Source organism: Synechococcus sp. BA-124 BA4 (genome assembly GCF_034931165.1).
On record NZ_JAYGIA010000066.1, the window covers coordinates 1 to 55,725 of the forward strand.

57 protein-coding genes (1 of these 57 only partly in view) are annotated in these 55,725 nt (G+C 67.7%); 21 read left to right on the top strand and 36 right to left on the bottom strand.

What is annotated here, in order from left to right; genetic code table 11:
- Positions 1-201, top strand: a 201-nt coding sequence (locus VB734_RS07500; RefSeq protein ID WP_323243231.1) for a hypothetical protein, incomplete at its 5' end; no start/stop codon positions are given.
- Between the two features lie 50 nt (positions 202-251).
- Positions 252-1,922 (top strand): dihydroxy-acid dehydratase, encoded by a 1,671-nt coding sequence (gene ilvD / locus VB734_RS07505; RefSeq protein ID WP_322781738.1) that lies wholly within the window; start codon positions 252-254, stop codon positions 1,920-1,922.
- Here ilvD and VB734_RS07510 read toward each other — a convergent pair.
- From VB734_RS07510 to glpX, 7 genes are all read right to left on the bottom strand, one after another.
- Positions 1,906-2,343 (bottom strand): hypothetical protein, encoded by a 438-nt coding sequence (locus VB734_RS07510; RefSeq protein WP_322781737.1) that lies wholly within the window; start codon positions 2,341-2,343, stop codon positions 1,906-1,908. The two genes, ilvD and VB734_RS07510, sit on opposite strands and share 17 nt — an antisense overlap.
- Before the next feature lies 1 nt (position 2,344).
- Positions 2,345-2,899 (bottom strand): CIA30 family protein, encoded by a 555-nt coding sequence (locus VB734_RS07515; protein WP_197162989.1) that lies wholly within the window; start codon positions 2,897-2,899, stop codon positions 2,345-2,347.
- A gap of 14 nt (positions 2,900-2,913) precedes the next feature.
- Positions 2,914-3,645, bottom strand: coding sequence for a 6-phosphogluconolactonase (gene pgl / locus VB734_RS07520; protein ID WP_322781736.1), 732 nt, complete (start codon positions 3,643-3,645; stop codon positions 2,914-2,916).
- On the bottom strand, positions 3,645-5,060 hold the full coding sequence (gene gndA, locus VB734_RS07525) for an NADP-dependent phosphogluconate dehydrogenase (RefSeq protein WP_322781735.1): 1,416 nt from the start codon (positions 5,058-5,060) through the stop codon (positions 3,645-3,647). The genes pgl and gndA overlap by 1 nt, the downstream gene beginning before the upstream one ends.
- Before the next feature lie 113 nt (positions 5,061-5,173).
- Positions 5,174-6,469, bottom strand: a complete 1,296-nt coding sequence (locus VB734_RS07530; protein WP_322781734.1) for a glucose-1-phosphate adenylyltransferase — start codon at positions 6,467-6,469, stop codon at positions 5,174-5,176.
- Positions 6,470-6,590: 121 nt separating this feature from the next.
- Positions 6,591-7,901, bottom strand: a complete 1,311-nt coding sequence (locus tag VB734_RS07535) for a glutamyl-tRNA reductase (RefSeq protein ID WP_197162996.1) — start codon at positions 7,899-7,901, stop codon at positions 6,591-6,593.
- A 10-nt stretch (positions 7,902-7,911) separates the two neighbouring features.
- Positions 7,912-8,916, bottom strand: coding sequence for a class II fructose-bisphosphatase (gene glpX, locus VB734_RS07540; RefSeq protein ID WP_197162998.1), 1,005 nt, complete (start codon positions 8,914-8,916; stop codon positions 7,912-7,914).
- A 166-nt stretch (positions 8,917-9,082) separates the two neighbouring features.
- Between glpX and rpe the strand changes: the two genes are divergently transcribed.
- Positions 9,083-9,766, top strand: coding sequence for a ribulose-phosphate 3-epimerase (gene rpe / locus VB734_RS07545; protein WP_197162999.1), 684 nt, complete (start codon positions 9,083-9,085; stop codon positions 9,764-9,766).
- A 51-nt stretch (positions 9,767-9,817) separates the two neighbouring features.
- On the opposite strand, the gene ccsB is transcribed toward rpe, so the two are convergent.
- From ccsB to VB734_RS07580, 7 genes are all read right to left on the bottom strand, one after another.
- Positions 9,818-10,726 carry a c-type cytochrome biogenesis protein CcsB gene (ccsB, locus tag VB734_RS07550; protein ID WP_322781733.1) on the bottom strand — a complete coding sequence of 303 codons (909 nt, stop codon included), beginning with the start codon at positions 10,724-10,726 and terminating at the stop codon, positions 9,818-9,820.
- A 55-nt stretch (positions 10,727-10,781) separates the two neighbouring features.
- Positions 10,782-11,987 (bottom strand): LptF/LptG family permease, encoded by a 1,206-nt coding sequence (locus tag VB734_RS07555; protein WP_416223674.1) that lies wholly within the window; start codon positions 11,985-11,987, stop codon positions 10,782-10,784.
- Positions 11,984-12,712 carry an LPS export ABC transporter ATP-binding protein gene (gene lptB, locus VB734_RS07560; protein WP_197163003.1) on the bottom strand — a complete coding sequence of 243 codons (729 nt, stop codon included), beginning with the start codon at positions 12,710-12,712 and terminating at the stop codon, positions 11,984-11,986. Before lptB ends, VB734_RS07555 begins: the two co-directional genes overlap by 4 nt.
- Complete coding sequence (locus tag VB734_RS07565; protein WP_322781732.1) at positions 12,709-13,236, bottom strand: LPS-assembly protein LptD; 528 nt, start codon at positions 13,234-13,236, stop codon at positions 12,709-12,711. The genes lptB and VB734_RS07565 overlap by 4 nt, the downstream gene beginning before the upstream one ends.
- A 116-nt stretch (positions 13,237-13,352) precedes the next feature.
- Positions 13,353-13,718, bottom strand: a complete 366-nt coding sequence (locus tag VB734_RS07570) for a DUF309 domain-containing protein (RefSeq protein ID WP_197163005.1) — start codon at positions 13,716-13,718, stop codon at positions 13,353-13,355.
- Entirely contained in the window at positions 13,715-15,520 is a 1,806-nt protein-coding gene (gene typA, locus VB734_RS07575) for a translational GTPase TypA (protein WP_322781731.1), read from the bottom strand. The genes VB734_RS07570 and typA overlap by 4 nt, the downstream gene beginning before the upstream one ends.
- Positions 15,521-15,682: 162 nt before the next feature.
- Positions 15,683-16,429: a M15 family metallopeptidase gene (locus VB734_RS07580; protein WP_322781730.1), complete on the bottom strand. Its 747-nt coding sequence runs from the start codon at positions 16,427-16,429 to the stop codon at positions 15,683-15,685.
- Between the two features lie 119 nt (positions 16,430-16,548).
- Here VB734_RS07580 and chlP point away from each other — a divergent pair, with 119 nt between their 5' ends.
- Complete coding sequence (chlP, locus tag VB734_RS07585) at positions 16,549-17,955, top strand: geranylgeranyl reductase (protein WP_322781729.1); 1,407 nt, start codon at positions 16,549-16,551, stop codon at positions 17,953-17,955.
- A 27-nt stretch (positions 17,956-17,982) separates the two neighbouring features.
- Here the strand turns inward: chlP and glyS are convergent, their stop codons facing one another.
- Entirely contained in the window at positions 17,983-20,151 is a 2,169-nt protein-coding gene (gene glyS / locus VB734_RS07590; protein ID WP_322781728.1) for a glycine--tRNA ligase subunit beta, read from the bottom strand.
- A gap of 199 nt (positions 20,152-20,350) precedes the next feature.
- On the opposite strand from glyS, the gene sir reads away from it, so the two are divergent.
- Complete coding sequence (gene sir, locus VB734_RS07595; protein WP_322781727.1) at positions 20,351-22,093, top strand: sulfite reductase, ferredoxin dependent; 1,743 nt, start codon at positions 20,351-20,353, stop codon at positions 22,091-22,093.
- Positions 22,093-22,470, top strand: coding sequence for a hypothetical protein (locus tag VB734_RS07600; RefSeq protein WP_197163016.1), 378 nt, complete (start codon positions 22,093-22,095; stop codon positions 22,468-22,470). The genes sir and VB734_RS07600 overlap by 1 nt, the downstream gene beginning before the upstream one ends.
- Here the strand turns inward: VB734_RS07600 and VB734_RS07605 are convergent.
- The 11 genes from VB734_RS07605 to VB734_RS07655 form a co-directional block, all read right to left on the bottom strand.
- A complete protein-coding gene (locus tag VB734_RS07605; protein WP_322781726.1) occupies positions 22,440-23,186 on the bottom strand; it encodes a M15 family metallopeptidase in 747 nt (248 codons plus the stop codon). The two genes, VB734_RS07600 and VB734_RS07605, sit on opposite strands and share 31 nt — an antisense overlap.
- Positions 23,187-23,208: 22 nt before the next feature.
- Entirely contained in the window at positions 23,209-25,782 is a 2,574-nt protein-coding gene (gene recG / locus VB734_RS07610) for an ATP-dependent DNA helicase RecG (protein ID WP_416223673.1), read from the bottom strand.
- Positions 25,740-27,008: a hypothetical protein gene (locus VB734_RS07615; RefSeq protein WP_322781725.1), complete on the bottom strand. Its 1,269-nt coding sequence runs from the start codon at positions 27,006-27,008 to the stop codon at positions 25,740-25,742. The genes recG and VB734_RS07615 overlap by 43 nt, the downstream gene beginning before the upstream one ends.
- Positions 27,009-27,070: 62 nt before the next feature.
- Positions 27,071-27,733 (bottom strand): translation elongation factor Ts, encoded by a 663-nt coding sequence (tsf, locus tag VB734_RS07620; protein ID WP_197163022.1) that lies wholly within the window; start codon positions 27,731-27,733, stop codon positions 27,071-27,073.
- 110 nt (positions 27,734-27,843) lie between these two features.
- The gene (gene rpsB / locus VB734_RS07625; RefSeq protein WP_322781724.1) at positions 27,844-28,560 is read right to left on the bottom strand and encodes a 30S ribosomal protein S2; all 717 of its coding nucleotides are present in this window, start codon (positions 28,558-28,560) and stop codon (positions 27,844-27,846) included.
- A 139-nt stretch (positions 28,561-28,699) separates the two neighbouring features.
- Positions 28,700-29,632, bottom strand: coding sequence for a glycosyltransferase family 2 protein (locus tag VB734_RS07630; protein WP_197163025.1), 933 nt, complete (start codon positions 29,630-29,632; stop codon positions 28,700-28,702).
- A 107-nt stretch (positions 29,633-29,739) separates the two neighbouring features.
- On the bottom strand, positions 29,740-29,895 hold the full coding sequence (locus VB734_RS07635; RefSeq protein ID WP_006171625.1) for a hypothetical protein: 156 nt from the start codon (positions 29,893-29,895) through the stop codon (positions 29,740-29,742).
- A gap of 59 nt (positions 29,896-29,954) precedes the next feature.
- Positions 29,955-30,650, bottom strand: coding sequence for a DevA family ABC transporter ATP-binding protein (locus VB734_RS07640; RefSeq protein ID WP_197167525.1), 696 nt, complete (start codon positions 30,648-30,650; stop codon positions 29,955-29,957).
- 85 nt (positions 30,651-30,735) lie between these two features.
- Positions 30,736-31,923, bottom strand: coding sequence for an ABC transporter permease DevC (gene devC / locus VB734_RS07645; protein WP_197163027.1), 1,188 nt, complete (start codon positions 31,921-31,923; stop codon positions 30,736-30,738).
- On the bottom strand, positions 31,920-32,834 hold the full coding sequence (locus VB734_RS07650) for an HlyD family efflux transporter periplasmic adaptor subunit (protein ID WP_197163029.1): 915 nt from the start codon (positions 32,832-32,834) through the stop codon (positions 31,920-31,922). Before VB734_RS07650 ends, devC begins: the two co-directional genes overlap by 4 nt.
- Positions 32,831-33,595 (bottom strand): phycocyanobilin:ferredoxin oxidoreductase, encoded by a 765-nt coding sequence (locus tag VB734_RS07655; protein ID WP_197163031.1) that lies wholly within the window; start codon positions 33,593-33,595, stop codon positions 32,831-32,833. The genes VB734_RS07650 and VB734_RS07655 overlap by 4 nt, the downstream gene beginning before the upstream one ends.
- Before the next feature lie 55 nt (positions 33,596-33,650).
- On the opposite strand from VB734_RS07655, the gene VB734_RS07660 reads away from it, so the two are divergent.
- Complete coding sequence (locus VB734_RS07660) at positions 33,651-34,928, top strand: pitrilysin family protein (RefSeq protein WP_322781723.1); 1,278 nt, start codon at positions 33,651-33,653, stop codon at positions 34,926-34,928.
- Positions 34,925-36,247: a pitrilysin family protein gene (locus tag VB734_RS07665; RefSeq protein ID WP_322781722.1), complete on the top strand. Its 1,323-nt coding sequence runs from the start codon at positions 34,925-34,927 to the stop codon at positions 36,245-36,247. Before VB734_RS07660 ends, VB734_RS07665 begins: the two co-directional genes overlap by 4 nt.
- Here VB734_RS07665 and VB734_RS07670 read toward each other — a convergent pair.
- Positions 36,205-36,546, bottom strand: a complete 342-nt coding sequence (locus VB734_RS07670) for an NAD(P)H dehydrogenase assembly family protein (protein WP_322781721.1) — start codon at positions 36,544-36,546, stop codon at positions 36,205-36,207. The two genes, VB734_RS07665 and VB734_RS07670, sit on opposite strands and share 43 nt — an antisense overlap.
- A gap of 61 nt (positions 36,547-36,607) precedes the next feature.
- On the opposite strand from VB734_RS07670, the gene VB734_RS07675 reads away from it, so the two are divergent.
- The 4 genes from VB734_RS07675 to VB734_RS07690 are packed head-to-tail and all read left to right on the top strand — an operon-like array spanning position 36,608 to position 41,436.
- Complete coding sequence (locus VB734_RS07675; RefSeq protein ID WP_197163037.1) at positions 36,608-37,183, top strand: biotin transporter BioY; 576 nt, start codon at positions 36,608-36,610, stop codon at positions 37,181-37,183.
- Entirely contained in the window at positions 37,180-37,659 is a 480-nt protein-coding gene (gene lspA / locus VB734_RS07680; RefSeq protein ID WP_197163039.1) for a signal peptidase II, read from the top strand. Before VB734_RS07675 ends, lspA begins: the two co-directional genes overlap by 4 nt.
- A complete protein-coding gene (locus VB734_RS07685) occupies positions 37,646-39,844 on the top strand; it encodes a transglycosylase domain-containing protein (RefSeq protein WP_197163049.1) in 2,199 nt (732 codons plus the stop codon). The genes lspA and VB734_RS07685 overlap by 14 nt, the downstream gene beginning before the upstream one ends.
- Complete coding sequence (locus VB734_RS07690; protein WP_197163051.1) at positions 39,844-41,436, top strand: DUF697 domain-containing protein; 1,593 nt, start codon at positions 39,844-39,846, stop codon at positions 41,434-41,436. The genes VB734_RS07685 and VB734_RS07690 overlap by 1 nt, the downstream gene beginning before the upstream one ends.
- A 184-nt stretch (positions 41,437-41,620) precedes the next feature.
- Here the strand turns inward: VB734_RS07690 and VB734_RS07695 are convergent, their stop codons facing one another.
- The gene (locus tag VB734_RS07695) at positions 41,621-43,075 is read right to left on the bottom strand and encodes a pyridoxal phosphate-dependent decarboxylase family protein (RefSeq protein WP_197163053.1); all 1,455 of its coding nucleotides are present in this window, start codon (positions 43,073-43,075) and stop codon (positions 41,621-41,623) included.
- An 80-nt stretch (positions 43,076-43,155) separates the two neighbouring features.
- On the opposite strand from VB734_RS07695, the gene VB734_RS07700 reads away from it, so the two are divergent.
- Positions 43,156-43,665: a nucleoside deaminase gene (locus tag VB734_RS07700; protein WP_197163055.1), complete on the top strand. Its 510-nt coding sequence runs from the start codon at positions 43,156-43,158 to the stop codon at positions 43,663-43,665.
- On the opposite strand, the gene VB734_RS07705 is transcribed toward VB734_RS07700, so the two are convergent.
- Together VB734_RS07705 and VB734_RS07710 are read right to left on the bottom strand one after the other, a co-directional pair.
- Positions 43,635-44,843, bottom strand: coding sequence for an alanine--glyoxylate aminotransferase family protein (locus VB734_RS07705; protein ID WP_322781720.1), 1,209 nt, complete (start codon positions 44,841-44,843; stop codon positions 43,635-43,637). The genes VB734_RS07700 and VB734_RS07705 overlap by 31 nt on opposite strands.
- Positions 44,844-44,901: 58 nt before the next feature.
- A complete protein-coding gene (locus VB734_RS07710; protein WP_197163057.1) occupies positions 44,902-45,420 on the bottom strand; it encodes an allophycocyanin subunit beta in 519 nt (172 codons plus the stop codon).
- Between the two features lie 222 nt (positions 45,421-45,642).
- On the opposite strand from VB734_RS07710, the gene glnA reads away from it, so the two are divergent.
- The 3 genes from glnA (at position 45,643) to VB734_RS07725 (ending at position 48,625) form a co-directional block, all read left to right on the top strand.
- Positions 45,643-47,064: a type I glutamate--ammonia ligase gene (gene glnA, locus VB734_RS07715; protein WP_322781719.1), complete on the top strand. Its 1,422-nt coding sequence runs from the start codon at positions 45,643-45,645 to the stop codon at positions 47,062-47,064.
- A gap of 68 nt (positions 47,065-47,132) precedes the next feature.
- Entirely contained in the window at positions 47,133-48,194 is a 1,062-nt protein-coding gene (locus VB734_RS07720; protein ID WP_197163061.1) for a class I SAM-dependent methyltransferase, read from the top strand.
- Positions 48,195-48,286: 92 nt separating this feature from the next.
- Entirely contained in the window at positions 48,287-48,625 is a 339-nt protein-coding gene (locus tag VB734_RS07725; RefSeq protein ID WP_197163063.1) for a copper-binding protein, read from the top strand.
- On the opposite strand, the gene VB734_RS07730 is transcribed toward VB734_RS07725, so the two are convergent.
- Positions 48,622-48,939 (bottom strand): hypothetical protein, encoded by a 318-nt coding sequence (locus VB734_RS07730; RefSeq protein WP_231594643.1) that lies wholly within the window; start codon positions 48,937-48,939, stop codon positions 48,622-48,624. The two genes, VB734_RS07725 and VB734_RS07730, sit on opposite strands and share 4 nt — an antisense overlap.
- A 9-nt stretch (positions 48,940-48,948) precedes the next feature.
- Between VB734_RS07730 and VB734_RS07735 the strand changes: the two genes are divergently transcribed.
- Positions 48,949-49,296 carry a DUF6439 family protein gene (locus tag VB734_RS07735; protein ID WP_197163064.1) on the top strand — a complete coding sequence of 116 codons (348 nt, stop codon included), beginning with the start codon at positions 48,949-48,951 and terminating at the stop codon, positions 49,294-49,296.
- Positions 49,297-49,329: 33 nt separating this feature from the next.
- Here the strand turns inward: VB734_RS07735 and VB734_RS07740 are convergent, their stop codons facing one another.
- Together VB734_RS07740 and VB734_RS07745 are read right to left on the bottom strand one after the other, a co-directional pair.
- Positions 49,330-49,749: an ATP-binding protein gene (locus VB734_RS07740; protein WP_197163066.1), complete on the bottom strand. Its 420-nt coding sequence runs from the start codon at positions 49,747-49,749 to the stop codon at positions 49,330-49,332.
- A 51-nt stretch (positions 49,750-49,800) separates the two neighbouring features.
- Positions 49,801-50,526 carry a GUN4 domain-containing protein gene (locus tag VB734_RS07745; RefSeq protein ID WP_197163068.1) on the bottom strand — a complete coding sequence of 242 codons (726 nt, stop codon included), beginning with the start codon at positions 50,524-50,526 and terminating at the stop codon, positions 49,801-49,803.
- A 72-nt stretch (positions 50,527-50,598) separates the two neighbouring features.
- Between VB734_RS07745 and mnmH the strand changes: the two genes are divergently transcribed.
- The 4 genes from mnmH to VB734_RS07765 are packed head-to-tail and all read left to right on the top strand — an operon-like array spanning position 50,599 to position 54,171.
- Positions 50,599-51,654: a tRNA 2-selenouridine(34) synthase MnmH gene (gene mnmH, locus VB734_RS07750; RefSeq protein ID WP_322781718.1), complete on the top strand. Its 1,056-nt coding sequence runs from the start codon at positions 50,599-50,601 to the stop codon at positions 51,652-51,654.
- A gap of 47 nt (positions 51,655-51,701) precedes the next feature.
- Positions 51,702-52,103: a photosystem II reaction center protein Psb28 gene (psb28, locus tag VB734_RS07755; RefSeq protein WP_197163072.1), complete on the top strand. Its 402-nt coding sequence runs from the start codon at positions 51,702-51,704 to the stop codon at positions 52,101-52,103.
- Positions 52,100-53,173 (top strand): AI-2E family transporter, encoded by a 1,074-nt coding sequence (locus tag VB734_RS07760; RefSeq protein WP_197163074.1) that lies wholly within the window; start codon positions 52,100-52,102, stop codon positions 53,171-53,173. Before psb28 ends, VB734_RS07760 begins: the two co-directional genes overlap by 4 nt.
- The gene (locus tag VB734_RS07765) at positions 53,170-54,171 is read left to right on the top strand and encodes an AI-2E family transporter (RefSeq protein ID WP_322781717.1); all 1,002 of its coding nucleotides are present in this window, start codon (positions 53,170-53,172) and stop codon (positions 54,169-54,171) included. The genes VB734_RS07760 and VB734_RS07765 overlap by 4 nt, the downstream gene beginning before the upstream one ends.
- On the opposite strand, the gene VB734_RS07770 is transcribed toward VB734_RS07765, so the two are convergent.
- The 3 genes in view from VB734_RS07770 to secD are tightly spaced (at most 7 nt apart) and all read right to left on the bottom strand, a layout consistent with a single transcriptional unit that may run on beyond the window.
- Positions 54,172-54,357, bottom strand: coding sequence for a hypothetical protein (locus tag VB734_RS07770; RefSeq protein ID WP_197163078.1), 186 nt, complete (start codon positions 54,355-54,357; stop codon positions 54,172-54,174).
- A complete protein-coding gene (secF, locus tag VB734_RS07775) occupies positions 54,357-55,388 on the bottom strand; it encodes a protein translocase subunit SecF (RefSeq protein ID WP_197163080.1) in 1,032 nt (343 codons plus the stop codon). Before secF ends, VB734_RS07770 begins: the two co-directional genes overlap by 1 nt.
- 7 nt (positions 55,389-55,395) lie before the next feature.
- Positions 55,396-55,725, bottom strand: the end of a protein-coding gene (secD, locus tag VB734_RS07780; protein WP_197163082.1) for a protein translocase subunit SecD. Its footprint extends 1,185 nt past the window's final position; the window shows 330 of its 1,515 coding nt (coding positions 1,186-1,515); its start codon lies off the right edge, out of view; the stop codon is at positions 55,396-55,398.

Sequence of the window (55,725 nt, forward strand, 5' to 3'; positions counted from 1 at the left end):
GCTGAAGCCGAGCGCCGCCGCCTGGCCCAGCGCCAGCGGCGCAGCCTCACCCTCTCGCGCCTGCAGGGGGGCTCCCGCGACGTCGGCGACGGCGAACGCAGGCCCCTGCTGGAACGTGAACTGCAGCACAAGGTCAATGAGCTGAACCGGGCCATCGAAGACGTGCGTCGGCAGCTGGAGACCCTCAGCCCTGAATCCTGAGCCGCGGCAGCTCGCCTCGGTAGGTTGCTGGCGGTGCCACTGAAGGGTTCATGCTCCGTTCCGCCGCCATCACCGCAGGCGTTCAGCGTTCTCCCAACCGGGCCATGTTGCGGGCCGTGGGCTTCGGCGATGGTGATTTCAACAAGCCGATCATCGGCATCGCCAACGGCTACAGCACGATCACGCCCTGCAACATCGGCCTGAACGATCTGGCCCGTTGCGCCGAGGAGTCCGCCCGTCTGGCGGGGGCCATGCCTCAGATGTTCGGAACCATCACCGTCAGCGACGGCATCTCGATGGGCACCGAAGGGATGAAGTATTCCCTGGTGTCACGGGAGGTGATCGCCGACTCGATCGAAACCGCCTGCAACGCCCAGAGCATGGACGGCCTGCTGGCGATCGGCGGCTGTGACAAGAACATGCCCGGGGCGATGCTCGCCATGGCGCGCATGAACATCCCGGCGATCTTCGTGTACGGCGGCACGATCAAACCCGGCCGACTCGGCCCCTGCGACCTCACCGTGGTGAGTGCCTTCGAGGCGGTGGGTCAGTTCTCGGGCGGCCGCATCGATGAGGCGGAGCTGCTGGCGATCGAGAAGAACGCCTGCCCCGGCGCCGGCAGCTGCGGTGGCATGTTCACCGCCAACACGATGAGCTCGGCCTTCGAAGCCATGGGCCTGAGCCTGCCCGGCAGCTCCACCATGGCGGCCGAGGATCCGGAGAAGGCCGAAAGTGCTGCCCGCTCCGCCGAGGTGCTGGTGCGGGCCATCGAGGCGAACATCCGCCCCCGTGATCTGATCACCCGCGAGGCGATCGAGAATGCCATCAGCGTGATCATGGCGGTGGGAGGCTCCACCAACTCGGTGCTGCACCTGCTGGCGATCGCCCGCACTGCCGAGGTGCCGCTCACGATCGATGATTTCGAAACCATCCGGCAGCGGGTGCCGGTGATCTGCGATCTCAAGCCCAGCGGTCGCTACGTGACGGTGGATCTGCACCGGGCCGGAGGGATCCCCCAGGTGATGAAACTGCTGCTCGACGCCGGCCTGCTCCACGGTGACTGCCGCACCATCGAGGGCCTCACGCTCAAGGAGGTGCTCGCCGAGGTGCCCAGCGAGCCTCCTGCCGATCAGGAGGTGATCCGGCCCCTCTCCAATCCGCTCTATGCCAAGGGACACCTGGCGATCCTCAAGGGCAACCTGGCCGAGGAAGGGGCCGTCGCCAAGATCAGTGGCGTCAAGACCCCGGTGATCACCGGCCCGGCCAGGGTGTTCGAGAGCGAGGAGAGCGCCCTGGAGGCCATCCTCGCGGGTGGGGTTCGTGCCGGCGATGTTGTGGTGGTCCGCTATGAGGGCCCCGTGGGCGGACCCGGGATGCGCGAGATGCTCTCGCCTACCGCGGCGATCGTGGGGCAGGGCCTGGGAGAGTCGGTGGCGCTGATCACCGACGGCCGCTTCAGCGGGGGCTCCTACGGCCTGGTGGTGGGCCACGTGGCCCCCGAAGCCGCCGTGGGCGGCACCATTGCCCTGGTGCAGGAGGGGGACAGCATCACCGTCGACGCACACCAGCTGCTGATTCAGCTGAACGTGGAGCCGGCCGAGCTGGAACGGCGCCGCGCCGCCTGGGTGAAACCCGAGCCCCGCTACCGCACGGGTGTGCTGGGCAAGTACGCCCGTCTCGTGAGCAGCAGCAGCCTTGGGGCGGTCACCGATCAGGGCTGAGCAGGGCCCGCAGCCGCCGGGCCAGGGCCTCCAGCGCCGCACCGTCGGCAGGCCGCTCGCAGCGCTGGCCACTGTCACCATCCATCCAGACCGGGTGATGGCCTTGCCAGAGCATCGGTTGATCCGTTTGCTCAGGCCAGCTCAGCATCAGGTGGAGATCCCTTCCGCTGCGGTAGATCTCCAGCTCGATGTCGTTGCGCTCCGCCCGCTCACCATCCGCGCGGCGGCAGAGCAGCCGCAGGGTGCACTCCTCCTCCTCGCCCGACTCGGCTTCAGGGCCCGGCGAGATCAGCTCAGGTGCTCCGGAGCTGATCACCACCGCGTGGCGGTGGGGTTTCAAGCAGAGATCAGCTGCAGCCGCCACCCGCCTGAGCAGATCGTTGGGGCCGGGCCCATCAACGGCTTCGCTCAGGCTCTCCACCTCAGGGAACGGCCCGGATCGCCTCCACGCCCAGGCGCAGGGCACCGGCGCGGAAGCCGGGGTTGGGCCGGCCATCGTCGCCGAATTTCGAGTGCAGGATCTGCAGCCGGGTGATCCGGCTGGGATCGAAGCGCAGCAGCGGCAGGGTCATCGGCTGGGCCCGCACCGAGGCTTTCAGTTGCTCGAAGGGGATCTCCACCGTGGTGAGGCCCTCGGGGTTGGTGGCGAACTCGCTGACCCAGCGCAGCCCCCCCGGGATCAGCTCGGTGAGGCCGGCCACCCCATCGGCGCAGGCCACCGCCAGCTTGTAGCGCCGCCCGTCGCCGCGCAGATCGAGCTGGAGCGCCCGGTAGCCGCTCAGATCCAGGGGCGGTGAGAACAGCGGGGAGCGGCAGCTCACGAAGCCGCCCCCGGTTTCGATCACCTCCGCCTCCAGCACCAGCCCCGATGGCCCGCTGCGGCAGACGCCGCTGCTGCGTCCGCCCATGATGGTGTCGTTGAGCGCCAGCCAGCCGCTGAAGCCATCACCGCTCACCACCAGTAGGGGTGCCACCATCAGGGCCAGCTCGATCACTCCTCCAAGCCTGCCGCAGCGGCGGCATCGGCGAGGATCAACACAGGCTGGCGTGGACTCACCAGGCGGGCCGGCGTGCGCTCGGGTGATTCCTCGGGATCGAGCAGACGCCGCAGCGCCTGCTGTTTGCCTGCCCCACTCACCAGGAAGAGCACCTGGCGCGCGGCGCTCAGCACCGGTGCGGTGAGGGTGACCCGGGGAAGCCCTTTCCCTTCGCTCACCGTGGCCTCCCGGTCGATCACCGTGGTGGCTGGGGTGCCGGGAAACAGGGAGGCCGTGTGGCCGTCGTCCCCCAGACCCAGCAGCACCAGATCGAAGATCGGTGGGTCGCCCGGGCAGAGCCTGGCCACCGTGGCGGCGTAGGCCTCGGCGCTGGCTTCCGGGGTCTCCAGATCGGTGGGCACCGGCTGGAAGCGCGCCTCGGAGCCCGGGGCTTCCGCCAGCAGGGTCTGATGCAGCATCAGGGCGTTGCTGGAGGGGTCGTCGGCCGCCACCCAGCGTTCATCCCCAAGCAGCACATCCACCCGCTGCCAGGGCAGCCGCTCCCGTCCCAGCAGCCGGTAGGCGGCGGCGGGGGTGCCGCCACCCGCCAGGGCGATCTGGGCCCGGTCCCGCTGGGCCAGGGCCAGATCGATGCAGGCGGCGATGGTCTCGGCGGTGCGCCGGGCCAGCTCCTCAGCATCGGCGGCCACTTCGATCCGGTATCTGGCCGGTGGTTGGCTGCGCATCAGAGCCACTCGGTGTGGAAGCTGCCTTCGCGGTCCACCCTTTGGTAGGTGTGGGCGCCGAAGCAGTCGCGCATGGCCTGGAGCAGGTTCTGGGGCAGCCGCGCCGTGCGGTAGCTGTCGATGTAATCGAGGGTGCTGCTCAGGCAGGGCACGGGAATGCCCGCCAGGGCCGCACCCGCCACCACCTGTCGCAGGCCCGGCAGCCGTGCGTTCACCTGGTCGGCGAACCAGGGATCCATCATCAGATTGGCCAGATCCGGGTTGGCGTCGTAGGCGTTCTGGATCCGCTGCAGCAGCCTGGCACGAATGATGCAGCCCCCCTTCCAGATCTGGGCGATCGCCGAGAGGTTGAGGTTGTAGTCGTGCAGGCCGGAGGCCTCCACCATCAGGGCCATGCCCTGGGCGTAGCTGGCGATGCAGGCCAGCGTGATGGCATCGCGCAGGGCCGGCATGCCCTCGGCCGGATCGCCCAGCGCCACGGCCACCGCCTCCGGGCCGGGAATCACAGCGGCGGCCGCCTGGCGCTCCGCATGCAGGGAGCTCATCACCCGGCCGTTGAGGGCCGCGTAGATGGTGGGCACAGGCACCCCCATCTCCAGGGCGCTCACCACCGTCCACAGGCCGGTTCCCTTCTGGCCGGCCACATCGAGGATCTTCTCCACCAGATCCCCGCCATCCTCGGGATCGCGGGTGCGCAGGCAGACCTCGGTGATCTCCACCAGGTAGGAGGAGAGCTCCTCCAGCTGGTTCCAGCCGTCGAACACGTCGGCCATCGCCAGGCCATCCATGCCGGCGCTGCGCTTCATCAGGTCGTAGGCCTCCACCAGGATCTGCTCGATCCCGTACTCGATCCCGTTGTGGACGGTCTTGACGAAATGGCCGGCCCCGCCGGGGCCGATATAGGTGACGCAGGGCCCGTCCTCGACCTGGGCGGCCATCTTGCGCACCAGCCCCTCGATCGCGTCGTAGGCGGCCTTGGTGCCGCCGGGCATCATGCTCGGCCCCTCCAGGGCCCCCTTGGCGCCGCCGGAGACCCCCATGCCGATGTAGCCGAAGCTCTTGCTCTCCAGCTCCTTCACACGCCGCTCGGTATCGGTGTAGAGGGAATTGCCGCCGTCGATCAGCAGATCGCCGTCCTCCAGGAGAGGGGAGATCTGGGAGATCATGGCGTCGATCGGTTCGCCCGCCTTGATCATCATCAGGATGCGGCGGGGGCGTTCCAGAGCCCCGACGAACTCCTCGAGGGTGTGGGCCCCGATGATGTTCAGTCCGGCGGCCCGGCCATTCAGAAAGTCTTCGGTCTTGGCGTAGGTGCGGTTGAAGACGACGCTGGAGTACCCGTTGCGTTCAGCGTTGAGGACCAGGTTCTCGCCCATCACTCCGAGGCCGATCAGGCCGAAGTGTGCTTTGCTCATGAGAAGTTGGCGTGCAGGCCGTTCGGCCTTAGTGTGGCCTTGAGCCTGCCGGAACGCCGTTGACCCGGGCTCTGTGTCAGCAAGCGCTCAGATCGGCGGGGTGAGCCGTCGCTTCAGATCACGGTGCCGTCGGCGATGGTGGCGTTCTTCTCCACCACCACGATGCCGTTGCGGATGTAGAAGCCCAGCTCGGGGCGGTCGGCCTCCTCGATCCCGTCCTTGTTGACGATCGTGACGTTGCGCCCGATGCGGACATTCTTGTCGAGGATTGCCCGGCGCACGGTGGTGCCGCGGCCCACGCCAACAGGGATGCCGCCCCGTTCGCGCAGCACGGCCCGCTCCTCACTGGATTCGAAGAAGTCGGCCCCCATCACCAGGGTGTCCTGCAGGACGACCTCCCCTTCGATGCGGGAGCGCACTCCGAGCACGCAATGGTGAATGCTGCAGTTCTGGAGAAGTGATCCCTCACCGATGATCGACTGGGTGACCTGGGCATCCAGTAGTTTGCTGGGCGGCAGGTAGCGAGGCCTGGTGTAGATCGGGAACTTCTCGTCGTAGAAGGAGAAGGCCGGTTTCGGTTGGTCGGTCAGGGCCAGGTTGGCCTCATAGAAGGCCCCGATCGTGCCGATGTCCTCCCAGTAATCGTCGAAGAGGTAGGCCCTGAGATTGTCACCCTGGCCCAGGGCGGTGGGAATGATCTCCTTGCCGAAATCGGTGGAGCCGGGATTCTGCGCCAGCAGATCGAAGAGCGTGTCGCGGCTGAAGACGTAAATGCCCATCGAGGCCAGGTAGGGCCGGCGGGCGGCCTCGGCATCCGCCAGTCCCAGACGGGCGGTGTCCACTTTCATCGCCTCAAGGGCTGCACCCTTGGGTTTCTCGGAGAATTCACGGATGCGCCCGTCGACGTCGGTGCGCATCAGCCCGAACCCTTCGGCCTGCGCGGCATCCACCGGCAGGGCTCCCACCGTGAGGTCGGCGCCTGACTGGATGTGGTGATCCACGAAACGGCTGTAATCCATCCGGTACAGCTGATCGCCGGAGAGGATCAGGTATTGATCCACGTCCCATTCCTGAAACAGCCACTGGTATTTGCGCACGGCATCGGCGGTGCCTTCGAACCAGGTGGGGCTGTCGGGGGTCTGCTGGGCGGCCAGCACTTCGACGAACCCTTGCCCGAAGCCGGCGGAGAGGTTGTAGCTCTGCGTGAGGTGCCGGTTCAGGGAGGCACTGTTGAACTGCGTGAGCACGTAGATCTTGTTGATCCCCGAGTTGATGCAGTTGCTGATGGGGATATCGATCAGGCGATACTTGCCGGCCAGCGGTACAGCCGGCTTGGCCCGCATCTTGGTGAGGGGGTAGAGCCGGGTGCCGGCGCCTCCGCCGAGAATGATCGCCAGAACCCGCTTCATCACTGCCCTCCGAGACTGCTGCCGTCAGCGTGGGTGCACCGTACCGGATCGGGTGCCTCCAGAAGCCCGTACGCCAGGGCTGAACACAAAAACGTGGCGAGCCGCTGTAGCTCCGGCGACATCAGCTGTCCTCGTCCTCTCCGTCGAGGGCAAAGAGCTGATGCAGCACCTGCATCGCCTGGTGGCGCTGCTGGCGGGGCTGGGGTGCCCGAAGGTTGGTGACCGGGCTGTGCAGGATCTTGTTGATGATGCCCTTGCTCAGGGCCTCCACCACCTTGCGCTCCCGCACCGAGAGATCGGGACCCATCCGGCTGAGGGCCTTCTGCAGTTCCTGCTCGCGGATCTGTTCCAGCTGCTGGCGCAGGCGGTTGAGGGTGGGCACCGCCTCCAGTCCGTCCCACCATTCCAGGAACTGACGGGCCTCCTCCTGCAGCAGCCCTTCGGCCTCCACGGCGATGTCCCGGCGGGCCTCCTGGTTGCGGGTCACCACCTCCTGGAGATCGTCGACGTCGAAGGCGTCAACACCGACGAGCTGCTCCACGTCGGCGCTGATGTTGCGCGGCACACCGATGTCGATGAGCATCAGCGAGGAGCGACGGTTGAGGCCGCTGAGCCTGGCGGCGTCGATGATCGGCTCGTCCGCCGCGGTGCTGGTGAAGACCAGGGAACAGGTGCTCAGGCAGTGATCGAGGTCGCTCAGCGGGCGGCACTGGACGGGGAAATCAGGGAAATCGGCAGCCAGGGCCTCGGCACGTTCCGGCGTGCGATTGAGCAGCACCAGGCCGCGGCAGCCCTTGGCCTGAAGGTGCTGCAGCAGCAGACGGGCCATGCGCCCGGCCCCCACCACCGCCACCTGTTCCTGATCCAGTGGCACGAGCTCATCGAGGCCCCTGGCCTGGCCCACCTTGAGCTGGGCCAGCTCCACGGCGGCGGAGCTGATCGAGACAGCACCGGTGCCGAGGTTGGTTTCGCTGCGCACCCGTTTGCCGGTGCTCACCGCCTGGTTGAGCAGGCGGTTGAGAATCGGTCCGATCGAGCCGTGTTCCTGGCCCAGGCGCACCATCTTCTTCACCTGGGAGAGGATCTGACCCTCACCCAGCACGAGGCTGTCGAGGCCGGCGGCCACCCGCAACAGGTGCGCCACCGCCTCCTCGTGGTGGTAGGTGAACAGGTGGGGCGTGAGCTCCCCGAAGTCGAGCCCGGAGTGCTGGCTCAGGAAGGCACCCACGGCATGGATCCCCTGTTCGGGGCTGCGCAGCAGGGTGTAGATCTCGAGCCGGTTGCAGGTGCTGAGGATGGAAGCCTCGAGCACCTGGGAGTCCCCGCGCAGATTCTGGAGGGATTCCTCCATGGTCTGCTCGGGGATGCTCAGTCGCTCCCGGATCTCGACCGGAGCCGTGCGGTGGCTGAGGCCGACGACGGCGATGTGCATGGGAGGGTGCTCAGCGCAGGGCGACGCTCTTGGCGCCGGGCTTGATGTGGATCGTGTCGGTGAAGCGGGCCGTGGTGTCGAGGGAGCTGATGATCAGGCTGCTGGTGCGGGTGCAGTCTCGCTCGAACACCACACCCTTGAACAGCAGGCCCGGGGTGATCCCGCTGCCGGCGAAGACAACGTTCTCACCGGAAGCGAGCTCCTCGGCTTCATAGACCTTGTCGATGTCGGTGATGCCCATCGAGTTCAGCCGCTCGATGTTGCCTTCCTTGGTGTAGTCGGCCCACTCGCTGGTCTGGGCGATGGCGGGGTCATACACCAGCTGTCCCTGGAAGTGGCCGCCGAGGCAGCGCAGCGCCGCCGCGGAGATCACCCCCTCGGGGGCGGCGCCGATGCCCATCAGGCAGTGGGTGCCGGTGCCGGCGAAACCGCAGGCGATCGCTGCCTGCACGTCCCCGTCACTGATCGGCTTCACCCGGGCGCCGGTGGCCCGGATCTCGGCGATCAGATCCTTGTGGCGGGCGCGGTCCATCACAACGATCACCAGGTCGCTGGCGGGCATGCCCAGGCACTCGCTCAGGATGGCGATGTTCTCGGTGGCGCTCTTGCGGATGTCCACCTTGCCCTTGGCGGCCGGGGGCGCGGCCAGCTTCTTCATGTAGAAGTCGGGGGCGTTGAAGAGTCCGCCGCGGTCCGAGGCGGCGAGCACCGCCATCGAGCCGTCCTGGGCGTTGGCGCAGAGATTGGTGCCTTCGCAGGGATCCACGGCGAAATCGACACCGGGGCCTGTGCCGCTGCCCACTTCCTCGCCGATGTAGAGCATCGGGGCCTCATCCCGCTCACCCTCGCCGATCACGATCCGGCCCTGCATGGCGATGGAGCCCATGCGGGTGCGCATCGCCTCGACGGCGGCGGCATCGGCCTCATCTTTCTTCCCGAGTCCGGTGAGGTGGGCGGAGGCGATGGCGGCCTGCTCAACGACTTCGAGCAGTTCCTGAATGAGGGTGCGATCCACGACGGTCCGGCAGGGGGGAGAGAAGGCGTCAGCAGAAAGACAGGCAGACCAGCTGCGGCAAGGTCTTTCCGACAAGAAGCGGGCGTCACTGTATCAGCGCCTCGCGAGACCCCTCTCCACGCGTTCCTACAATCCATGGGCTCCCTCGCCCCCGGTGGCCCCAACCATGAGCACGAAGCCTCTGGTGATCGCCCCGTCGATCCTTTCCGCTGATTTTGCCCGCCTCGGTGACGAGGTGAGGGCCGTAGACGAGGCTGGAGCCGACTGGATCCATGTCGACGTCATGGATGGCCGATTCGTTCCCAACATCACCATCGGCCCGCTGATCGTCGAGGCCCTCCGCCCCGTCACCAGCAAGCCCCTCGATGTCCACCTCATGATCGTGGAGCCCGAGCGCTATGTGGGGGATTTCGCCAAGGCCGGCGCCGATCACATCTATGTGCAGGTGGAAGCCTGCCCGCACCTCCACCGCAACCTGGGTCAGATCAGGGACCTCGGCAAGAAGGCCGGAGCGGTGCTCAACCCCGGCACTCCGCTGGAAACCCTCGAATACTGCCTCGAGCTCTGTGATCTGGTGCTGATCATGAGCGTCAACCCCGGCTTCGGCGGCCAGAGCTTCATCCCCTCGGCGGTGGAGAAGGTGCGCCGCCTGCGCCGGATGTGCGACGAGCGCGGACTCGATCCCTGGATCGAGGTGGACGGGGGCCTCAAGGCCAACAACACCTGGCAGGTGGTGGAAGCCGGCGCCAACGCGATCGTGGCTGGTTCGGCCGTGTTCAATGCTCCCGACTACCGAGCGGCGATCGAGGGCATCCGCCACAGCCGCCGTCCTGAGGCCGTGCTGGTCTGAGCAGGGGTTCGGCACTCCGGAACGGGGACCGGGCTTCGGCCCGGCTTCCCGTCAGGCGCCCAGGAACCAGCCGTAGCTGTGCAGGCCGATGCCCAGAAGGTTGACGCCGATGTAGCAGACGACGATCACCACCAGGCCGGCGGCCGCCACCATGGCTGGTCGGCGTCCCTGCCAGCCCCGGCTCAGCCGGCTGTGCAGATAGGCGGCGTAGACCAGCCAGCAGATCAGGGCCCAGGTTTCCTTGGGATCCCAGCTCCACCAGCTGCCCCAGGCTTCATTCGCCCAGACGGCTCCGCTGACCAGGCCCACTGAGAGCAGCAGGAAGCCCACGGTGATCGTGCGGTAGCTGAGGCTGTCGAGTTGCTCGCTCACCCCGATCGAGATGCTGCTCAGGCGCAGCTCGCCCGCATCAACGGCGAGCTTGGCCTGGCGATAGCCTCCGCTGCCGATGGAGCTGCTGCGCAGTTGCAGGTCCTGGCCGCGATCGGTGACGAGCACCGCCACTGAGAGCAGCGATCCCACCAGGAGAGCGGCATAGCTCACCATGATCACGCTCACGTGCATCACCAGCCAGCTGGAGCGCAGAGCCGGCACCAGGGGGGAGGCCTCCTGCAGCCGGTCGGGCAGGGCGAAGCTGGCGAAGGCGAGGCAGCCCAGGCCCATGGGGGTGGCCGCAGCCGGCACCAGCGGACTGGCCCAGGATCGCTCCACCAGCAGCTGGGTGAGGGTGCAGGCCCAGGCCAGGAAGCAAAGGGATTCGTAGAGATTGCTGATCGGGAAGTGACCGGAGTCCCACCAGCGCAGGGTGAGCTGGGCCGTGAGGCTCAGATTGGCGGCCGCCACCAACAGACGGACCGGACTGCTGGAGCGGCCGCCGCTGAGGCTCCAGAAGGCCAGGGGCAGCGCCACCAGCAGCAGCGCGAAGGCCAGCAGGCCGAGGGAGAGAACCGGATCGTTCACAGAAGCTCGCTCGGGGCGGGGCGGATCTGCCGACCAGTCTGCCTGCAGGCCCGGCTCAGCGGCTGGCCTGGCGTAACAGGAGCAGCCCGAGCATCAAGCCGATCAGCACCGGAGACCAGGCCGCCAGCAGTGGGCCGAGCGTGCCTTTCACCCCCAGCGAGCTGAAGATGAAGGACATCAGGTAATAGGAGAAGATCAGCAGCACGCTGATGCCGAACCCCTGGCTGCGGCTCGTGCGGGCATCGGGCCTGACCCCGAGGCTGCTGCCGATCAGGCCGAACACCAGGCAGATGGCCGGGAAGGCGAACTTCTCCTGGATGCGCACCCGCAACCGCCGTGCCTCCTTCTGATCCCCTGCTTCCCGCAGCAGAATCTCAGCACGCAGAGCCTCCGACACCGACATGCTGGCCGCATCCTTGGGCAGGGCCGCCAGCTTGAGGGGCCCCTGGTCGAGGGGGTAGAGATAACGATCGAACTTGGCTGAGGTGGTGGTTTCGCTGTCGCCCACCAGCACGATCTGTCCGTCGCGGAATTCCCACATTCCCGCCTCATCGTTCCAGGTGCCCTTTTTGGCCTTGAGAATCTGAGTTCCGCTGGGACGGCTGAAATCGAGGACCGTGACTTCCTCCATCTCTCCATCCTTGAATTGCCGTGAGTAAAACAGCTGGGAGAGGTAGCGTTCGCTGCCGGTCTCATCCAGCTTGCTGGGGCGACGGCTGAAGCGGGAATAGATGATGTTGCTGCCCTTCTCCGCCGCGATCGCTTTGCCCAGGGCCTGATTCAACGTGTTGGTCGCCTCAAGGTTGGCGCTGGGAACGATCAGGTCGTTGAACACGAAGGTGAGCAGGCTCATCAGCACCGCCACGACCAGGGCCGGCAGCACCATGCGCCAGGTGCTCACCCCCACGCTGCGCAGGGCGATCAGTTCGCTGTTGCTCGAGAGCGTGCTGTAGGCCAGCAGGGTGGCCATCAAGGTGGCCATCGGGAAGGACAGCACCAGGAAACCGGGCATCCGCAGGCCGAGCACCTGCAGGGCCGTGAGCAGCGGCAGACCTGATTCGGCCACTCGACGCACCAGCTCGAAGACCACTCCCACCGAAAGCGAGACCGCCGTGAAGGCAGCGATACCGAACAGAAGCGGACCCATCAGCTCGTTGGTGAGCCAGCGATCCATCAGGGGCAGCCGCTGCCAGGAGACCATGAACGGCCTGAGCACCCGTTGAACCGCCGGCTTGGTCTGTGTCTTGGTGGACGCGCTCACAACTGAAATCCCTCGCCCAGATAGTGACGTCTCACCAGGGGGTCGCCGGCCACCTCCGAGGAGGGGCCCGAGGCGAGAATGCTTCCCTCGGTGAGGATGTAGGCGCGATCGGTGATGGCCAGCGTCTCGCGAACGTTGTGGTCGGTGATCAGCAGGCCCATGCCCCGCTGGCGCAGGCTGCCGATCAGAGCCTGCAGATCGGCCACCGCCAGGGGATCGACACCCGCGAAGGGTTCATCCAGCAGAAGATAACGAGGCCCGTTGCTGCCCACGGCCAGGGCCCGAGCCACTTCACAGCGTCGGCGCTCTCCACCTGAGAGCTGGAAGCCCCGGCGGTGCTGGAACCGGCTGAGATGAAACTCCTCGATCAGCTCCTCCAACCGCTGGCGTCGCATCCGCAGCGGAGTCCCGCTCTGCTGCAGGGCCAGCTGCAGGTTCTCGCGGGCCGTGAGCTGGCGGAACACACTGGCCTCCTGAGGCAGGTAGCCGATGCCCAGCCGTGCTCGTTTGGGCATCGGCAGGCCCTCGACCCGGTGGCCGTCCAGAAGCACCTGACCCCTGTCGGGCCTGAGCAGACCCGTCACCAGGTTGAAGGTGGTGGTCTTGCCTGCACCGTTGGGTCCCAGCAGACCCACCACTTCTCCGGGTTCCAGCGCCAGGCTCACCTCCTTCACCAGGGGACGGCCGCCCAGGCTCAGAGTCACGCTCTCCAGGGAGAGACTCATCGAAGCGGCGGCGTGATGGGCTGGGGTTGGGCTCCCGGCGGCTGAACCTGGGGTGCGGTCTGGATCAAAAGTTTGCTGAACACCTGCTGCCCTTCCAGGGGCTGGGCCAGGGCCCGCTCCTGCTCCACCATGTAGGTGACCCGGTCGGCCCTCAACAGGTTGCCATCGTCCTGGATCACATCCACATCCCCGCTGAGAATGATCATCCCCTCCCGGGTGAAGTACTGAGCCTGGCGGGAGGTGGCCACCACCCGGCGGTCGGGATAAACGATCCGGACGTTGCCCGTGGCGGTGATGATGCCGGTGACGTTATCGGCCTGCTGGCGGTCGGATTCGATCGTGACCTGGCCGGTGGCGGGAGGGGTTGCCGGAGCTGCCGGCGCCTGATCCGCAGCCGGACCCACCTGATCACCGGGCTGGATCGTCTGGGCGTGGCCGTTGGCCGTTGCAGCCAGCATCAGGAGCATGGCTGCCAGGGCCGGCAGCACCGGATTTCGCCTAGGCCACAGGGGTGGTTCGGACATCTCGACGGGGCTCACCTGGACAGTGCTCACATCTCGGAGGCAGTGATGGGTCTTGAACCCGGTCTGGTCAGGCAATCTACGGGCCGATGCAGGAAGCCCAGCGCCCGGGCGGACGCTCAGGCCTGCGGCCGCAGGCCGGGAAGGGGCAGTCCTGATGGATCATCGCCTGCCTGCAGGCAGCGCAGGCGGGCGGAGCTGGTCTGGCGCAGGTGGTCGAGGTCGAGGCCGAGGGCCTCTGGACCGCAGCGGGCCAGACGGCCTACCCCTTCCCCCAGCAGGACAGTGGCGCCCCGCTGGTTGCCCCGCTCCAGATGGAGGTGGGCCACGGCGATCTGCAGCACCCCCTGGAGCACGGTCCGATCCGGACCCAGGGTTTCATGCCACAGCTCCTCGAGCCCGTCGTGGCAGGCGTACCACTGACCGGCGTTGAAGAGATCGACCGCCTGCCGGAAGCGGGGATCGTCCTCGAGAGCCTCGCTCAACGCTTGGCGGGCTTCTTCGCCGGCAGCTTGCGCAGCCGGATCGATTCCGGCGTCACCTCCAGCATCTCGTCGGGGCCGATGTATTCCAGTGCCCTCTCCAGGGTCATCTGGATCGGTGACTGAAGGGTGTCGAGCACCTCGGCACCGGCGGAGCGGATGTTGGTGACCTGCTTGGCCTTGCAGACGTTGAGTTCAAGGTCGGGCGGACGGTTGTGCTCGCCGACGATCATGCCCTTGTACACCTTGGTGCCAGGGGTGATGAAGAACTGGCCCCGGTCTTCGGCCCCCTTCAGGGCATAGAAGGTGGCAGTGCCTTCCTCGTAGGCGATCAGCACGCCATTGCGGCGCGCATCGAAATCGCCCTGCATCGGCCGGTACTCGAAGAAGGAATGGCTCATGATCCCCTCGCCCCGGGTGGCCCGCACGAACTCGCCGCGGAAGCCGATCAGGCCCCGAGCCGGAACGACGAACTCCAGCTGGGTTCGGCCATCACTGCCGGTCTCCATGTTCTGCATCTCACCCTTGCGCATGCCCAGCTTCTCGATGCAGCTGCCGACGGCGTCCTCGGGGACATCCATCACCAGGGTCTCCACCGGCTCGCAGGGGGTGCCATCGATGGTGCGGAAAATCACCTGGGGCTGCGACACCTGGAATTCGAAGCCTTCCCGTCGCATCGTCTCGATCAGAATGCCGAGGTGGAGTTCACCACGCCCACTCACGGCGAAGCGATCCGGGGAATCGGTGTCCTCGACCCGCAGGGCCACGTTGGTGAGCAGCTCCTTCTGCAGGCGGTCACGTAGCTGGCGGCTGGTGACGAACTTTCCTTCCTTGCCAGCGAAGGGGGAATCGTTGACCACGAAGGTCATCTGCAGGGTGGGTTCATCCACCCGGATCAGCGGCAGGGCTTCGGGGTGATCAGGGCAGGCGATGGTCTCACCGATGTTCACCTCATCGAAACCGGCCACGGCCACCAGATCACCGGCGCGGGCCTCGGCGATCTCCACCCGGGCGAGGCCTTCGAAGCCCAGCAGCTTGCTGATGCGGCCGCGCTTGATGCTGCCGTCGTCGCGGATGAGGGCGGCCGGCTGCCCAGCCTTGATCGTTCCGTTGTGGACCCGCCCGATCATGATCCGCCCGAGAAAATCGGAGTAGTCGAGCGTGGTGACCTGCAGCTGCAGCGGCTTGGCGGGATCTCCCACCGGCGGTGGCACGTGGCGCAGGATGGCGTCGAAGAGCGGCTTCATGGTGTCGCTCTCGGTGGCCATGTCGGGCTTGGCGTAACCCCCCATGCCGCTGCCGAAGAGATAGGGGAAGTCGCACTGGTCGTCGTCGGCGCCCAGCTCGAGGAACAGGTCGAGCACCTTGTCGACGGCCTGCTCAGGGTCCACCCGGGCCCGGTCGATCTTGTTGACGAACACGATCGGCCGCAGTCCCTGCTCGAGGGCCTTCTTGAGCACGAAGCGGGTCTGGGGCATCGGCCCCTCGTTGGCGTCGACGATCAGCAGCGCCCCGTCCACCATGCCGAGCACCCGCTCCACTTCACCGCCGAAATCGGCGTGGCCAGGGGTGTCGACGATGTTGATGCGGGTGCCGGCGTAGGTGACCGCCGTGTTCTTGGAGAGAATCGTGATGCCGCGCTCGCGCTCCAGGTCGTTGGAGTCCATGACGCAGGTGGGCACGGCCTCCCCTTCGCGGAAAATGCCCGATTGCTGAAGCAGGGCATCCACCAGAGTGGTCTTGCCGTGGTCCACGTGGGCAATGATCGCGATGTTGCGGATCGATGCGCTCTGATTGGCGCTCATACGGGATCTCTCGCTTAATCTTGTCGGCAGCAACCGAGACGGTTGCAACAATCCATCACCTTATCCCAGCACCACCTGGAAGGCTCGGGCTGAATCGGTTAAGGGACGTCCAGACCCCGGATCCCGACCAGTCAGCGTCATGATTCAGGCCAACGGGCCTGATCAACGCCCCAGTTGCCGGGCTGGTTCGAACAGGCGCAGGGCTTCCAGGGATCCCTCGTAGCGCCAGTGCCAGGGCTCGTAGCTCACCCCCTGGCTGTTGCCCCTTGGAAAGGACAGCTGGAAGTGGAAGCGGTTGGCATTGGCCTCGAGCCAGCGGAAGGCGGCGGTGCGGTCGAACCCCTCACTCAGATTGCTCTGGGGGCTGGCACCATCGCCCAGATCGACCGCATAGCCGGTGCTGTGCTCTGAAAAGCCGGGTGGAGCGCTCACCTGGGCCCGCTCCTGGGCGCTCTGGTTCCGCTCGGCTTTGACATCGAAGAAGAGCCCCTTCTGCAGCTCGATCGAGCGAAAGGCGCTCAGCAGACGCAGGTCGACGCCATCGGCGCTGGCGGAGCGCTGCATGGCCAGCAGGGCATCGGCGGCCTCAGGCCGAAGTTTCAGGCCGGGGGCCACCGCCTTCAGGTTGCCAGCGGCCGCTTCGGGGTAGGGGAAGTGACCCAGCAGGCGACCGTCGAGGGTCTGGCGCGCCTCAAGACCAGGTACCGGTGGGGGAGCCAGCCAGCGTCTCAGGGGCTGAAGGAACAGCAGCACCCCGCCGGCCGCCAGCACCAGCAGGACCGCGGTCGTGGTGGCCACCGGCTTGAGCAGGCCCCTGCGGCCACGGCCCTCGGGCAGGGAGCGGCGTGCCACCGGCAGGTCCTCGCGCTGTTCGCCGCGCTTCAGGCGCGGCGGCCTTCGCGGTGGCACGCAACCTCGTAACAAACTTCGTCACAATCGTAGATGTCAGCCCTGGCCTGATCAACATCGAGCTGGGCGTGGGTGTTAGCTTCGCGCCCAAGGATCATTCCAGCGGAGCAGGTTTCAAGATGTTGCGAGTCGCAGTGGTGGGTGGCGGCCCGAGCGGTTCCTGCGCAGCCGAAGTGCTAGCGAAAGCAGGAATAGAAACCTGGCTCTTCGAGCGAAAGCTTGACAATGCCAAGCCTTGTGGTGGTGCCATTCCACTCTGCATGGTCGAAGAATTCGATCTGCCCGAGTCGATCATCGACCGCAAGGTTCGCAACATGCGCATGATCTCCCCCTCCAATCGTGAGGTGGATATCCATCTTGAAAACGAAAATGAATACATCGGCATGTGCCGCCGGGAGATTCTTGATGGATTCCTGCGCAATCGCGCCGCTGAGCACGGGGCCCATCTGATCAATGGACTGGTTCAGTCGATCGACACCGGTTCGGCCCGCCAGGGTCCCTACACCCTCCACTACGCCGACTACTCCGGCGGTGGCCCCACCGGCGAGATCAAGAGCCTCGAAGTGGATCTGATCGTGGGTGCCGATGGTGCCAACAGCCGCGTGGCCAAGGCCATGGACGCTGGTGACTACAACGTGGCCATCGCCTTCCAGGAGCGCATCCGCCTGCCCAAGGAGGAGATGAGCTACTACGAGGATCTCGCCGAGATGTATGTCGGCACCGACGTCTCCCCCGACTTCTATGCCTGGGTCTTCCCCAAGTACGACCATGTCGCCGTGGGGACTGGAACGATGCAGAAGAACCAGGCGCTGATCAAGAGCCTGCAGAAGGGCATCCGCAAGCGGGCGAGTGCCAGGCTGCTGCGCGGCGAAGTGATCAAGGTGGAGGCGCACCCGATTCCCGAGCATCCCAGGCCCCGTCGTGTCGTGGGACGCATGGCCCTTGTGGGGGATGCCGCTGGCTACGTCACCAAGAGTTCAGGAGAGGGGATCTACTTCGCTGCCAAGAGCGGCCGGATGTGCGCCGAGCAGATCGTTGCCGCCAGTGCATCCGGAGCGAAGATCCCCACGGAAGCGGATCTCAAGGTCTACATCCGCAAGTGGGACAAGCAGTACGGCGCCACCTACAAGGTGCTGGAGATCCTCCAGAACATCTTCTATCGCAACGACGCGGCCCGCGAAGCCTTCGTCGAGATGTGCGACGACAAGGACGTGCAGCGTCTCACCTTCGACAGCTATCTCTACAAGCGGGTGGTGATGATGAATCCCTGGCAGCAGATCAAGCTCACCCTGCTCACCCTCGGTGCCGTGCTGCGCGGCAATGCCCTGGCTCCTCAGTCGTACAAGCCTGTGCCCAGCGTGGTCCGCAGCCCGGAGGAAATGGAAGCCTGGCTGGCCACCCTGGCCCAGGAAGCGGAGCAGCAGCAGGGCGTGGGCAAAGCCAGGCGGGAGCCCAAGGCCATGTCCGTGGTTGCCGACCCTCAGCAGAGCCAGGAGCGGGAACCCGTGCTGGCGGCCAAGGGCTGAGGCGGGTGGCCGGTCCCGCCCGGCCCCTCAGCCGCTGAGCTGGCTGAAATCGGCCAGCACGACGGCCTGATTGCGCAACACCGCCAGCAGGTTCAGCCGGTTGCGGCGCACGGCCGGGTCGTCGCACATCACCATCACACTGCTGGCGCCGTCGAAGAAGGCGGAGAGGGCTTCGGCTCCCTCCGCCAACTTGCTGGCCAGCTGGCGGTAGCGGCTTTCGCCGTCAGGTAGCGAGAGGATCGGCTCCAGCTCCTGCAGCACCTGCAACATGCCGGCTTCGCTGGGGGAGCTGAACAGGGCCGGGTCCACCACATCCGCTGGGCTGAGCACATCGGCCGGCAGGTCTCCCTTCACCGCCAGGCGTGCCGCCCGCTGCACCACGGCCTGAACCGGTGCCAGCTGGCCGTCACCACGGAGCTGGGCCAGCAGGGCCACCCGCTTGCGCCCGTCGATCGGATCGCCCAGCAGCCGCTCGGCGGGCACCCCATCGCCGACCACGGCCTGGACCAGGTCGGCATCGAAGCCTTCCTCATCGAGCAGGGAGATCATGCGCTGGCGCAGAGCTTCCACCAGCTCGCCCGCGAGTGCGGGGGCATCGAGCCGCAGGTCGGGCAACAGCTCGGCCCAGTGGGCGCTGGCCTGCTGCAGCAGCATGGTCAGATCCGGAGACCAGCCCCGCTCCCAGAGGATCTGCAACAGGCCGTTGCCCGCCCGGCGCAGGGCGTAGGGATCCGAGGAGCCGCTGGGCCGCTCCCCCTTGGCATAGATGCTCAGCAGCAGCTCCAGCCGCTCGGCCAGGGCCACCACCGCGCCTGCGTCGGAGCTCGGCGGCAGATCACCGGCTCCCCGCGGCAGATAGTGCTCGAGCACAGCCAGGGCCACGTCCCTCGATTCTCCCTCTGCCAGGGCGTACTTGGCCCCCATCACTCCTTGCAGTTCCGGGAATTCCCCCACCATCTGACTGACCAGATCGTGCTTGCACAGGTGCGCGGCCCTCAGGGCCGCCTCCTGGTGCTCCCGCGTCAGCGGGAGATGCTGCAGGAGCAGTTCACTCAACCAGAGCAGGCGATCACTGCGGTCGAGCAGGCTGCCGAGCCCTTCCGCAAAGGTGACGCTGGCGAGCCGCTGCCGTCGCTGCTCGCAGCTGACGGCGCGGTCGGCCTCGAGAAAGAACTCGGCATCAGCCAGGCGGGCCTTGAGCACCCGCTCGTTTCCCCGCCGCACCGTGGCGGCCGCCTCCGGCAGGCCGTTGCCGATGCAGAGGAATCGAGGCAGGAGGCTGGCCTGGGCCGAGAGGGCGAGGGGATCCTCCACCGCGTCCAGGCGGCGCAGGGGCACGTAGCGCTGGTGGCTGCGCATCACCGTGCTCAGGACCTCCGGCGGCAGGTCGAGGAAACGCTGCTCCACCGACCCCTCGATCAGACTGGGGCTCTCCACCAGATCCACCAGTTCCTCGAAGAGCTCCTCGGGAAGATCAGGGTGCGCCTGGGCGGCGCCGGCGGCCTCGAGCACCTGCTGGCGGATCCAGTCCGCCCGCTGCTGCCGTTCCACCAGCACACCGGCTTCGGCCAGCAGGTCGCTGTGGCGGCCGGCGTCGGCAATGGCCAGGCTCTGCTCCGAGAGACGGTGACCACGGCTGATCCGGCCGCTGCTGATCAGTGGATCACTGCCCTCCAGCTCCAGGGGAATCACCTGTTGATCGAGCAGGGCCACCAGCCAGCGGATGGGGCGGCTGAAGCGCAGGTCCCCCTCGCCCCAACGCATGAAGCGTCGTCCCTGCAGGGCCGTGATCCAGACCGGAATGCGTTCGGCCAGCACGTCTGTGCTGGGGCGGCCCGGCTGCAGGATGCGGGCGAAGACGAACGGACCCTTGGGGGTGTCCCGCAGCTCCAGGCTGGCCGGATCGACGCCGCAGCGCTTGGCGAAACCGATGGCGGCCTGGCCCGGTTGCCCGTCCACAAAGGCCTGGTCACCCGGGGGGCCCTTGCGCTCTTCGGCCAGATCCTCCTGGCTCGGCGGCAGATCGGCGACGCGCACCACCAGGCGCCGCGGGGTGCTGGTGGCCTCCACCAGGCCATGGGGCAGGCGCTGGGCGGCCAGGTCGTGTCGCACCTGCCGCTCCAGTTGAGGCAGGGCCAGGAGCGCGAAATCGGCCGGAAGTTCTTCGGTTCCGATTTCCAGCAGGAACGTGGCCACTCGCACAGCTCAGCAGCCTGCGACTGTATTGAAAGCCCGTCAGCCTCACCCTGCTTCGCTACCTTCGAGAGACGCTCGTGCCTTTGTCGTGACCCTCACCCCCGAACGTCATCTCAAGTCGTCGGGGTCCGGCCACACCAGGGTTGAAACCGATTCTGTGGACGCTGCCTCTCGATCCTCTCCCTCCGTCAACGGCGGAGTGCCTGAAGGGTCAGGCACAGCCGTCAAGCCACCCAGCAAATTCGAGCGCCTGAAGGCCGCCAGCGACTACCTCAAGGAGCCCCTGGCCACTGAACTGGAGAACGACAGACCCTTCTTCACCGATGGGGCCGTTCAGATCCTGAAATTCCACGGCAGTTACCAGCAGGACAACCGCGACAATCGCCAGAAGGGCCAGGAGAAGGACTGGCAGATGATGCTGCGGCTGCGCAGCCCGGCTGGCCGCATTCCGGTCCCTCTGTACCTGGCGATGGATGATCTCGCTGATCGCCTCGGTAACGGCACCCTGCGGCTCACCACCCGTCAGGCCTTCCAGATGCATGGCATCGCCAAGGCCGACATCCGTGAGGTGATCGGCACGATCGTGCGCTCGATGGGCTCCACCCTCGCGGCCTGTGGTGACATCAACCGCAACGTGATGGCCCCGGCCGCGCCCTTCGAGAAGGGGGGCTATCCCGCCGCCAGGCGTCTGGCCGATGAGATCGCCGACCTGATCGCCCCGCTGGCGGCCGAGGGGTCGTATCTGGATCTCTGGGTGGATGGCGATCACAGCTACCGCTTCAAGCCCGCTGCGGCCGTCAGGCGCGCCCGCCAGCGGCAGGTTCAGGGGGCCGGATTCAGCGGGGACCCCAATGAACCGCTTTACGGAGGCACCTACCTTCCCCGCAAGTTCAAGGTGGCCGTCACCGTTCCGGGCGATAACTCGGTGGATCTGCTCACCCAGGACATCGGCTTGGTGGCCTTCACCGATCCCTCCGGACGCCTGCGCGGCTGCAACGTCTACGTGGGCGGTGGCATGGGCCGCACCCACAACAAGGAGGACACCTTCGCCCGCACCGCCGATCCCCTCGGCTACGTGGCGGCCGAGCATGTGCTCGATCTGGTGCAGGCCATCGTGGCCCTCCAGCGCGACCACGGCGACCGGGAGCAGCGTCGCCATGCCCGCATGAAGTATCTGATCCACGACCGCGGGGTCGACTGGTTCCGACAGGAACTCGGCCGTTACCTCGAGGCACCGATCAAGCCCCTGCGGCCGGAACCCAAGCCTCGCCTGGACGACTACCTGGGTTGGCACCGCCAGAACCGTGGTCTCTGGTTCGTGGGCCTGCCCCTGCTCTGCGGCCGTCTGGAGGGTGAGCGCAAGCGCGGCCTGCGGCGCCTGGTCGAGACCTACCAGCTGGAGGTGCGGCTCACTCCCAACCAGGACCTGCTGCTCTGCTCGATCGGCACCTCCCAGCGCAGCAGCGTGAAGGAGGCCCTGGCCGCCCTGGGCTTCGAGGCGCCGGAAGCGCCGTCGTTGCTGTCGCGCCACGCCATCGCCTGTCCGGCGCTGCCCACCTGCGGCCTGGCGATCACCGAATCGGAGCGGATCCTGCCGGCTGTGCTCGAACGCCTGGAGACTCTGCTGCGGCGGCTCGGCATCGAGCGTCCACTGCTGGTGCGCATGACGGGCTGTCCGAATGGCTGCGCCAGGCCCTACATGGCCGAAGTCGGACTGGTGGGCAGTGGCGTGGAGCAGTATCAGCTCTGGCTGGGCGGCACGCCGAACCTCACCCAGCTGGCGGTTCCCTACCTGGAGCGCATGCCCCTGGCCGAGCTGGAGGTCACCCTGGAGCCACTGCTGCTGCTCTGGAAGAGCACGGGCGGCCGTCAGAGTTTCGGCCAGTTCGTCTCCGGCCTCGGCACCGAGCGGATTCAGGCGCTGCTCCCCGTCGAGAGCTGATGACGCCTCTCCTGCGGACCGGACCTGCGTCCCTGCTGGTGGGTACTGCCAGCCTGCTCCTGGGGGCGATCAGCCCCTGGGGCCCACCGCTCGCGGCCCGCACGATGCCTCCACCGCCGAAAACTCCCGTCAGGATCTATCAACCCGATGGTGACACCTGCAAGGGGGAGCACCTGCTCAAGGCGTACCGGAACCAGCTGCTGCAATTTGCGAATCAACCCCCTGAGGTGCTGCAACGTCTGCGTCAGATGCAGCTGGAGCTGGGGGAGGCCAGTCTGAAACGCTGCGCCAACGAGAACCGGATCAGCCGGGAGGAAGCTGACCGCATCTGGAGGGAGCTGCAGAGTCAGCCCCTGCCGGGATCCCAGCCGCCATAGATCGCGGCGGCTGCTCCCTGCCGCCAGGCCCAGAGCTGATCCCCGTGGCTGAAGTGCCACCATTCATTGGGGTGCTGGGCGAATCCGGCAGCCGCCATCACCTCGCGCAGCAGACTGCGGCGCCGGTGCCACTGGAGCTCGAGCACTCCTGTCCCCCCGTGGCCATCCAGGCGTTCGGATCGCCTCGACGGGTCGTAGTGATCGGGCTCCGAGACAGCTCCGATCGCATCGATCTCGCCGCCCAGATCGAGCGGTTCGCCGTCTGAGGTCGCCAGGGTCAGATCCACGGCCCCTCCGGTGCTGTGGGGAGGTGGTGTCGCTGGATCCAGGCTGGGGGGGGCCCAGAAGCGGCCCACGTCCGCCGTCACGGCTTCCAGTTCGGGCCCGCTCCGGTGACGGTCCACCCCACGCCGGCGGCATTCGCTCGCGATCGTGTGATCCACCATGAACTGCTGCACCCGCACGGGCCGCCAGCCGTCGAAGATCGCCAGGCGCCAGTCGCTGTGATGGCGTTGCAGCTCGCCCTGGGCCACCAGCAGCCGTTCCACCACACCGCTGCGCAGCTGGAACGGGCTGCAGCCTTCGCCGTAGGGCGCCCCCAGTGACGCGTAGGGGTGGGGCTCGAGGCGCATCAACTCCAGGGGGAGGGGAATCAGCGGTTCGGCCGTGTCGTGGATGGGAATCGGACTCCAGGGTCTGAGCGGGCTGGGGCTCACACGCAGGGATGGCGGGGACGGTTCAATTCAAGCTGCCGGTCTCCACCAGCCGTTGCCGCTGCTCGTGCAGCGCCTGGCGCAGGCGCGGGTGGCGCTCCAGATCGGGGTCGAGCTCCAGAAGTCGCCTCGCCAGTGTCCTGGCCTGATCGAGCACGTCCCCATCGTCACTGAGGCTGGCGAGGGCCAGGTCGGGCAGGCCCGACTGGCGCGTTCCCAGCACCTGGCCCGGTCCCCGCAGCTGCAGATCCATCTCGGCGATCTCGAAGCCGTCGCTGGAGCGCACCAGCAGCTCCAGCCGCTGCTGGGCCGGCCCCCCCTTGCCATCGTTGATCAGCAGGCAGTGGGAGGCGGCCGCCCCGCGGCCCACACGGCCCCGCAGCTGATGCAGCTGCGCCAGGCCGAAGCGCTCGGCATGCTCGATCACCATCACGCTGGCTTCCGGCACGTCGACCCCCACCTCCACCACGGTGGTGGAGACCAGCACATCACAGTGCCCGCCCGCGAAGGCGTTGATCGCTTCCTGCTTGCGAGGGCTCGGCATGCGCCCATGCAGCAGGCCCACGCGCAGATCCGGGAAGATCTCCTCCTGCAACTGCTGGTGGACGGCCACCGCCGATCGCAGGTCCAGGGTCTCCGACTCCTCCACAAGGGGGAGAACCACATAGGCCCGCTGGCCCCGGGCCACCTCCTCGCGGATCAGCTCGTAGGCCTCCTGGCGCTGACCACCACGCAGCAGGCGTGTGCGGATGGGGGTGCGGCCCGGTGGCAGGCCGTCGATCTGACTCACATCCAGGTCGCCGTGCACGGAGAGAGCCAGGGTGCGCGGGATCGGTGTGGCGGTCATGGTCAGCAGGTGCGGCTGCAGCCCCTTACCCATCAGCCGGTCGCGCTGGCGCACGCCGAAGCGATGCTGCTCATCCACCACCACCAGCCCCAGGCGGGCGAAGGTCACCGGATCCTCCAGCAGGGCATGGGTGCCCACCAGCAGCTGCAGCTGGCCGTTGGCCAGATCCTGGAGCAGCTGCCGCCGCCGCCCCGCCGGGGTGGATCCCGTCAGCAGCGCCGTGCTCACGTGCAGCTGGCTCAGCCACTCCCCCAGCTTGCGGGCATGCTGCTCGGCCAGCACTTCCGTGGGGGCCATCAGAGCCCCCTGGCAACCGGCTTCGATGGCCACCAGCAGGGCCGCGACGGCTACCACGGTCTTGCCGCTGCCCACATCCCCCTGAAGAAGCCGGGCCATCGGCCGTTCCTCCTCCAGATCGGCCTGAATGTCGGCCAGCACCCGCCGCTGGGCCTCCGTGAGCTGGAAGGGCAGCAAGTCGAGAAAGGAGGCCATCAGGCTGCTCTGCCCCCTCGGCAACCTCAGGGGCCGGGCCGGCCGCCGCGCGAGCTGAGCACGCCGTTGCAGCAGGTTGAGCTGAAGCAGCAGGAATTCATCGAACACGAGCCGATGACGGCTGGCCCTGAGGTCGTCACGGTCGGCAGGATCGTGCAGCCCGCGCCAGGCGGCCGCCCGATCCAGCAGTCCTTCCTGCCGCAGCAGAGCCGCCGGCAGGGGATCATCCCAGCGGGCGGCGGCGGTCAGCACCGTCTGGATGGCCTGGCGCAGGCGTTCGGCGCCCAGCCCTTCGGTGAGGGCATAGACCGGCACGAGCCGTCCGATCTGGCCTGAGCGCACCGGAGACTTGGGCGACTCGAGCACCTCCAGCAGGGGATCCTGCAGGGTGGGGCCGTAGGGGGTCTGGCGCACCAGGCCACTGGCGGCCACGCTGCAGCCGGGCGGGAACTGCCGTTGCTGGGCCTTGAGCCAACCTGGTGAGCTGAAGCGCCTGCCTGCGAAGAACTTGTTCACCCGCAGCCGTCCGGTGCTGTCGCTGAGCTGCAGGTCCAGGATTGCCAGCCGGGGGTTGCGCGGGCTGGCGAAGGCATGGGAGCGCTGCACCGTGGCCACGATCGTGGCCGTGCTGCCCGGCACCAGCTCCCGGATGCGGACCAGATTCGCGTAGTCGAGGTAGTCGCGGGGGTAGTGGCACACCAGGTCGCGGGCCAGCAGCAAGCCGAGGCTCGCCAGCCGTGCGGCGGTCTTCGGACCGATCCCAGGCACCTCGGAGAGGGGTGTGTCGGGTTGAATGGGGCCGGCCGCCCTGCGGGCTCCGGACCTGCCGTCGACGGAGGCCGCAGGGCGGGGCGCCAGCGTCAGCCGTGGTGGCCCTGGCGGCCGGGGAGGATCCAGGGTCTGGCGCAGGCTGTGGAGCCGTTCCCGGCAGCGCCGCAGCAGCGACTGGCGCTGGGCCAGGGGCAACGCGTCGTAGCGGGCGAAGGACTCGGCCAGGTCGATCAGACCTGGCGCCGCTTCAGGCAGCCGGCGGATCAGGTCGTCGGGGGGGTGGCGACACTGGCGCTCCAGGAAGAGGCTGAACCGTTCCCGGCGGCCCTGCAGGTTTTCGAACCCGCGTTCCACCTCCAGCTGCAGGGCCTGTTGCAGGGTGGTGATCCAGCGGCCATGGTCCGAGCTGGCCCCGGCGCCGGGAGCGGGCCGATCCTCCGCCGGCTTCAGGCCGGGCTCTCGGGGGTGGATTGGCTGTCCTGCATCCACTGCTGTTCCGCTTCCAGAGCCCGGGCCCGCCGTTGCCAGTGGCGGTACTGCTGAGCCATTTTGCGCACGCTGGCGCGGCGCTGCTCCAGGCGCTTGCGGCAGGTGCGCAGGCGGGGTTGTTCGTATTCGAGATCGCTGGTGCGCAACAGCACACCCAGGGCCTCGACCCGAACAGGTGTTTCGGGGGTGCCGAAGGGCAGGTGGATCCGCAGCAGGTTCGCCGGAGCGGGGAGGGCTTCGAGGTCTCCCTGGAGCACGGCATCGAGCAGAGACAGCGGCAGCAGACTTCGGGTGAGCCCCAGCTTGATCAGGTCGAGATTGATGGCATGCGAGAGATTGCGCAGGCGCCTCTGCAGGGCAAGGTCGAGTGCCTGCCACCACTCCAGCAGCTCCAGGGGCTGCCGAGGCACCAGGGGCTGATCAGCCTCGGCCTCAGCGGAGCCATGGGGGAGAGGTCCCGCTGAGGTGTCGGGGGAGGAGAGGCCTGTCACGCGAATCTGGGAGCGCCGGTCCAGGGGAACGGCCATCGCCAGCAGGGCCCTCAGGATGTCGGTGGGATCCTCCGCTTCCGCGTCGTCGTCCTCCAGGTCCTCGAGCTCATCCAGTTCAGACTCCTCATCGAGGTTGTCGTCCCCGTCGTCGTCTGCACTGTCCACGTCGAGGTCTCCGTCGTCGTCCCCGTCGTCGCGTTCGTCGCCGTCCATCAGCTTCCGCGCGGGGTCATCCACCAGGCCGCCGAGGCCGGCCAGGGTCGGAATGCCTGCGGAGAACAGCTCAGCGGAGAGAGGGAGGTTCAGATCCAGCCGGATCGAGCCCTCGGCTTCCTCGCGTTCGTCCCCGTCATCCTCGCCGTCGTCTTCGGCAGCCCCGGCGGACAACCTCGCCAGGGCCCGGGCCAGACGACGCTGGTCCTGCTGACCCTGGCGCCTCTGCTCGTTCTGGACCTGGCGTGCCAGCACCAGCAACTGCTCCAGGGTCAGCAGGCAGCCGCAGCGCTGCACCAGTTCTGCCAGACGGCGGGGCAGCTCCTGGCGCTGGCGATCGTTGAGATGCTGGTAGCGCTCCGGCACCACCTGGGTGGCCACATGAAAGACGGCCTGCTGGACGCCGTCCAGCAGGCCGTCGCGCAACACCTGCAGGTAGAGGGCCAGGTCGTGATACAGCTCACGGTGACCCTCTCCCAGACGCAGTCGGATCCGCTCCAGGTGCCCGTGGGCTTCTGACAACGCGGTGGCGTTGGTCTCCAATCGGCTGAGGCGGAGGGACGGAAGGGGAACGCCAGCGGCGCTCAGGCCGCCTTGCCGGTGATGGCGGCCACCTCGGCGGCGAAGTCGGTCTGCTCCACCTCGATGCCCTCACCGAGGGTGTAACGGGTGAAGCGACGCACCTGGATGTTCTCGCCGATCTTGCCGGCCACCTGCTTGACCAGTTCAGCCACGGTGATGGAGCTGTCCTTGATGAAGGGCTGCTCCAGCAGCGCCAGTTCCTTGAGGCGCTTGCCGATGCGGCCTTCGACGATCTTCTCCTTCATCTTGTCGGGCTTGCCGGCCAGGTCGTCACGACCCATCTCGATCTGCTTCTCGCGATCGGCGACAGCGGCGGGGATCTCCTCGGTGCTCACGTATTCGACGTTGGGGCAGGCGGCGATCTGCATCGCCACGTTGCGCAGCAGCTCCTGGAAGACATCGCCGCGAGCGACGAAATCGGTTTCGCAGTTCACCTCCACCAGCACACCCACCCGTGCACCGGTGTGGATGTAACTGCCGATGGCGCCCTCGGCGGCGGTGCGGCCGGCTTTCTTCTCGGCGGTGGCGATGCCCTTCTGGCGAAGCCACTCGGCGGCCTTGCCCATGTCGCCGGCGGATTCCGCCAGCGCCTTTTTGCAATCCATCATGCCGGCGCCGGTTTTCTCGCGCAGTTCCTTGACGAGCTTCGCCGAGATCTCAGCCATGGGAGGGGAAAGGAGGAAGGGAAGGGTGGATGGTCGTGATCAGGGGGCCCGACGTGCTCGGGACCCCGGGGACGCTCAGGCCTCAGACCTGAGCTCAGAGTCGAGGGGCTTCAGGGCTCGTCGTCTTCGGCACGTTGTTCCTGACTGCCGTGGCGGCCTTCGTTGATCGCGTCGGCGAGCCGGCCGAGCACCAGCTGCACGGAGCGCACGGCGTCGTCGTTGCAGGGGATGGGCACGTCGGCCAGATCAGGATCGCAGTTGGTGTCGAGCATCGACACCAGGGGGATGTCGAGTTTGCGGCACTCGAGCACCGCATTGTTCTCCCGGCGCTGGTCGACCAGCACCACCACATCGGGCAGCCGCCGCATCGATTTCAGACCGCCGAGATACTTCTGCAGACGCTCCAGTTCGCGGCGCAGCACCGCCGCTTCCTTTTTCGGACGCATGGCGATGGCGCCGGAGCTCTCCATCCGCTCAAGATCCTTGAGGCGGTCGATGCGGGCCCGCATGGTGCTCCAGTTGGTGAGCATGCCGCCCAGCCAGCGCTGGTTCACGTAGGCGGCACCGCAACGGGTGGCCTCGATGGCGATCACCTCGGAGGCCTGTTTCTTGGTGCCCACGAACAGGAAGCGCTTGCCACTGCGGGCGGCATTGCGGGTCCACTTGTAAGCGTTGTTCATGCAGACGGCTGTCTGCACGAGATCAATGATGTGAACCCCGTTGCGCGCACAGTAGATGTAGCGCGACATCTTGGGATTCCAGCGACGCGTCTGGTGCCCGAAGTGGGCACCAGCCTCCATCATCTCGGAGAGGGTGACAACAGCCATGGTTGGGAAGGGTTTCGGGTTCGCCTCCACCTGCCAGGGATCAGACGCGATGACCCGGACAGGGGATCATCGGTGCCGACTGAGCACCCGAAACGGACAGGTGTGCGGTTTGTTAAGGACGATCCAAGCTATCAAACGGTCAGCGAAGGCCCTCGGCGCGGGCTTCGCGGAACAGGGCGCGGACCCCCAGCCGGTTGAGGGGCAGGCGCAGGAGCTCCATGGCCAGGGCGTTCTGGCCATGACGGATCAGCCAGGCCAGCAGCGGCCGCAGCGTGCGCTCGTTGAGCAGTCCCCCCAGGGTGAGCAGCTCCCAGAGCAGGCGGTGCCACCAGGTGAACTGAATGATGAAGCGCACCCGCCGGGTGGGATGCTTCCGGTAGAAGACCAGGCCCATGCGGGCCCGTTCCTGCTCGATCCGCACCAGATCGGGCAGCTGCTCCAGGCTCAGAGCCGGATGCCAGTGGTATCCCACCGCCGCCGGGCAGCGCACCAGCTCCACCCCCAGCCGCCGCAGCCTCTCTCCCAGCTCCAGGTCCTCCCAGCCGTAGAGGCGGAAGCCGGTGTCGAAGAGACCGGATCGCTCCAGCAGCTGACGATCGATCGCCACGTTGCCGGTGGCGAAGTAGGCCCAGGAGTGATCGCTCAGCTTGTGGGGTTCGCTGGTGGGATCCTCGAAATTGGCCGTGTTGATCACCGCGCCGTAGGTGAAGCAGAGCCGGTTGCCGCTGCGCTGCCAGTGGGCCTGCAGAGCCCGGGCATGTTCCAGCAGGAACGTGCCGGTGACCACCAGATCGCTGTCGATGAACACGATCACATCACCGCGGGCATGGTCCACGCCTCGGTTGCGGCCCTCGGCGGGTCCGCCATGGTCCTGCTCGATCAGGCGCACATGGGGGAAACGATCCGCCTCCTGCCGCAGCCATGCGGCGGTGCCGTCGGTGGAGCCGTCATCGACCACCACCACTTCGTACCCCTCCAGGGGCGGCTCCAGCCGCTGATCCTCAAGGGCCAGGAGCGCCTTCTCCAGGATCGGCCTGCGGTTGTAGGTGGGGATGACGACGCTGGGAAACATGACGTGGCGGCCGTGGGGTGATGGAGCATGAAAAAGGGATCCCTCGGGATCCCCACGCCCGTCAGGCGCCACACCTGGGCGCCTGGAGAGCGACACCAGCTCCTGGCTCAGTCGGCGGCGCCGCCGTTGTTGGCGGTGCCGGTGACGCCGTTGCCGGCTCCTTCACCACGGCCGTCGTTACGGAGCTTGCGCTTCTTGAACTTGCGGGCGTAGGCGCGGTTGCGCTCCTGTTTTTCCTTCTTCAGATTCCTGCGTTTCGCCATGTAGTGGTTCGGGCCCGTTGGAGAGAGTCTTCAGCCTACCAAGCCCGGCCCATCGACCTTCAGGCCGCCGGTTGCGGCTCAGGGACAGGGGCCGCGATCAGGCGGCCGTCCTCCATCTGCACCAGGCGGTCGGCCACATCAAGGATGCGGGGGTCATGGGTCACCATCAGCACGGCGCAGTGCTGCTCCCGGGCCAGGCGCTTGAGCAGGTCCACGACCTCCCGTCCACTCTGCTTGTCGAGGGCGGCGGTGGGTTCATCGGCCAGCAGCAGCCGTGGGTGGGCGGCCAGGGCGCGGGCGATCGCCACCCGTTGCTTCTGGCCACCGGATAGGCCATGGGGCAGTTTGTCGAGATGGTCACCGAGGCCCACGGCCCGCAGCCACTCGCGAGCCTGATCGCGCCGGGCCCGGTAGCCGAGGTGCGGCAGGAGGTCGGAGCCCATCTGCACGTTCTGCTCGGCGCTGAGGCAGCGCAGCAGGTTGTGACCCTGAAAGATCATGCCGATCTGCTGTCGGAGTTGCTGGCGCTGCTTTCTGCTGGATCCGTTCAGGGCCTGCCCCAGCACCCGGACATGGCCCTGCTGCACCTGGCGCAGGGCTCCCACGAGAGTGAGCAGGGTGGTCTTGCCGCAACCCGAGGGTCCGGTCAGGAGGACCACCTCTCCGGGCTGGATGGTCAGGCTGACCTGTTGCAGCACCTGGCGACGCATCTCGCCGGCGCCATACCAGTGGCAGAGACCGTCCACCTCGACCATCGGCGGAGGGGCACCACCTGGGGCGGTGCGGGAGGGAAAGGATGAGGGGGCGGTGGTCATGGCGGCAGGGCTGAGGTGGCGGCGGTCAGAAGATCTCAGCGGGGTCGGCATCCCCCAGGCGGCGCATGGCCATGCCGGCCGAGCCCATGCACATCACCAGGATCAGGCTGAACACCAGAACGGCTCTGGGTGGGTCCATGTAGACCGGCAACCGGGTGGCGGATCGCACCAGGGAGTAGAGGCCCTGGCCGGCGGCATAGGCCGGCAGATAACCCAGCAGCGCCAGCAGCAATCCCTCCCGCGCCACCACCCCCAGCAGGCTGGAGAGGGGGTACCCCATCGCCATCAATGTGGCGTACTCCGGCAGGTGATCACTCACGTCGCTGTAGAGGATCTGGTAGACGATCACGCACCCCACGATGAAACCCATGGCGGCACCGAGAGTGAAGATGAAGCCGATGGCCGTGCTGCTGCGCCAGTAGTCCTTCTCGAAGTCCATGAAGCCCTGCTTGGTGAACACGTTCACGTCCTTGGGCAGGGAGGCCTTGAGTCGTTGCATCACAGCGGCTGGATCCGCGCCTGGCCGCAGGCGGATCAGGCCCACTTCGATGCTGCCGGGGGGGGTGTTGGGCAGGAGGTTCAGGTAGGTCTCGCTGCTGGTGAGAATGTTGCCGTCGGCCCCGAACGACACCCCGAGTGCCACCAGGCCGCCGACACGCACGCGCTTGCCACCGATCTCGCTCTCCACGGTGCGGCCCGCCCGGAACCACTGCGCCACCGGACCGAACTCGGGCCTGGAGAGTTCATCGAAGAGCACGCGTCCCTTCTGATTGAGCACGTTCGCCTTCGGCGCCAGGCTGGGGTCCGTGAACAGAGGATCCCCCGGCTCGAATCCAAGGGCCAGGATCGAGCGGGTGCTGAGGTCCTTGGGATTGCGCCAGAGCACCAGGTTCCAGTGCACCGGCGTGATGCCGGCCACGTCGGGATCGGCGAGGGTCTGGACCAGCCGCCGGCGGGGGAACCCCGCCATGCTCACCGAACTGCTGGAGCGGGGGCTGAGCAGCACCAGGTCGGCGTCGAACAGCTTGTGCACCGTGACGCTGGCGTCGAACAGTCCGTCGCGGAAGCCGAACTGCATGAACATCAGGATCCCGGCGAAGCTGATGCCCGCCAGGGCCACGGCCAGCCGGGCCGGTTGGCGGGTGAGCAGCAGCCAGGCCAGGGGAATCCGGCGCCGGTTCCAGATCGCCGCCAGCCCGGGCAGAGCGCTCATGGCTCGAAGCGGATCACGGTCTTCAGTCCGGCGCGGGTCCGGACCCTGGCGATGTCAGCCGGCTCCAGGGCAAGCCGCACTTCAACGATGCGGGCATCGGCGTCGCCGGTGGGGTCTGTGGAGAGCACATCCCTCTGGCGCACCTGGGGGCTGATCCGGATCACCCGCCCGTTGAGGCTGCCGCTGAAGCCTCCGTTCTCGCTGGTGATGGTGGCCCGCTGGCCCAGTCGCAGGCGGTTGATGTCGCTTTCGTAGACCTCGGCGAGCACCTCCATCTGGTCGCTGGCCCCAAGCTCGAGAATGCCGTCATCGCCGGGGCGCTCGCCGACCCTGGACTGCAGCTTCAGCACGGTGCCGCTGAACGGGGCCCGCAACTCCGTGTTGACCAGATCGGCCTCGGTCTTGACCAGTTCGTCCTGGGCTTCGCGCAGATTGCCCTTGAGTTCCACCAGGGTGAGTTCACGGCTCTCCAGGTCGGCGGCCGGGGTGGCACCCGCCTTGGCCAGCTGGCGGTAGCGGGAGATTTCACGCCCCAGAAGGGTCACCTGGTCGCTGAGGTTGGCGATGCGGCTCTGCAGCAGCCGGCGCTGGGCCTGAAGGGCCGGACCGGTGTCGAAGGTCGCCAGCAACTGGCCTTCCTGCACCCGCTGGCCTTCCTCCACCAGCAGCCTGGTGATGCGGGGGCTGCCGCCGATGCCGGTGATCGGTGCGGCCAGCTTGCGGATGTCACCGGCGGGCTCCAGGCGTCCGAGAGCCGATACCGCCTCGAGTTTCCTGGGCTGGGCGGCCGACTGAGGGGCGGTGTCCGGTTTGGAGGTCTGCTGGCTGCGGCTGATCAGGGTCACGGTCCCGGCCACCAGAACCAGGGCAGCCGCGCCGATCAGGACCGGACGCACCGGCAGGCGGGTCATGCCGGCGGCGGCGGATCGTCGAACAGGAGCTGCTCGATGTAGCGATCCGCCCAGCTCGGGTTGAACGCCTTCTCCAGCACGCGGCGGGTCTTGTCGTTCCGTTTCTGCTGCTGGCAATACGAGAGCTGCCCGTGATACCTGGAAACCGTAGCGGGGTCATCGACGGCCTGCTCCGGCGTGCTGGCCACGGCCTTGCCCATCACCGCCAGCAGGGCCGCCACCTCCTCCAGGAACCAGCCGTCCTCCTGTTCGCTCACCGGCCGCACGAAGCGCACGAAGGGAGAGAAAATCGTGCCCCAGGCCGGCAGCTCCCGCGGCTGGCTGTAGGGATGCCGCGGCAGGGCCGCCAGATCGGCGGCGATGCCGGCCGCCAGCTCCCCGCCCGTTGGGGAGAGATCGGCGATCGCGGCCGACACGCCGGCAGGCCCGGCCACGATGTCCGCTCCGAAGACGGGCAGGTCGTAGCGGGGATCAGGAAAGAACACGCAGTGCAGGATCTGCAGACCTGCTCCCAGCCGGGCGGTTTCCAGGTGCAGCTTGCGCAGGCCGCGGCAGCGGCGCAGCTCATTGCGGATGAACAGTTTTTCGCCGTCGAGGCTGCCGCTGATCGCCTCGAGATCGGCCTCGATGGCCAGGGGAGCCAGCTCCGGCAGCATGCTCCAGCTGCTGCGGATCGTTTCGGCCAGGGCATCCACCAGCGGGTGCAGACCGGAGGCGGCGGGGCGCTGGTCAGGGCTGGGGGCGGGGACGGTGGAGGTCACGGGGCAGCCTCGGCCAGCAGAATGTTGATCCTGCCACGCCCTTTCGGCCCAGCCGTTGCCCCTCCCCTCCCCACCCCCGCTCCAGGCTGCCGACAGCTTCGAGGATCCATGCCTCCTGCGCCTCGCCAATGGGGTGGATGTGGTGAGCCTGAGGCAGGAGCAGGCTCCCCTGGTCTGTCTTGATTTCTGGTGCCAGGCCGGCAGCGCCGGTGAGGGTCCCGGGCAGGAGGGGATGGCCCACTTCCTGGAGCACATGGTCTTCAAGGGCAGCGAGCACCTGGAAGCTGGGCAATTCGATCACCGCATCGAGTCGCTGGGCGGCAGCAGCAACGCGGCCACGGGCTTCGACGATGTGCATTACCACGTGCTCGTGCCGGCGGAGGCCGTGGCCGAAGCGCTGGAGCTGCTGCTCGATCTGGTGCTGAAGCCACGGCTCGATCCCGGGGATTTCCGGATGGAGCGTCAGGTGGTGCTCGAAGAGCTGGCCCAGAGTGAGGATCAGCCCGAGGAGGTGGCCTTCCAGCGCCTGCTCGCCCTGGCCTGTCCCCATCACCCCTACGGCCGGCCGATCCTGGGAGACCGCCAAGCCCTCAAGGCTCAGACTCCCGAGGGGATGGCCTCGTTTCACAGCAACGCCTACCGGCCCCGGCGCTGCAGCCTGGCCCTGGCCGGCGCCATCGATCAGCTGCCGATCGAGTCCCTGCTGGCGGACAGTGCCCTGGCCGGCCTTGAACCCCTGGCCTCGCCATCGCCACCAGACCCAACCATGGAGCTCCGCCCCGGTGTCCATGAACTGCGGCTGCCACGGCTGGAGGCGGCCCGCCTGCTGATGGCCTGGCAGCTTCCCGCCGCCGACGATCAGGAGGGGGTGGCCGGCGCCGATCTGCTCACCAGCCTTCTGGCCGAAGGTCGCCGCAGCCGACTGGTGCAGCGGCTGCGCGAAGACCTTCGCCTGGTGGAGAGCATCGATCTGGATCTGAATGTGCTGGAGGCCGGCAGCCTGGCCCTGCTCGAGGCGGTCTGCGCCCCGGACCAGGTGGCGGCGGTGGAGGAGCAGATCGCCGTGGTCTGGCAGGAGATCTGTTGCACCCCGCCCCCGGAGAGTGAGTTGCAGCGCGCCCGGCGCCTGGTGGCGAATGGGTACCGCTTTGGCCTGGAGTCGGCGGCGTCGGTGGCGGGTCTGATCGGTCACCAGTGCCTCTGGGGGCGCCTGCAGCCCCTGCGCCAACCCCTCGAGCTTCTGGAGCGCTGGAGCGTGGAGCGCCTCGGCGCCGAGCTGCTGCCGCTGCTGGCCCCCGAGAGGGCCTGCCGCCTGCTGGCCCTGCCCGCATGAGTCACTCCACCCCCCTTCCCCCCCTGCCCCAGCCCGAGCGCTTCAAGCTGCCCGGCGGCTGTCCGGTGTCGGTGCTGCGTCGCGAGGGTCCGGCGATCCTCTCCGCCAGGCTCTGGATCCGTGGCGGCAGCGCCGCCGATCCCCCTGGCCAGCGCGGACGGGCCCAGCTTCTGGCAGGCCTGCTCAGCCGTGGCTGCGGTGACCTCAGTGGTGACCAGCTGGCTGATCTGGTGGAGGGCCTGGGTGATGAACTCCGTTGCGAAGCGAGCGAAGACGCCCTGGTGATCAGTCTGAAATGCGCCAGCGACGATGCCCCCGCCCTGCTGCCGCTGCTGAGGGTCATGGTGCAGCGCCCCTGGCTCGATCCCGATCAGAGCAGCCTGGAGCGGCAGCTCAACCTGCAGACCCTCGCTCGCCTGCGCGAAGACCCCTTCCAGCAGGCCCACGATCAGCTGCGGTCCCACCTGTATGGCCAGGGCCCCTACGGCCATGACCCCCTGGGTGTGGAGACGGAGCTGGCCGGGTTGGATCGTCCCCAGCTGCTCGATGCCGCCGGGGACCTGGGGAGCCAGGGGGCGGCCCTGGTGCTGGTGGGCAGGCCACCCCATGCCCTCGAGGAGTTGCTGCAACCCCACGGCAGCCCTGCCTGGACCAGCCGATCACCGTCGCTGCTGAGCGGTCCGGAGGCGGCGAACGTGCCCGGCCTCGTGCTCGAGGAGCAGGACACCGAGCAGCTGGTGCTGATGCTCGGGGCCGCCACGGTGCCCCTGGCCGATCCCCGCTCCCTGGCCCTGCGACTGCTGCAGTGCCATCTGGGAGTGGGCATGTCGAGCCGGCTGTTCGTGGCCCTGAGGGAAGACCGCGGACTGGCCTATGACGTGGGCGTCCACGCCCCGGCCCGCTGTGGCGCTGCCCCCTTCGTGTTCCACCTCTCCAGTTCCGCCGAGCGGGCGGCGGAGGCCACCAGGGAGCTGCTTTCGGAGTGGCAGCGGCTGCTGGATCAGCCCCTCAGCGGTGAGGAACTGGCCCTGGCGATCGCCAAGTTCCGCGGCGCCTCCGCCGCCGGCCGGCAGACCTGCGGCCAGATCGCCGATCGTCAGGCGATGGTGCTGGGCCATGGCCTGGGCTGGTCCTACGCCGATGAGTCGCTGGAGCGGGCCGGCAGTCTCACCCCCGAGAGCCTGCTCAGCGTGGCCCGCCAACTGCTCAGCCGGCCCAGCCTGAGCCTCTGCGGACCGCCCCAGGCCCTTCGGGCCGCGGCGAAGATCTGGGGCGCTCACCCCCTGGGCCGCCCCTCGGGAGTGCAGGCACTGAGCTGATCGGCACCCAGCAGGAACGTGCCTCGCCGGAAGCGCACCGCCAGTTGGTTGATCGCCCGCAGGGCCATCACCTGGCCGGCTTCATCGCCATCGACCAGATCGGGGGGGCGCAGCATCGGCATCGGATCGGCGGTTTTGAGGTAGGTGATCCGGTCCTTGATCCGGACCCAGTCCCCGACGCTGAATGGGGCCCGTCCGGGCTCACCGGCTGGAGTGGACTTCGGGTCCGTCGGCTGAGGCTCCGGCGGTTCGGCCATGGGGTCGGCGCAGTGATCGGTGGGCAGATCGAGGGAGCTCATGGCCACCGCTGTTCAGCTGGCATCCACTACAGCAGGATGGGTGCAGCCAGTCACCCTTCGTTTGCGGGCCTTAGCCAACTGGAGTGGAGCCCTCGTGGGGCTTCTGCTGATCATCATGGGGGGTCTGATCCAGGCCGCTGTTCCCCTGCCCCTGGCCGGTGGAGGGCTGCGCCTGCTCGATCTGCCCGTCACCGCCCAGGTGCCGGCTCTGTTGCTCACGGCCCTGGTCTGCGGCCCCAGGCCGGCCCTGCTGGCGGCGGTCGCCTACCTCAGCCTCGGTCTGCTGGTGCTGCCGGTGTTCCACTCCGGGGGTGGCATGGCTTACCTGCTGGATCCCGGCTTCGGCTACCTGGCTGGATTCGTGCCGGCGGCCTGGGTGACCGGGCGGCTGGCGCGCCAGGAGGGGATGGGTGAGCTCCTGCGCTTGCTGGGAGCGGCCTTCTTCGGGCTTGTGGTCATTCAGCTCAGTGGCATCGCCAACCTCCTGCTCGGGGCTCTGGCGGGCCGATGGGCCAATGGGCTGCCCGACCTGCTGGTCGCCTACAGCCTCGGACCGCTGCTGCCCCAGCTGCTCCTCTGCTGCGGGGTGGCGGTGCTGGCCTGGCCCCTGCGGCGCCTCCTGCTGGTGGAACCATGAGCGGGGCGGGGAGCTCCGGCCGCCGCCTCGCCTGGACCGTGGCGGGGTTGGTGGTGCTGCTCGATCAGCTCAGCAAGGCGTGGGCCACGGCCGCTTTGCCCTCGGGCCTGGCCGAACCGCTGATCCCGGGGCTCCTGCGGTTGCGGCTGGTGTTCAACACCGGCGCCGCCTTCAGCCTGCTCACCGGCCACACCGTCTGGCTGGGGGTGGTGAGTCTGGTGGTGGCTCTGCTGCTGGTGATCTGGATCCAGCGCCATCCGTCTCTGCCACGCTGGCAGCGTCTTGGACTCGGATCGTTGCTGGGGGGGGCCGTGGGCAATGGTCTCGACCGCTGGCGGATCGGTGGAGTGGTCGATTTTCTCGAGCTGGTTCCCGTCCAGTTCCCCGTGTTCAACCTCGCCGATGTGGCGATCAACCTGGCGGTGCTCTGCCTGATCCTGGACCTCTGGGAGGGACGCCAGCGTGAGCGCCGTTGAGGCCCTGAAACGGGCGCTGGTGGCGCTGGAGAGCCCGGCGACCGCTCAGGTCGAGATCCATCTGAACGGTCAGCCCCCGCGCCGGATGGTCCTCCACGGCAGGACGGTGCGCCTCGGCAGGGATCCTGGTCTGGAGCTGAGCCTCGACCATCCTGCTGTCAGCAAGCACCACGCCCGGCTCGAAGCGGTGGGACACCACTGGTTGCTCCGGGACAGCGGCTCCACCAACGGACTGTTCTGGCGCGGCCGGCGGATCCGGGACCTGCTGCTGCGGGATGGCGATGTGGTCCGCTTCGGTCCCCCCGAGGAGCCGGGGTTGCCCGAGCTGGTGTTCAAGCGCAAGCCCATCCCGCTGGGCCCGCGGCTTGCCCGCGGCCTCACCCTGGTGCTGGGCGGCCTGGGTTCCGGAGGTCTGCTGCTTCTGGCTCTGGCCTCCCTGTGGACTCCGGTGCGGGGCAGCCTGGCGCCGGTGCGCGGCCCCCTCGCCCTCTACGACCGCCTGAACCGGCCCCTCAGTTCCGCCGACTCCAGCGAACACCGGGAAAACGATGCCCTCTCTGATTTTCCGCCGGCCCTGGTGGATGCGCTCCTCGCCAGTGAGGACAGCCGCTTCTGGTGGCACCCCGGGGTGGATCCGATCGGCACGGCCCGGGCCCTGGCCACCAACGTGCTCGGAGGTCGGGTTCTGGAGGGTGGGAGCACCCTCACCCAGCAACTGGCCCGCAGTCTCTACCCCGAGCAGGTGGGCCAGGGTGAAACGCTGATCCGCAAGTGGCGGGAGCTGCTGGTGGCCCTGCAGCTCGAGGCCCGGTTCAGCAAGGGCGATCTGCTGCTGAGTTATCTGAACCGGGTGTATCTGGGGGTGGGTTGGGGCTTCGAAGATGCTGCCCGCCACTACTTCGCCAAGCCGGCGGCCCAGCTCAGCCTTGAGGAGGCGGCCCTGCTCGTGGGCCTGCTGCCCTCCCCCAACGGCCATGATCCCTGCGTCAACCCCCAGGCGGCCCTGGAGGCCAGGAACGTCGTGCTGCTGAAGATGGCCGACAGCGGCCGTCTCAGTGCCGACCGGGCCCGCCGCTCCCGCCGCAGCCCCATTCAGCTGGGAAGTCAGGCCTGCCGCAGCGGCACCAGCCGGCCTGCGCCGTACTACACCGACCAGGTGCGTCTCGACCTGGAGCGGCTGCTGGGGCCGGATGTGGCGGCGGAGGGGAATTTTCTGGTGGAGACCCACCTTGATCCGCCGGTGCAGGCGGTGGTGGAGCGGGAGCTGCGCCGTCGACTGGCCGCGTCCGCCGCGCTGGGGGTGAGCGAGGGGGCTGTGGTGCTGCTGGACAGCCGCAGCGGTGGTGTGATCGCCATCGCCGGCGGGCGCGACTACCGCACCAGTCAGTACAACCGGGCCAGCCAGGCCCTGCGGCAGCCCGGCAGCACCTTCAAGCTCTTCACCTACCTGGCGGCGCTGCAGCGAGGGGCCAGGCCTGGCGATGCCATCAGCTGCAGTCCCCTGAGCTGGCGTGGTCAGTCCTTCTCCAGTGGCTGCGGCGGCAGCCTCAGCCTGCGTCAGGCCTTCGCCAGCAGCAGCAACACCGCCGCCCTGCGCCTGGCCCGGCGGGTGGGCCTGGAGGCGGTGGTGCAGCAAGCCCAGGATCTGGGCATCAGTTCCAACCTCAGTCCGGTGCCCGGCCTGACCCTCGGCCAGAGCGAGGTCCGGCTGATCGAGCTCACGGCCGCCTATGCGGCCGTGGCCAATGGCGGGGTGTGGCATGCCCCCAGCACCATCCGCCGCCTCACCGATGCCGAAACCTGCGCGGGCCTCGAGAGCGAGCGATGCCGCCAGTTGCGCAACAAGGGAGGTCAGCCGAACCGGGCCATCCAGCCGGGTCGCAGCGTGCTCAAGCCCGAGGTGGCCCGCAGCATGCAGGGGCTGCTCCAGGCCGTGGTGCGCTCCGGAACCGGCCGGGCGGCGTATCTCGGCGGCGACGAAGGGGGAAAGACCGGCACCACCAACGGGGCCCGGGATCTCCTGTTCATCGGTTCCGAGCCCAGTCGCCACTGGGTGATGGGCGTCTGGCTGGGCAACGATGACAACAGCCCCACCCGCAGCAGCAGCGCTCTGGCTGCCGGCCTCTGGGGAGACATCATGCGTCAGGCGACCCCGAGCCGTGGCACCCCCGCGGCGAAGCCCTGATGCCTCGCCTGCGTCTCTGGATCTGGGCGGCCGCGGCGCTGGCCGTGATCGTGGCCGTGTCGCTGCTGCTGCAGGCGTTCAACACCCTCGTGTGGCAGCTCAGCTACCTGCTGCCGCCGGTCCTGGTGGGTCCGCTGCTGCTGCTGCTGCTGGGCGGCGGCTCGGTGGTTCTGCTGCGCCTGGCCTGGCCCTGGCTGCGGGCCTGGCGCAACCCCAGGAAGGTCCCTGGCCCCGGCAACCAACCCCTCCCGGCCCCCAGCAGCCGCCAGGAGGCGGCCGGTCAGCAGCTGCGTGCCATCGATCCGGTGCTGGAGCGGGTCCGCGATGCGGTGGCCCGCGAAGCCCTCCGCCAGGAGCGCGACCGGGTGGAGGCGGAACTCGCCCGTGGCGATCTGGTGCTGGTGGTGTTCGGCAGTGGCTCGGCCGGGAAGACCTCCCTGATCCGCGCCCTGCTCCAGCAGGTGGTGGGAGAGGTGGGGGCCGCGATGGGCTCCACCTCCACCTGTCAGACCTACCGGTTACGTCTGAAGGGCCTGCAGAGGGGGCTGCAGCTGGTGGATACACCGGGAATTCTCGAATCGGGCCACGACGGACTGGAGCGTGAGCGTGAGGCCCGCAGACAGGCGGCCCGGGCCGATCTGCTGCTACTGGTGGTGGATGGCGATCTGAGGGCTGCGGAGTTTCAGGTGTTCGAGGCCCTCGCCGGCCTCGGGAAGCGCCTGGTGCTGGTGCTGAACAAATGTGATCTGCGCGGCGAGGAGGAGGAGCGGCGCCTTCTGGCCCTGCTGCGCCAGCGCTGTGCCGGCAGGATCGCCAGCGAGGACGTGATCCCCGCCGCCGCGGCGCCCCAGTCGATCCCCAGACCTGGCGGTCGGCCGCTGCAGCCTGCGCCGGAAGTGGAGGCCCTGCTGCGCCGTCTCTCCGAGGTGCTGCACCAGGACGGCGAGGAGCTGATCGCCGACAACATCCTGCTGCAGAGCCAGCGCCTCAGTGACGCCAGCCGCGCCCTGCTCTCGCGCCAGCGTCGCCAGGACGGGGAGGCCATTGTCGATCGCTACATGTGGATCGGCGCCGGCGTGCTGGTGGTGAACCCCCTGCCGGTGGTGGATCTGCTCGGTACCGCCGCCGTGAATGCCCAGATGGTGGTGGAGCTGGGCCGGGTGTACGGGGTGACCCTGACGCGGGAGGCGGGCCAGGATCTGGCCCTCTCCGTGGGCCGCACCCTGGCGGGCCTGGGGGTGATCAAGGGGGGGCTGGGACTGATCACCACAGCCCTGAGTCTGAACCTGCCGGCGTTGGTGGTCAGCAAGGCGGTGCAGGGAGTCAGTGCCGCCTGGCTGACGCGGATTGCAGGCCTCAGCTTTCTCACCTACTTCGAGCAGGGCCAGGACTGGGGCGATGGCGGGCTGCAGGAGGTGGTTCGACGCCAGTACGACCTCAATCGGCGGGAGGGGGCGTTGCGCGGCTTTCTGGAGGTGGCCCTGCGTCGGGTGGTGGAACCGCTGCAGCGCCGGCGGGACCGGCAGCTGCCACCACGCCCAGGGCCTCGGGGGGAGGGGGCTGGAGGGGGCCCCGGGCGTCGAGCACCGTGATCAGGCCGAGATAGAGCACCCCGATCAGGATCGAGAGGGCTCCGGTGACGATCGCCACCCAGCGTCCGCGGGGGTTGGTCTGCGGCTGCTGATCGCTCATGGTTGCTGTGGGTTCACGACGGCTTGTCACCCCTGGAGGCTGGTTGCCCTGCTGGCATCCTGCCGGTTGCCCGTGGCTCCGGTCTCACTCCTGCTCCCCGGTTCCCAACGACTGGATGACCACCGAGGCGAGCTGCTCGAGATGCTCCTCCTGGGTGTGGGGATTGCCCAGAACCGCCTTGAGGTGATGTTTCCCCTGGTAGCGGGGCCGGGAGAGCATCAGGTCGTGGGCCAGCAGCTGCTGGCGGCAGTGCTGAGACCAGTGCTCGCAGCCAGAGGCCTCGAGCCGGCTGGGACGGAAGGCCAGCAGGTGCAGGGGCCCGCTGAGGAGGATGAGTTCGCCCGAGTCCCGGGCCCCACGCAACAGCTGCTGCAGGCGGCGGCGGCGCTGAATCGCTCCTTCGATCACGGCCTCGATGCCATTGAGGCCCAGCTGGCGCAGGCCCAGCCACAGCTTGAGAATCTCGGCGCTGCGGCTGCCCTGCAGGCCACACTCGCCTCCATGCCCCCCTTCGCGGCTCAGCTCCATGTAGGGCAGACCCGTGGCGAAACTGCGTTCCAGGGCGCAGGGATCGGCCAGCAGCAGCAACGAGGAGGTCTTGGTGATTCCCAGCAGCTTCTGGGGGTTGATCGTGATCGAATCAGCCAGCCCCAGACCCTCGACCCGATCGCGGTGGCGCTCACTCAGGCCGAGGACCCCACCGATCGCCGCATCGACGTGCAGCCAGATGCCGTGGCGGCGGCAGAGGCTGGCGAGGTCCACCAGGGGATCCACGGCCCCGCGCACGGTGGTGCCGGCGGTGGCCACCAGGGCGATCACCGGGATCCCAGCGGCGCTGAGGGACTCCAGGCGCTCAGCCACCAGCGCCGGCTCGAGGCGGCCGTCGCCATCGAGGGGCAGGCGCTGCAGGGCTGCCGCCGGCAGACCCATCACCATCGCGGCCTTCTCCAGCGAGGTGTGACTGTCGAGGCCACAGAGCACCACGGCCTCGGGAACCCCGCGAAGGCCGCGGCTCTCCCGTGCCGCCACGAGGGCCATCAGATTGCTGAGGCTGCCGCCGCTGGCGGGCACCCCGCCGGAGTGCTCCCCCAGGCCCAGCTGCCGGGCCAGCCAGCCGCACAGGCTCCGCTCCAGCCGGCTGAGGGAGGGGGAGAGCTCCTCGGCCAGCAGGTTGTTGTTCAGACCCGCACAGATCAGGTCTCCCACCATCGAGGCGCTCAGGGGCGGGGGATCGAGATGGGCCAGGGCGCCTGGATGGTTCGGGTTGTAGGCCCCCTCCATCACCAGGTGCAGATCCGCGAGCAGCCTCTCGGCACCCAGCCCCGAGGTTTCAGGTTCCACCGACGGCAGCAGGCTGAGACCCGGCAGAGGGGGACGGCTCACGGCCGTTCCCAGCCAGCGGCAGAGCTGATGGGAGGCGTCCTGGAGAAAGGCCTCCAGATCCGCGTCGAAGACGTCCGGTGAGGCGAAGGGCAGGGGATCGAGCGCCCGCTCCTGGTGTGGCGTGACGGCCAAGGGCAAGGCGGTCGGGGAGATCATTGTCTCTGGTGACGGGAGCAGTCCGGGCTGTCAGTCTCGTGGTCCGCGCTCCGCGGCCCCCACCGCCAACGCCGCTGACCATGCGTCCACCCGCCCCCCTGCCGATCGGCAGCCAGCAGCTCTGGATGGAGCGGTTGCTGCGGATGGCCCGGCGGGCGGGCGAGGCTGGAGAGATTCCTGTGGCGGCAGTCGTTCTTGATGGAGCCGGCCGTGCTCTGGGCTGGGGTACGAACCGTCGTCAGACCGGACAGGATCCCCTGGGCCATGCCGAACTGGTGGCACTCAGCCAGGCCGCACGCCTGATTCAAGACTGGCGTTTCAACGCCTGCAGCCTGCTGGTGACCCTGGAGCCCTGTCCGATGTGTGCCGGAGCCCTGATCCAGGCCCGCATGGGCCGGGTGGTGTTCGCCGCAGGGGACGTCAAGCGTGGAGCCCTGGGGGGCTGTCTCAACCTGGCGCAGGACCCCAGTGCCCATCACCACATGGAGGTCATGGGCGGTGTGCGTGAGCCGGAGGCCAGGGAGCTGCTGGAGAACTGGTTCAGGGGCCGGAGACGGGCTCAGGCGATCGCGGCAACCGGAGCTGACTGACGGAAGGCGGGAAGTTCCGTCTCCAGCAGGTCGAGCAGCAGGTCGACGTTCTCAGGCTGGCTGTTGTAGCCCATCAGGCCGATCCGCCAGACCTTGCCGGCGAGGGCGCCGAGTCCACCGCCCACCTCGATGCCGTGGGTGTTGAGCAGATGCAGGGAGAAGGCCTTGCCATCCACGTCCTCGGGAATGCGCACCGTGGTGAGGGTGGGCAGGCGCAGATGGTCCGGCACATGCAGCTCGAGGCCAAGGCGCTCCAGGCCCGTCCAGAGGCGCTCGGCATTGAGGCGGTGTCGTCTCCAGGCGTTCTCCAGGCCTTCGTCGGCCAGCAGACGCAGGGCTTCGCGCATGCCGAAATTCATGTTCACCGGGGCGGTGTGGTGATACACCCGGTTGCTGCCCCAGTACTGGTTGAGCAGGGAGACATCCAGATACCAGTTGGGCACCTTGCCGCTGCGGGAGGCCAGCTTGGCTTCGGCCCGCTCCCCCATGGTGAAGGGGCCGAGGCCCGGAGGGCAGCTCAGGCCTTTCTGGCTGCAGCTGTAGGCCAGGTCGACACCCCAGGCATCGAGGTGGAGGGGCACGGCCCCCAGGGATGTGACCGTGTCGAGCAGCAGCAGGCAGTCATAGCGGCGGCAGAGCTCGCCGATCCCTTCCATCGGCTGGCAGACACCGGTGGAGGTTTCGGCGTGAACCATTGCCAGGATCGCCGGACGATGGCTGTCCAGCGCCTGCTCGATCTCCTCGAGTGTGAAGGCCTCTCCCCAGGGTCGCTCGATCGTGGCCACCTCGGCCCGGTAGCGCCCGGCCATGTCGACGAGGCGCAGGCCGAAGTAGCCCTTCACCGCCACAAGCACCTTGTCGCCCGGTTCCACGGTGTTGGCCAGGGTCGCCTCCATGGCGGCACTGCCGGTGCCGCTCATGGGAATGGTGAGACGGTTCTCGGTCTGCCAGGCGTAGCGCAGCAGATCCTGCACCTCTCCCATCAGATCGATGTAGAGCGGATCCAGGTGGCCGATCGGGGAGCGGGCGAGGGCCTTCAGCACCGTGGGGTGGGCATTCGACGGTCCCGGACCGAGCAGGAGCCGGTCCGGGGTGGCGATGGGCCCCAGGTGCAGGCGATGGCGATCGCTGACGGCAGGCGCCGCGGCGGTGGAGGGGGAGGAGGACAGGGTGACCAAAGCCTGCGGGGCAACTGAGGATCGATGGACGTCAGCCTAAGCAGTGAGCCAACGGCCCTCAGCTGGCCCTGACATTGGTGTCGGCCAGACCGCGGGCCATGTGCTCAAACGGGGCGCTGATCAGAGTCCCTGGCTCCAGACCCGCTTCCGAGAGCCGCTCCGCCAGCACTTCGCCCAGGAGAACGATGCTGCGCACCGTGGGACCGGTGGGGACGCCCAGGCTCTTGTAGGTGTCGTCGAGGCCGTTGAGAACGCGCTCATTGAGGATGGTGGGGTCATCGGCCACCAGCGCATAACTGGCGTAGCGCAGGAAATAGTCCATGTCGCGCAGGCAGGCGGCCAGCCGGCGGGTGGTGTAGGCATTGCCGCCGGGCAGCAGCAGTTCCGGATCCTGTTCGAAGAGGCGACGGCTGGCATCCCGGACGATCTCCGCCGCTTCCCGGTTGATCAGTTCCACCGCTGCCAGCCGTACTTCAGCCTGGGAGTGGTAGGTGGCGATGCGATCGATCGCGTCGCGATCGAGATAGCGCCCCAGCTGGTCATACCGGCCGATCAGACCGGTGATGGCATCGCGCATGACGTTGAGATCGTCTCACCTGGTGCGGAAGCTAGCACCCGAGTTTGGCCAGATCCCTGTCCAGCCATGGGATCTGGCGAATCTGACAGAAACGGTTACGCAGCGTGGGCCGGCGGCACCCCTCTGATCCAGGCCGGGGCGAGCGTTACAACGGACACCAAAGGCCCGCGTCACGGGTCCAAGCTTCGATCTCCGTCCTCCCTTCCGCCTGCCTCTGCCCCCATGGCCAACCCAGCCCAGGACCTGCTTCGTCGGATCAGGGACGAGGGCATCGAGCTGATCGATCTCAAGTTCGCCGATCTCCATGGCAAATGGCAGCACCTCACCGTCTGCGCCGACCTGCTCAGCGAGGAGTCGTTCCTGACGGGCCTGGCCTTCGATGGCTCCTCGATCCGGGGCTGGAAGGCGATCCATGAATCGGACATGGCGATGGTGCCCGATCCGGCCACGGCCTGGATCGATCCCTTTCTCCGCCACAAGACCCTCAGCCTGATCTGCTCGATTCAGGAGCCCCGCAGCGGCGGGGCCTATGGGCGTTGCCCGCGGTCGCTGGCCCAGCGGGCCCTGGTCCATCTGGCTGGCACGGGCCTGGCCGATACGGCCTATTTCGGTCCTGAACTCGAGTTCTTCCTGTTCGATGACGTCCGCTACGGCTCCAGCGAGGGAGGCTGTTTCTACAGCGTCGATTCGATCGAAGCTCCCTGGAACAGCGGCCGGCTTGAGGAGGGCGGCAATCTGGCCTACAAGATGAATGCCAAGGAGGGGTATTCCCCCGTTCCCCCGAGTGACACCGTTCAGGACATCCGCAGTGAGATGTTGCTGACCATGGGTCAGCTGGGTGTGCCGATCGAGAAACATCACCACGAGGTGGCGGCCGCTGGTCAGCAGGAGCTGGGCATGAGGTTCGCCGAGCTGATCAGCGCAGCCGACAACGTGATGATCTACAAGTACGTCGTGCGCAATGTGGCCCGCAGATACGGCCGCTCCGTCACCTTCATGCCCAAGCCGGTGTTCGCCGACAACGGCAGCGGCATGCATGTCCACCAGAGCCTCTGGAGGGACGGCCAGCCGCTGTTCTTCGGACTGGGCACCTATGCGGATCTCTCCCAGACGGCCCGCTGGTACATCGGAGGACTGCTGAAGCATGCCCCCAGCTTCCTCGCCTTCACCAACCCCACCACCAACAGCTACAAACGCCTGGTGCCGGGCTTCGAGGCACCCGTGAACCTCGTCTATTCCCAGGGCAACCGCTCCGCGGCGGTGCGCATTCCCCTCAGCGGGGACAACCCCCGGGCCAAGCGCCTGGAGTTCCGCAGCGGCGATGCCATGGCGAATCCTTACCTGGCGTTCTCCGCGATGCTGATGGCTGGACTGGATGGCATCCGCCAGCAGATCGATCCTGGCGACGCCGTGGATCGTGACCTGTTCGAGCTGTCCCCGGCAGACCTGGAGCAGATCGCCACGGTGCCCGCCTCTCTCGAGGGGGTGCTGGCCGCCCTCGAGGCCGACCATGAGTACCTGCTGGCCGGGGAGGTGTTCAGCGAAGACTTCATCAGCACCTGGATCGCCCTCAAATCCGAGGAGGTGCAGCAGCTGCGGCAACGGCCCCATCCCTACGAGTTCAGCCTTTACTACGACGGCTGAACCTCGCAGCGGCCAGGCGGATCGGCTGAAATGAAGAGCCTTGAACGCCGCCTCTTCCCCGGCACCCCATGCCCGACACCGTCAGCAAGTTCGCCTATCAGGCCCTGCAGCAGGGCAAGACGATCATGGGTCTGGCCCACAAGGAGCTGGGCGGTCGGCTCATGCGCCTGGTCGATCCCCAGGGGGCTCCCCAGACGGTGCCGGTGCCCGCACAGATGGGCCTGGCGCTCAAGGCCTCCATGGACCGGTTGCTTGAGACCGACTGGCAGGACGCCGAGAGTGGCCTCTACCCCCCTTCCCTGCTCTTCGATGCCCCCTGGCTCGACTGGGCGGCGCGCTACCCCCTGGTCTGGCTGGACACCCCGCTTCAGTGGAACCGCCGCACCCAGCGCAAGGTGCGGGATCTGCCCCGGGATGTGCGTCCTGAGGATTACCCCGCCTATTACCTGCAGAACTTCCACCACCAGACCGATGGCTATCTGAGCGACCATTCCGCGGCCCTCTACGACCTGCAGGTCGAAATCCTCTTCAACGGCTGCGCCGATGCCATGCGTCGCCGCCTGATCGCCCCCCTCCAGCGGGGGCTGCGTGCCTTCGCCCAGCGCTCACCCAGGCAGCTGCGTCTTCTGGATGTGGCCACCGGCACCGGCCGCACCCTGCGTCAGCTTCGCGGTGGTCTGGGGGAGATCCAGCTGGTGGGCCTCGACCTCTCGGCGTCGTACCTGCGCGAAGCCAACCGTTGCCTGAGCCAGTTGCCGGGAGAGTTGCCCCAGCTCGTGCAGGGCAATGCCGAGTCGCTTCCCTTCGCCGATGCCACGTTCCAGGCGGTGAGCTGTGTGTTCCTGTTCCATGAGCTCCCCGCCGAAGCCCGTCAGAATGTGCTGCAGGAGTGCTTCCGGGTGATCGAGCCGGGCGGAGTGCTGGTGCTGGCCGATTCGATCCAGCTGGCTGATTCCCCGGAATTCTCAGCGGCGCTGGAGAATTTCCGCCGCTCCTTCCATGAGCCTTACTACCGCGATTACATCTCCGATGACATCGATGCACGCCTGGCTCAGGCGGGCTTCAGCGGGATCAGCGCCCGGTCCCATTTCATGACCCGGGTCTGGTCCGCCACCAAACCTCTGGCCTGAGCGGCGTCAGCGCTGCAGCACATCGATCGTTCCTCCCTGGCAGGTGCTGAGGAATGTGAATAGCTTTCAGCTCATCTGTGTGCCGTGCTCCGATGTCCAATCCCTTTCATCTGCGCTGGTTGCAGGGCTGGTCCTTCCAGACGGTTCTGATGGAAGGACATGTCCAGATCGAAGCCCACGGCTTCGGCATCCGCCTGCGCACGCCTCTGCTGCCGGGTGAGAGCCCAAGCCTGGGTGCCGACAGGCTCGTTCTCCAGGAAGACCGCCACCGCCGTTCGCTGTACCACTCCTGGCGCAGTGGCCAGCTCCAGCCCACACTGCCGGCTCCCACCAAGGACGTCCTGTTCTCCAGCGGTGCTCTGTTCGGCGCGGGCAGTCCCTATCTGGTGGAAGTGGTCGAGGAGGCCCCCGTGCTGGCGCTGGCCGCCTAGCGCAGCAACCACCAGGCCAGGATCAGCCCGACCCCGCCCCAGCGCAGGGCCCGCCAGAGCACCTGATCCTGCCAGCGACCGATCCGCAGGGGGACCGGCAGGGGATCCAGCAATCGCTGAGCCAGTTCGAGCCGCTGGCTCAGCCGCCTGCCGGAGCAGGAGAGGTCCATCTGACTGGAGCGCTCCTGGGCGGCCAGCCTCTCCCCCTGGCTCGCGATGGTGAGCAGGCTTGAGAGCCCATGCAGCCAGCCGGAGCTCCGGCGGTCCTGCCGGTGGAGCGAACGGGAGGATCGACGCCGCGAAGGGTTGGCCATCGCGTCAGGATGGATCCCCACGCTGTCTCCCGTCCAGTGCCGCTTCCCTCAGCGCCCGCTGCCACCACACGGAGCGGATCTCCCCAGACCTGGCCGGCCACCAGCCGTGAGCTGGCGGTGGAGCTGCAGAGGCTCCTCGCCATCGATGGCCGCGACTGGCATGCCCAGAAAGGGCACAAGCCCAGGCGGGCTGCCGAGCAGGTGGCGGCTGCCCTGGTGCACCTTCTCGCTGAGGACAGCTCCCCCCATCGCCTCGAGGGTGACGCCCAGCATCGGGCGATCGAACTGCTCGAGCATGGTCTGGCCTGGCTGAAGGGGGATCTGCGCGATCCCGGCTGTCCCAGCCACGGCCACTGATTCAGGATTACGGGTTTCAGGAAGGACTGCAGGTCAGGCCCGGTGCCGCTGCCGCTGGGCGGCGAGCTGAAGCCGGTTGCCGCGCTCACTCCAGCGCACGTCATCGAAGCAGTGGTGAATCAGGAAGAACCCCCGGCCGCAGCAGGCATCGCTGCGCTCGGGCAGGACACTTGTGCGGGCACAGGCCGGGACTCCGCACCCCTCATCCTGGATCTGCCAGATCACCCAGTTGGGCGTGAGGATGCGGCGGATGCGGAGACATTTGCGTGGATCGCCACCGTTGCCGTGGCGCACAGCATTCACCAGTGCCTCCTGCAGGCCCAGCTGCAGCTCAGCCAGGTTGGCCGCCGTGGCCATCGGCTCCAGCAGCAGTTCCAGCAGGGGAGCCAGCTGAAGGGTGGAGGGAGTGATGAAGTCGGTCCACCGCAGCGGACTGATCAGGCGCCGAAGCATCCACACCAACCATGGCTCGATTTGACCCTAACGCTCCGGGCCACCCCAGGCTCAGCCGGTGCTGATTCGTTGTTGCACAGCCGGGTGATTGAGCAGCGCATCCATCAGACGCACACCGCGCAACTGGTTGATCAGCGGCATGTGTCCCTCCGGCGCCTCCAGGTTCCACTGGAACGCACTGGGGTAACGGGTCCACGTGCCCTCGTTCTTCCAGCCCAACCTCGGCCAGAGCTGGTCCCAGCGGCCGTTGCAGGCTCTCAGCAGCCGCCCCTGGACGGAAAAGCCGTAGCGGCCCCTTGAGTAGCAGACCCAGAGCCGATCGAGGCTGGTGAGATCGAGGCCGGGCATGGGGGCCACCTCGCTGTAATAGACGTAGCCGCGCCGGACCGCCTCCGCTCCGGCCAGTTGCCGAAGCACCTCGCTGGTGATGCGATCCGCCAGCTCGAAGGAACGCAGGGACAGGGCTTCCTGCAGGGGCCCGTAGTCGATGCCGCCAGCACTGGCGACGGTCAGCCATCCTCCTGGATGGCGCTCGAGCAAGGTCTGCCTGTGGCTGTCGTCCACGGCCAGAAGCATCTGGACCCAGAGACCGGCGATCCAGTCGTCAGCGTCGGGATCATGGTGGCTGAGGGCCTCGAGCAGCAGGGGGCGCAGCTCCTGGGCTCGGGCCTCGATCTGGGGGAGCAGGCTCCGCCGCTGGCGCGGGGAGCTGGAGCTGAAACGCTCGAGCAGCTGTTCGGCGCTGGCTGTGGCGGAAGCGGGTGGACCGGAAAGCATGAAGTTCGGCGGGCCTGAGCCGGGCCGGCGTGGGCCCACTATGTCAGGCAAGGTCCTTCAAGGTGGGGCGCGATGGCGTCGTGGCTGGCGATCGACGCCTTCCTGGCAGGTGGAGGAGCGCTGCTGGACGTGCGCAGCCCGGCGGAGTTCGCCAAGGCTCACATTCCCGGGGCCATCAATCTGCCGCTGTTCAGCGACCTCGAGCGGGCCGAGGTGGGACTGACCTACAAGCAGCGGGGTTCCCAGCCGGCGGTTCAAGCGGGGCTGGCGCTGGTGGGCCCGAAGCTGGCGGCCCTGGGCGATGGACTGCTCGCGCACCATAAGGCCGCCGGAGGTGGGCCCTTGCGCATCCACTGCTGGCGTGGCGGCATGCGCTCGGCCAGCGTCGGCTGGCTGGCCGAAACCCTGGGTCTGTCGGTGCAGTTGCTGGAGGGGGGATACAAGGCGTACCGCCACTGGGTGCTGACGAGCTTCGAGCGCCCCTGGCCCCTGAGGCTGCTGGGCGGGCGCACCGGTACGGGCAAGACCGACCTGTTGCTGGAACTGGCCCGCCGCGGGGTGGCGGTGGTCGATCTCGAAGGACTGGCCCATCACCGCGGCAGCAGCTTCGGCGGGCTGGGCCTGCCCCCCCAGCCCAGCAGTGAGCACTTCGAGAACCGCCTGGCAGCGGCGCTCGCCACCTGCGCGGATGCCGATGAGATCTGGCTGGAGGCTGAAAGTGCCCAGGTGGGTCGCTGCCGCATCCCGGTGGGTCTCTGGCGGCAGATGCAAAGTGCTCCGGTGCTGGAGATCAGCCGTCCCCTGGGGGAACGGCTGAGACGGCTGGTGGCGGTCTATGGGGTTCAGGAGGCCGATGACCTGGCGGAGGCGACCAGGAGGATCGCCCGGCGGCTGGGGCCTGTCCGCACCCAGGAGGCCCTGGCGGCGATCGAGCGACGCGACTGGACCGAGGCCTGCCGCTGGATGCTCGACTACTACGACCGCTGTTACGACCATGAGCTGGAGCGCCAGCGCAAGCGAACGGATCCCTGCTCCGCCCATCGCTCCCTCGACCTCCATGACTGGGACGAGGAGCGCTCCGCCACCATGCTCCTGAACCAAGAAGGATCAAGTCCGTGTGAACTGTGAAGGCGTGATCGGAGGGTCTGCTTAGGATCGGACTTTGCCCCACCCCGATGACGGCCATTCAGTTCTTCCGCGGGGTGGACGAGCCCGTGATTCCCGATATCCGCCTGACCCGCTCCCGTGATGGACGAACCGGCCAGGCCATGTTCGTGTTCGAGCAACCCCAGGCGCTGGCTCCTGAAACCATGGGCGACATCACCGGGATGTTCCTGCTTGATGAGGAAGGTGAACTGGTCACCCGGGAGGTGAAGGCCCGGTTCGTGAACGGCAAACCCAGTGCCCTCGAGGCCACCTACACCTGGAAGACGGAAGAGGATTTCGACCGGTTCATGCGTTTCGCCGAGCGCTACGCCGCCGGCCATGGACTCGGTTTCGCCGAAAAGGACGGTGACACCGAGGAGGACGGGGCCACCCCCGGACCGGCCGCTGAGGGCGAGCCCGAGGACGCTTGAAATTCGGGCACTGGCTGGGCCTGGCGGCCATCATCACCGCCGCTGGCCTTCTCTGGAGCCTGCGCGGTTTGCTGCTGCAGCTCTTCGCTGCCGTGGTGCTGGCCATGGCGATCTGCACATTGGTGGGTGCCGTGCGGTCGCGGTTGGATTGCTCCAGGCCCCTTGCTCTGACCATCAGCCTGGGGGCCGTGGCCCTGGTGGTGGTGGTGGGCGGTGCGGTGCTGATCCCTCCCTTCGTGGAGCAGTTCACCGAGCTGCTGGTCAAGCTGCCCGATGCGGCGGATGTGCTGATCGGTCTGGCCCGCCGGATGCTGGCCCATGTCAGCCGGGTGCTGTACGGCCGCCATGACGGCTCGCTGGAGTGGCTTCAGCAGCTCTGGCCGGCCAGGGGGCCCAGCCCCGATGTGCTGGCCGGCGGGCTGGGCAGCGGCGCCCTGCGGCTGCTGGGTCTGGCGAGCAACCTGGGCAGCGGCACTCTGCAACTGGTTTTCGTCGTGGCGGTGAGTCTGATGCTCGCCGTTCAGCCCACCGCCTACCGCGATGTGCTGGTGCTGCTGGCTCCCTCCTTCTACCGACGGCGTCTGCGCCAGGTGCTCGACCTCTGCGGTGCGGCTCTGAGCAACTGGATGGTGGGAGTCGCCATCAGCTCGGTCTGCGTGGCCCTGCTGGCGGGTCTCGGCCTGTCGCTGCTGGGGGTGAAGCTGGTGGTGGCCAACGCCCTGCTGGCAGGTCTGCTCAACGTGATCCCCAACGTGGGCCCCACGCTGAGCACGATCTTCCCCATGGCGGTGGCCCTGCTCGACGACCCCTGGAAAGTCCCGGCCGTTCTCGGGCTCTACGTGGTGGTGCAGCACCTGGAGAGCTACGTGATCACCCCGTCGGTGATGCACGCCAAACTTCGACTGCTGCCGGGTCTCACCCTCACCGCCCAGTTCCTGTTCACCGTGATCTTCGGTCCGCTGGGCCTGCTCCTGGCCCTGCCGATGGCGGTGTGTGTGCAGGTGATCGTGCGTGAGGTGCTCATCCACGACATCCTCGATCCCTGGAAACGCCAGCGGTTGTCCCCATGAACGGCCGAGCCCTCCTGGGGACCCTCGCCCTTGTGCTGCTGGCCCTGCTGGTGTGGGAACTGCGCTGGGTGCTGCTGGTGCTCTTCGGGGCTGTGGTGCTGGCCGTGGCGCTGGATGTGCCCGTGAGCCTGCTGCGTCGCCGGCTGCCCCTGAACCGCCCCAGTGCCGTGATCCTGGTGATCGTGGCCCTGGGCCTGGTGGGCTGGAAGGTCTCGGAGCTGTTGCTGCCCGAGCTGCTGCAGCAGGCCGATCAGTTCACGCAGCTTCTGCCTGTGCTCCTGCAGCGTCTGGGTGATCTGGCCGGTGGCTCCATGGCCTTTCGCAGCTTCGAGGAACGGTTGCTGGAGCTGGCCACCTGGGACAAGCTTCAGCCCCTGGGCACCCAGCTCCTGGGGGTTGCGGAGGGCGCCGCCAATTCCACCATCCAGATCCTGCTGATGGTGCTGCTGGCGATTCTTCTGGCCCTGGATCCACGGCCTCACCAGCGGCTGGTGCTGGCGGCCACCCCGCTGTTCTGGCGTCCGTCGATGCAATCGCTGCTGCGGGAGGCGCGCGAGGCCCTCGGCGGCTGGCTGGCGGGGATGACCATCTCGGCGGTGACGGTGTTTCTGCTCACCTGGGCCGGCCTGGCGCTGCTGAGGGTGCCCCTGGCCCTGCTGAGCGGGCTGGTCTGCGGTCTGCTCACCTTCGTGCCCACGATCGGCCCGACGGTGGCCACGGCTCTGCCTCTGGCGGTGGCCCTGCTGATCTCCCCGGCCAAGGTGGTCCAGGTGCTGGTGCTGCGCCTGATGCTGCAGAACGCGGAAGCGTTCGTGCTCACTCCGCTGCTGCTCAGCCGCACGGTCAACCTGCTGCCCACGGTGGCCCTGATGGCCCAGCTGAGCCTCGGTGCCCTGCTGGGGCTGCCGGGAGTGCTGCTGGCTCTGCCGCTGGTGGTGGTGCTGCAGGTGGTCTTCCAGCGGGTGCTGGTGGAGCAGGTGATGGACCGCTGGACCTGATCAGCGGTAGTGCCTGGTCAGGCTGGGGGTGAGCAGCAGCACGGCCACGGCCAGGGGATGCTGCTGGATCGCCGTGAACAGGGACGACCAGGTGAAATGGTCGACCAGCAGCCGCAGTTCCGAACTGAGGTCGCCGAAGGCCAGGAGAGCCAGCAGCACGGGGATGAGCGGCGGGAGGCGCCGCATCAAGCCGCGCCGGCAGGGGCCGATCCGTCTTCTGGAGCTGATCCCACGAACCCCTTGCCGCTGAGCAGGGGCAGCAGGGTGGGGGCCACGCCGATGCTGGACCAGCTGCCGACGCTGATCCCCGCGGTGAGCGCCACGGAGAACCAGAACAGGCTGCTGCCACCGAAGAACAGAATCGCCAGCAGGGGCAGCAGGGTGGTGAGCGAGGTGTAGAGAGAGCGGGTCAGGGTGGCATCGACCGCCACATCCACCTGATCGCTGAAGGGGAAGGCACCCAGGCTTGTTTTCTGCTCACGGATCCGGTCGAAGACCACCACGGTGTCATTGACGGAGTACCCAGCCACGGTGATCAGAGCCACGGCGAAGAGGGAATCCACTTCCACACCCAGCAGCAGTCCGAGCCAGGCGAACAGCCCTGTGGTGATCAGCACGTCGTGGGCCAGGCAGAGGATCGCCAGGAAGGCGAAAACCCTGTCGTAGCGGAGGGTGATGTAGAGGGCGATGGCCGCGAAGCTCACCAGCAGGGAGAGGAGGCTGCTGCGCAGCAGCTGATCGCCGAGGGTGGGGCCGATGGTGTCCACGGAGGTGCCGCCATCCTTGAACGGCCCCAGGCTGCCAGCCAGCTGGCTGATCACAGCGTTGCCCTGCTCGGCGCTGAGGCTGGGAAGTCGCAGCTCGATCGAGCGCCCCTGATCCAGCACCTGCACCGGTGCGCCGCGCAGGTCCGGGGCGGCCGCACCACCCTCTTCGGGCAGCTTCAGGTCGCCGAGTCGCTCCTCCACCTGGGGAACGGTGATCGCTGGGCAGTTGGGCGCGCAGGCCCTCTCCAGCTGGATGCGGGTGCCACCGGTGAAGTCGAGGCCGGGTTTGAGCGGGGCGCCGATGGCGGGGTTGAGCCAGCACAGGCCGATGCCGATCAGGCTGATCAGACAGGCCACAGCCGAGCCCCACCAGGCGATGCGCCGGTGGCGGGTGATGCGGAAGTACTGGATCTTCGGCAATGCTGCCGGTCCCGATGGGGAAGTGGTCATGGGTTGCTCAGGCGGCTGGCGAGGTCAGCTGGCGGCTGGGCAGGAAGTAAGTGGTCCGGCGCAGGGTCGGGTAGCTCATCATCAGTCGCAGGAGCACGCGCGTGCAGGAGAGGGCGGTGAACAGGCTGAGCAGCAGACCGATGCCGAGGGTGACGGCAAAGCCTTTGACCAGGCCTGTTCCCAGGGCAAAAAGGGCGATGCAGCTGATCAGCCCGGTGACGTGACCATCGAGGATCGAGCTGAAGGCCAGCGAGAAGCCACCGTCGATCGAGCGGATCAGGGTGTTGCCCGAGCGCAGCTCCTCCTTCACCCGCTCGAAAATCAGCACATTGGCGTC

Coding starts and splice junctions, on each gene's coding strand:
- lptB (WP_197163003.1), bottom strand. CDS start 12,712: ATGAGTCTCTCCCTGGAGAGCGTGACTCTGAGCCTGGGCGGCCGTCCC.
- VB734_RS07735 (WP_197163064.1), top strand. CDS start 48,949: ATGGATCCCCACGCTGTCTCCCGTCCAGTGCCGCTTCCCTCAGCGCCC.
- VB734_RS07640 (WP_197167525.1), bottom strand. CDS start 30,650: ATGGTCGAGGTGGACGGTCTCTGCCACTGGTATGGCGCCGGCGAGATG.
- VB734_RS07530 (WP_322781734.1), bottom strand. CDS start 6,469: ATGAAGCGGGTTCTGGCGATCATTCTCGGCGGAGGCGCCGGCACCCGG.
- secF (WP_197163080.1), bottom strand. CDS start 55,388: ATGACCACTTCCCCATCGGGACCGGCAGCATTGCCGAAGATCCAGTAC.
- VB734_RS07670 (WP_322781721.1), bottom strand. CDS start 36,546: ATGAGCTCCCTCGATCTGCCCACCGATCACTGCGCCGACCCCATGGCC.
- devC (WP_197163027.1), bottom strand. CDS start 31,923: ATGAGCGCTCTGCCCGGGCTGGCGGCGATCTGGAACCGGCGCCGGATT.
- VB734_RS07720 (WP_197163061.1), top strand. CDS start 47,133: ATGCCCGACACCGTCAGCAAGTTCGCCTATCAGGCCCTGCAGCAGGGC.
- VB734_RS07730 (WP_231594643.1), bottom strand. CDS start 48,939: ATGGCCAACCCTTCGCGGCGTCGATCCTCCCGTTCGCTCCACCGGCAG.
- VB734_RS07695 (WP_197163053.1), bottom strand. CDS start 43,075: ATGATCTCCCCGACCGCCTTGCCCTTGGCCGTCACGCCACACCAGGAG.
- VB734_RS07700 (WP_197163055.1), top strand. CDS start 43,156: ATGCGTCCACCCGCCCCCCTGCCGATCGGCAGCCAGCAGCTCTGGATG.
- VB734_RS07745 (WP_197163068.1), bottom strand. CDS start 50,526: ATGCTTTCCGGTCCACCCGCTTCCGCCACAGCCAGCGCCGAACAGCTG.
- VB734_RS07740 (WP_197163066.1), bottom strand. CDS start 49,749: ATGCTTCGGCGCCTGATCAGTCCGCTGCGGTGGACCGACTTCATCACT.
- VB734_RS07630 (WP_197163025.1), bottom strand. CDS start 29,632: ATGTTTCCCAGCGTCGTCATCCCCACCTACAACCGCAGGCCGATCCTG.
- lspA (WP_197163039.1), top strand. CDS start 37,180: ATGAGCGGGGCGGGGAGCTCCGGCCGCCGCCTCGCCTGGACCGTGGCG.
- rpe (WP_197162999.1), top strand. CDS start 9,083: ATGAGCACGAAGCCTCTGGTGATCGCCCCGTCGATCCTTTCCGCTGAT.
- tsf (WP_197163022.1), bottom strand. CDS start 27,733: ATGGCTGAGATCTCGGCGAAGCTCGTCAAGGAACTGCGCGAGAAAACC.
- VB734_RS07635 (WP_006171625.1), bottom strand. CDS start 29,895: ATGGCGAAACGCAGGAATCTGAAGAAGGAAAAACAGGAGCGCAACCGC.
- VB734_RS07650 (WP_197163029.1), bottom strand. CDS start 32,834: ATGACCCGCCTGCCGGTGCGTCCGGTCCTGATCGGCGCGGCTGCCCTG.
- glnA (WP_322781719.1), top strand. CDS start 45,643: ATGGCCAACCCAGCCCAGGACCTGCTTCGTCGGATCAGGGACGAGGGC.
- VB734_RS07710 (WP_197163057.1), bottom strand. CDS start 45,420: ATGCGCGATGCCATCACCGGTCTGATCGGCCGGTATGACCAGCTGGGG.
- typA (WP_322781731.1), bottom strand. CDS start 15,520: ATGAGCGCCAATCAGAGCGCATCGATCCGCAACATCGCGATCATTGCC.
- mnmH (WP_322781718.1), top strand. CDS start 50,599: ATGGCGTCGTGGCTGGCGATCGACGCCTTCCTGGCAGGTGGAGGAGCG.
- VB734_RS07770 (WP_197163078.1), bottom strand. CDS start 54,357: ATGCGGCGCCTCCCGCCGCTCATCCCCGTGCTGCTGGCTCTCCTGGCC.
- VB734_RS07765 (WP_322781717.1), top strand. CDS start 53,170: ATGAACGGCCGAGCCCTCCTGGGGACCCTCGCCCTTGTGCTGCTGGCC.
- pgl (WP_322781736.1), bottom strand. CDS start 3,645: ATGCGCAGCCAACCACCGGCCAGATACCGGATCGAAGTGGCCGCCGAT.
- VB734_RS07690 (WP_197163051.1), top strand. CDS start 39,844: ATGCCTCGCCTGCGTCTCTGGATCTGGGCGGCCGCGGCGCTGGCCGTG.
- VB734_RS07565 (WP_322781732.1), bottom strand. CDS start 13,236: ATGTCCGAACCACCCCTGTGGCCTAGGCGAAATCCGGTGCTGCCGGCC.
- VB734_RS07535 (WP_197162996.1), bottom strand. CDS start 7,901: ATGCACATCGCCGTCGTCGGCCTCAGCCACCGCACGGCTCCGGTCGAG.
- VB734_RS07600 (WP_197163016.1), top strand. CDS start 22,093: ATGACGCCTCTCCTGCGGACCGGACCTGCGTCCCTGCTGGTGGGTACT.
- VB734_RS07665 (WP_322781722.1), top strand. CDS start 34,925: ATGAGTCACTCCACCCCCCTTCCCCCCCTGCCCCAGCCCGAGCGCTTC.
- psb28 (WP_197163072.1), top strand. CDS start 51,702: ATGACGGCCATTCAGTTCTTCCGCGGGGTGGACGAGCCCGTGATTCCC.
- chlP (WP_322781729.1), top strand. CDS start 16,549: ATGTTGCGAGTCGCAGTGGTGGGTGGCGGCCCGAGCGGTTCCTGCGCA.
- VB734_RS07725 (WP_197163063.1), top strand. CDS start 48,287: ATGTCCAATCCCTTTCATCTGCGCTGGTTGCAGGGCTGGTCCTTCCAG.
- VB734_RS07515 (WP_197162989.1), bottom strand. CDS start 2,899: ATGGTGGCACCCCTACTGGTGGTGAGCGGTGATGGCTTCAGCGGCTGG.
- rpsB (WP_322781724.1), bottom strand. CDS start 28,560: ATGGCTGTTGTCACCCTCTCCGAGATGATGGAGGCTGGTGCCCACTTC.
- gndA (WP_322781735.1), bottom strand. CDS start 5,060: ATGAGCAAAGCACACTTCGGCCTGATCGGCCTCGGAGTGATGGGCGAG.
- ilvD (WP_322781738.1), top strand. CDS start 252: ATGCTCCGTTCCGCCGCCATCACCGCAGGCGTTCAGCGTTCTCCCAAC.